The sequence below is a fragment of the Erwinia sp. AnSW2-5 genome, from assembly GCF_045107195.1.
Lineage (GTDB): Bacteria > Pseudomonadota > Gammaproteobacteria > Enterobacterales > Enterobacteriaceae > Erwinia.
Map to the genome: position 1 here is coordinate 57,672 of NZ_JBJGXA010000027.1, position 57,671 is coordinate 115,342.

Here is a 57,671-nt window from a genome sequence, read left to right on the forward strand (position 1 = left end):
GAATAGCGCGATCACCTTCCACGGGCACCCAGAGTACCCGCGTCAGTTTATGGCGCACATGACTGTTATGCCAGGTGACGCCGCTGTTGCCGGTCAGTGGTGCTACGCAAACAAAGGTGGTTTCCAGCGGATGGCCGCTGGCATCAACCGGAATGGTTTTCAGCTCGATGCCAATCCCGGCAAAATCCTGCTCTGGCTTACTGCCCGCACTGGCCCCGAGATAGCGTTCCAGCAACAGGCCAACCCAGCCTTTGTCGCGCTTCAGATCGCGTGGAATAGGCAGGTTAATGCGTGCTGCCAGTTCGCCCAGCGTATAACCTGCCAGCGCGGCAGCGCGCGCCATCAGTTCGCCTTCGTTTTGGGGCGGAGGAACGGGGTATCGATCGCCAGTCATCATCACGTCCGTAATCTGTTCAAAAAGTAATCGTCATTTGCCCACAGAGAAAATATCCCGAACAGGTCTGGGGAAAACACCAATAATAGCATGATAAATCATGTTTTTTTATTGCATCAGGTACGTAAAAAAAAGCCGTACCCTACAGTTTTACCCGGCTTGTCACCGACAATGAACAGGATCACCGGGGTAGTTATCCACAGAAAAGTGGGATAACTCCCTCTTTATGATAATACTGTTTCCATTTACAGCCTTGACGTTGGCACTTTTCCCCCGTTTAACCTTTTTTATGCCTAACTAATCGGCATATTCTGTGGATAACGTGTAAGGCGTTCGATCTTTCACCAGTTGGCGATCAGCGGATGATGACAGCCAAATGACAAGCGGTTGAAAGCCTGTGGTTAACGGCAGAAGATGATGATTAATATGGGGTTATTCTTAGTTTTAAAAAAGCCTCTTTGTGTCGGTAAAAAAGTTTTCCCCACCTGTTAACAGAGTTCTGCACAAAGCTATCCACAGAAAACGTGAATAAGATCGCACTTTTATCCGGGTATCTGTTTATAACTTTGCCAAAATGGACAAGTTATCCCAGCCTGATAGCGTCACATCCCCTAAAAGCAGTGGTTTACCGTCTGTAAGGAGTATGAAACAATCAGAACATCCAGTTTTAGTTTGAGGTAGTCCGGTGATCGATGATGATGGCTACCGCCCGAATGTTGGTATCGTAATTTGTAACAGGCAGGGACAGGTGTTGTGGGCCAGGCGTTTTGGTCAGCACTCCTGGCAGTTTCCCCAGGGAGGCATTAACTCTGGTGAAACGGCGGAGCAGGCGATGTACCGCGAACTTTTCGAGGAAGTCGGTTTGAACCGCAAGGATGTGCGCATCCTTGCATCCACCCGTAACTGGTTACGATATAAGTTGCCAAAACGTTTGGTGCGTTGGGACACAAAGCCGGTTTGTATCGGCCAAAAACAAAAGTGGTATCTTCTGCAGTTGATGTGCAATGACGCGGATATCAATATGCAAACCAGCAGTACGCCAGAGTTCGACGGCTGGCGCTGGGTGAGCTTTTGGTATCCGGTACGCCAGGTGGTCTCTTTTAAACGCGATGTTTACCGCCGCGTGATGAAAGAGTTTGCCAGCGTGGTTATGCCCCTGCAGGAGAATACCGTACAGCGAAATACGCCAGGTTTTCGACGGAAGAGAGGTTAAGCCACGTAGATTATGCTCACACAGCTACGCGAAATAGTTGAGAAAGTGGCGGCAGCGCCCCGGCTTACCGAGGCGCTGGATATTCTGGTTAACGAAATCTGTGTGGCGATGCAAACCGAGGTCTGTTCGGTCTATCTCGCGGATCACGATCGGCGCTGCTATTACCTGATGGCTACCCGTGGGCTAAAAAAGCCGCGTGGGCGCACTGTTGCCCTGGCATTTGATGAAGGTATCGTTGGCTTGGTAGGGCGGCTTGCAGAGCCGATCAACCTCGCAGATGCGCAGAGTCACCCCAGCTTCAAATATATTCCTTCGGTTAAAGAGGAGCGCTTCCGTTCCTTCCTTGGCGTGCCCATTATCAGCCGTCGCCAGTTGCTTGGCGTACTGGTGGTTCAGCAGCGCGAACATCGTCAGTTCGACGAAAGTGAAGAGTCTTTTCTGGTTACGCTGGCTACGCAGATGGCGGCGATCCTGTCGCAGTCACAGCTTAATGCCCTGTTTGGCCAGTACCGTCAAACCCGCATTCGTGCGCTGGCAGCCGCACCCGGCGTTGCGGTAGCGCCGGGCTGGGTCGACTCCAGCCAGCCTTCGCTGGAAAACGTCTTTGCCGCCTCGACCCTCGATACCGTGCGCGAACGCGAACGCCTCGCGCTGGCCATGACTGAAGCCTCGAACGAATTTCGCCGTTACAGCAAGCGTTTTACTGCCAGCATGCACAAAGAGAGTGCGGCGATCTTCGACCTCTACTCTCACCTGTTAAGCGATGCCCGGCTGAAAAAAGATCTGCTGGCGGAAATCGATGCCGGTTCAGTCGCTGAGTGGGCGGTTAAGAAAGTTATAGAGAAATTCGCCGCTCAGTTTGCCAGTTTGCAGGACAGCTACCTGCGTGAGCGCTCGGGCGATCTGCGTGTGTTGGGGCAGCGCCTGCTGTTTCACCTCGATGACACCATGCAGGGCACCAATACCTGGCCTGAGCGCTTTGTGCTGGTGGCCGATGAGCTGACCGCAACCACGCTGGCCGAGCTGCCACGCGACCGCCTGGCGGGCGTGGTGGTGCGCGACGGTGCCGCCAACTCGCATGCCGCGATTATGGTGCGGGCGATGGGCATCCCGACAGTAATGGGTGCTGACATCCAGCCCGAGCTGATTAAAGGGCACCTGCTGATCGTTGACGGCTACCGTGGTGAACTGCTGGTCGATCCTGAACCGGTGCTGGTGCAGGAATATCAGCGGCTGATCAGTGAAGAGAATGAGCTGAGCCTGCTGGCGGAGGATTTTGTCTTCCTGCCCGGCGCGCTGAAAAGCGGCGAACCAGTGAAAGTGATGCTCAACGCAGGCTTAAGCGCCGAACACGAGAAGATGGTCGGGAACCGGGTGGACGGTGTGGGTCTGTATCGCACCGAAATTCCTTTTATGCTGCAAAACGGGTTCCCCTCCGAAGAAGAACAGGTGGCGCAGTATCAGGGCATGCTGCAACTTTTCCTGGATAAACCGGTGACCCTGCGCACCCTGGATGTGGGGGCGGATAAACAGCTGCCGTATATGCCAATCAGTGAGGAAAACCCCTGCCTTGGCTGGCGCGGGATTCGCCTGACGCTGGATCAACCAGAGATCTTTCTGGTGCAGTTGCGTGCCATGCTGCGTGCCAACGTCGCCAGCGGCAACCTGAATATTTTGCTGCCGATGATCACCAGCCTGGAAGAGATCGATGAGTCCCGCCGCCTGATCGCACGTGCGGCGCGTGAAGTGGAAGAGATGCTCGGCTATGTTATTCCACAGCCGCGTATCGGCATTATGGTCGAAGTGCCCTCGATGATCTTTATGATCGGGCAGCTTAAGGGGCGCGTCGATTTTGTCTCTGTTGGGACTAACGACCTGACACAGTATCTGCTGGCGGTCGATCGCAACAACACCCGCGTGGCAAGCCTGTATGACAGCCTGCATCCGGCAATGCTACGGGCATTAAAAAGCATTGCTGATGAAACCCAACGCGCGGGTATCGAACTCTGCCTGTGCGGTGAAATGGCCGGTGATCCGATGTGTGTGGCGCTGTTAGTGGGCATGGGTTATCACCATCTCAGTATGAACGGCCGCAACGTGGCGCGCGTAAAATACCTGCTGAGCCACCTTGAGCGTGAAGATGCGCAAGTGCTGGCGCAACGTGGCCTGGAAGCGCAGTTTGCGACCGAGGTACGTCATCTGGTGGCCTCATTTATGGAGCGTCGCGGTTTAGGCGGTCTGATTCGTGGTGGCCGTTAAACGTGATTTTTTGGCAGCGTACGCTTAACAAAGTTTACAGTTAGCCCGGACCGCAATAATTCGCATTATGCTATGATGCGCGCCTTATGCAGCCCCGGAGTGTGCGGCTGCCTGTCAGGACTGACTTTACTAATGGTGAAAGATGAATAACGGCTATCTGGCTTTCCCCCAATTTGATCCGGTGATTTTCTCCGTCGGACCGGTTTCACTGCACTGGTACGGACTGATGTACCTGGTGGGTTTCGTTTTCGCGATGTGGCTGGCAGTACGCCGTGCTAACAAACCGGGTAGCGGATGGAAAAAAGAAGAAGTAGAAAACCTGCTGTATGCCGGTTTCCTCGGTGTCTTCCTCGGCGGGCGCATCGGTTACGTGTTGTTCTACAACCTGCCGCTGTTCCTTGATAACCCGCTGTACCTGTTCAAAGTCTGGGATGGCGGCATGTCCTTCCACGGTGGCCTGATTGGGGTGATCGTGGTGATGCTGATCTTCGCCTTGCGCACCAAACGCAATTTTTTCCAGGTCTCTGATTTTATGGCACCGCTGATCCCGTTTGGTCTGGGTGCTGGCCGCCTCGGCAACTTTATCAACGGTGAGCTGTGGGGCCGCGTTGACCCGAATCTGTCGTGGGCGATGCTGTTCCCAGGCTCACGTAGCGAAGATATTGCACTGGTCGCCACCCACCCTGAATGGCAGTCGCTGCTGTCGACATACGGTGTATTGCCGCGTCATCCTTCACAGCTTTATGAGCTGATCCTTGAAGGTATCGTGCTGTTTATCATCCTCAACGTCTTTATTCGTAAATCTCGCCCGATGGGCGCGGTATCCGGGCTGTTCCTGATTGGCTACGGTGCGTTCCGTATTATCGTTGAATTCTTCCGTCAGCCTGATCAGCAGCTTGGCCTGTTCGGCGGCATCAGCATGGGGCAGATCCTCTCTGTGCCAATGATTGTGGCTGGTGTGATTATGATGATTTGGGCGTATCGCCGTCGTCCGCAGCCACAGCTTCGTGAGGAAAAATGAAACAGTATCTGGCGTTAATGCAGCATGTGCTCGACCAGGGCACGCCGAAAAACGATCGTACCGGCACCGGCACATTGTCGATTTTTGGTCATCAGATGCGTTTCAATTTGCAGGAAGGTTTCCCGCTAGTCACCACCAAGAAGTGCCATCTGCGCTCGATTATTCATGAGCTGCTGTGGTTTCTGAACGGTGACACTAACATCGCTTACCTGAAAGAAAACAAGGTTTCGATCTGGGACGAGTGGGCTGATGAAAATGGCGACCTCGGCCCGGTATACGGCAAACAGTGGCGCAGCTGGGGAGCACCAGATGGTGCTCAGATTGACCAGTTGACGAAAGTGGTTGAGCAGCTGAAAAGCGACCCGGATTCACGTCGTATCATTGTTTCCGCCTGGAACGTGGGTGAGCTGGACCAGATGGCGCTGGCGCCGTGCCATGCGTTTTTCCAGTTCTATGTGGCCGATGGCAAGCTCTCTTGCCAGCTTTATCAGCGCTCCTGCGATATTTTCCTCGGCCTGCCGTTTAACATCGCCAGCTATGCGCTGCTGGTGCATATGATGGCGCAGCAGTGTGACCTGGAAGTCGGTGATTTTGTCTGGACGGGCGGGGATACTCATCTGTACAGCAACCACCTTGAGCAGACGCGTTTGCAGTTAACGCGTGAGCCGCGTGCGCTGCCGAAGCTGGTGATCAAACGCAAACCTGCTTCCCTCTTCGACTATCGTTTCGACGACTTTGAGATTGAAGGCTACGATCCGCATCCGGCAATTAAAGCCCCGGTAGCAATCTAAGCCTGCATGCCCCCTTAACCGGGGGCATCACTTCTCGACCGCATCCCCGCATGACTGATGTTACCGCTTTATCTCCCCCATGTGGCTTGTTCACCTCCCCGACATTTTCCCCTGATGTTAAGAGCCTTCTTTTAATCTGAATGAAACCCCCTGCAAGTGAGTAATCAGTCTGGAAGACGGCGCGCAATCCTGCCAACTGCCGCTGGTTTGAGCGCATGGAAAGGGCACACTACCGGGCATGAAAACGAAAAATCTGGGCGGGTTTACCCTGCTGGAAATGATGGTGGTGGTGACGATTGTCAGCCTGTTGAGCCTGGGCGCCTGGAGCGGCTGGCATAGCTGGCAGCAGCGACAGCAGCTGAACGACACTGCGCAGCAAATCCAGCGTCTGTTGCAGCGGCTGCGCAGTGATGCCAACTGGCACAATACCGTGCATCTCTTGTGGCTGAAATCCACTGATCGCTGGTGCCTGGGCACAGGCACGGCAGATTGCCTGACCCCCACAAAACATACGCTGCGGGCACCGAATCCCGGCGTTATCGTGCAACGGATCACCAGCGGTTTAGGGTTTTATGGCAAGAAAAATACCGCCCATCCCGGCAGTATTTTAATCGGCAACGACGCCGGTGAGCGGCGCATTATTGTCTCGTCTCGTGGACGAGTGCGCATCTGTTCACCGTCTGAGGAGAATTGCCGGTGAAGGCACAGGGATTCACGCTGCTGGAAATGCTGATGGCGATGGCCATTGGCAGTCTGTTAATGCTGGGTGCGGCGCGCACGCTGCCGCAGCTTCAGGTACAAAACCTGCGTTTAATGATGCAGGCGCAGCTGCATGAGGATATGCAGCAGATTATGCATACCCTGGAAAAAGCCGTGCGGCGTGCAGGCTACTGCCACGGTAACTGCCGCGACACCGAACAAGGTGGGATGCACATCTCGGCGGGATGTCTGCTGGTGCGCTGGGATGAAAACAGTAACGGTCGCTGGGAAGCGCCGGGTCGTGAGGACAGTGAAGTGTATGGCTACCGCCTGCGTGGCTCCAGTCTGGAAATGCAGCGTGGCGTCACCGATTGTCAGGGCAACGGTTGGGAGAGGCTGAATGACCCTCGGCGGGTCGGTATTCGTGCTTTCCAGGTGGTTAAAAGCGGGCGTCAAATCAAGGTCAGTCTCAGCGGTTTTGCGCAGCGTGAACCGGGTATCGCGCGCGATCTGGAACACTGGCTGACGGCGGAAAATCTATGATTCAGGCATCGTCACAACGGGGCAGCGGCGCGCTGATCATGGTGATAATGATCCTGCTGATGGGAACACTGATGCTTAACGCTACGCGGCAGCAGCTCGATGATTCAATGAGCCTGGTGGGCGATGAACGATTTTACCTGCAGCAGTTCACCGGGGCGATGTCCGCACTGGCCTGGGGGGAACGGCTGCACTGGGGGGCGGCAGAAGAGTGGCACTGTCAGCAGCAAGCGGCGCATCACTGGCGTGCCTGTTTTCATCCCGTTGATCCCTTACTGCGCGGTGACAGCGGGCCAGATACGCTGGCACTTTATCGCTGGGTCAGTCAGCAGGCGAAGGGCGTTTTACAGGCGCAACCGCACGGCTGGCTTGATTACTGTCCATTGGCCGGTGAGGGTGCCTGCGATGTTGACTGAACGGACGCAGCAACAAGGATTCAGCCTGGTGGAAATCCTCTTTTCTCTGCTGTTGTTCAGCCTGAGCTACACGGCGCTACTGCACTACCAGCAGGCGCTGGGGCAGGGCTTTCACTGGCAGTGGCAGCAGCGCGATGCCTGGCGGCAGGCTTTCCTGCGACTGGAGGGGAAGGAGACAGCAGGCTGGCAAACCCAGCAACAGTCACGCATCGGCCCGCAAGGTTGCCAGTTAGTCACCGTGCAGGCGATCAGCCCCGCCGGGCGGCGTGCCGAACTGACGCAGCTCCAGTGCGATGAAAACAAACGATAGCGTGGTGAAGGCCGGGCGTATCGGGTTAAAGTAGCCTCCGTCGCCTTCTTTAAGGGAATATTTGTATGTTTACCGTGTACCACTCCAATCAGTTGGATCTGCTAAAAACGCTGGCGTGCTGGCAGATAGAAAACCAGCCGCTGGGCGATCCGCTGCGTTCTGAAGTGGTGCTGGTGCAAAGCCCTGGCATGGCACAGTGGCTGCAGATGTCGCTGGCCGACGAGTTCGGCATCGCTGCGAATATCGACTTTCCCCTGCCCGCCAGTTTTATCTGGGACATGTTTGTCAGCGTGTTGCCTGAGATCCCGAAAGAGAGTGCCTTTAATAAATCCAGCATGAGCTGGAAGCTGATGGCTATCCTGCCTGGCATGCTGGACGCTGAAGAGTTTGAAATGCTGCGCCATTATCTCAGCGATGGTGACGACCGTAAGCTGTTCCAGCTGGCTTCACGCGTGGCGGACCTTTTTGACCAGTATCTGGTCTATCGTCCGCACTGGCTGAACAGTTGGGAAAAAGGGCAATTGGTCGATGACCTTGGGGAATCCCAACGCTGGCAGGCACCACTGTGGGCTGCGCTGGTTGACTACACGGATAAACTAGGCCAGCCAGAATGGCACCGTGCCAACCTCTATCAGCGCTTTATTGCCCGGCTGGAAAGCAGCCGCGAACGCCCGGCCAATCTGCCCGACCGGGTGTTTATCTGCGGCATTTCGGCCCTGCCGCCGGTTTACCTGCAAGCGCTTCAGGCGCTGGGTAAGCATATTGATATCCATCTGCTGTTCACCAATCCCTGCCGCCACTATTGGGGCGACATTCAGGATTATGGTTTTCTGGCAAAACTGCAAAGCCGCCATCGCCGCCATTATCAGGATAACCGTGAGATCCCCCAGTTTCGCGACAGCGATGCAGCACCAGGCCTGTTTAACGAGGGTGGTGAGCAGCAGCTGAGTAACCCGTTGCTGGCCTCCTGGGGCAAGCTGGGACGTGACAACCTGTACCTGCTGGCACAGATGGAACCGAACGAAGTCTTTGCCTTTGTCGATATTGAACCGACCAACCTGCTGCATGCGCTGAAGCGCGATCTGCTGGAGCTGGAAGATCATGCCGCGATTGGCCTGAAGCAAAGCGAATGGTCCACGAGTCGTAGCAAGCGGGTGCTCTCTCCTGAAGACCGTTCGGTGGCGATCCACCTTTGTCATAGCCCGCAGCGCGAGGTGGAAGTGCTCCAGGATCGGCTGCTGGCGATGATGGCTGACGACCCGGCGCTCACCCCGCGCGATATTATCGTCATGGTGGCCGACATTGACGCCTATACGCCGTTTATTCAGGCGGTATTTGGCAATGCCCCGGCCGATCGTGCGTTGCCGTTTGCTATTTCCGACCGCCGTGCCAGCCAGGCCCATCCGGCATTACAGGCTTTTATCTCGCTGCTCAGTCTGCCGGAAAGTCGCTTTACCGCTGAGGACGTGCTGGCGTTGTTGGAAGTGCCTGCGCTTGCCAGCCGCTTTACCGTGGACGAAGAAGGATTACGCCTGTTACGCCACTGGGTGGCGGAGTCTGGCGTTCGCTGGGGGCTGGATGATGACAGCGTGCGCGAACTGGACCTGCCTGCCACCGGCCAGCACACCTGGCATTTTGGCCTGACGCGTATGCTGCTGGGTTATGCCATGAACAGCGAAGCCGGGGACTGGCAGGGGATCCTGCCTTACGATGAATCCAGCGGGCTGATTGCTGAACTGGCGGGAAATCTGGCTGAACTGTTGATGCAGCTCAACCGCTGGCGGCAGTGGCTGAGTGAACCCCGTGAACTCCAGCACTGGCTGCCGCTGTGCCGTCAGATGCTGGATGATTTCTTTACCAGTGATGCGGAAACGGAAGCGGCGCTGGCGCTGATTGAAGAGCAGTGGCAGCAGGCGATTAACTACGGCGTGGAGGCGGGTTATCAGCAGGCCGTGCCGCTGACGCTGCTGCGTGATGAACTGTCGTCGCGTCTCGACCAGCAGCGCATCAGCCAGCGTTTCCTCGCCGGGCCAGTCAACTTCTGTACCCTGATGCCTATGCGCTCGATCCCGTTCAAGGTGGTCTGTCTGCTGGGCATGAACGACGGTGTGTATCCGCGTACGCTGCCGCCGCTGGGCTTTGACTTAATGAGCCAGCAGTCGCAGAAGGGTGACCGTAGCCGCCGTGACGATGACCGTTATCTGTTCCTCGAAGCGCTGAACTCGGCGCAGCAACAGCTGTATATCAGCTATATCGGCCGCTCAATTCAGGACAATACGGAACGTTACCCCTCGGTGCTGGTCAGTGAATTAGTGGAATACATCAGTCAGAGCTTCTGCCTGGAGCAGGACCGCGACCGCGATGTCGACAGCAGTGCAAAAGCGGTTGTGGAGCATCTGCACCATTTGCATAGCCGGATGCCCTTTGCGGCGGAAAACTTTAGCGCAGAATCTGAGTTCCGCAGCTTTGCCGCTGAATGGCTGCCCGCCGCCAGCGCGCAGGGGACGGCGCATCCGCCGTTTATGCAGGCGCTGCCCGATGAAAGTACGGATGAGCTTAGCTTCGATAAGCTGGTGCGCTTCTGGCGTCACCCTGTCAGGGCCTTTTTCAGTCTGCGTCTTGGGGTTAGCTTCCATCTTGAAGAGACCGGTCTGCCCGATGCGGAACCTTTTTCTTTACAGGGGCTGAGCCGTTATCAGGTCAACACCCAGCTGCTGAACAGCCTGATTGAGGGCAGTGAAAGCGAACGATTGTATGCCCGTCAGCGCGCTGCCGGGGCGTTACCTTACGGTGCCTTTGGCGAACTGTTCTGGCAGGAACAGGAGCAGGAGATGAGCGAACTGGCCGGACGCGTGCGTGAACTGCGGGCGTCGGCTGCGAGCTGGGAGATTGCACTGGCGGTGGGTGGCGTGACGTTAAGCGGCTGGTTGCCCCAGGTACAGGACAGCGGATTGCTGCGCTGGCGACCGGGCATTCTCAACTTTAACGATGGCCTGACGCTGTGGCTGGAGCACCTGGTGTACTGCGCAATGGGTGGCACCGGCAGCAGCATAATGTTGGGACGCAAAGAGAGTGAATGGCATTTCCCACCACTGGCGCCGGACGCCGCGCAGCAGCAGCTTGCAGGTTATATTGACGGCTACCGCCAGGGCATGTGCGCGCCGCTGCTGCTGACGGCATCCGGTGGGGCCTGGTTAAAAGCCTGCTTTGATGAAAAAGCGGGCGTCGTGTTGCGCGATGAGGCAACGCTGAAAAAAGCGCGCGGGAAGTTACTGTTGTGCTGGCAGGGGAATTATCAGGTTGATGGCGAGGGCACGGACCCTTATCTGCAACGTTTGTTGCGCACGCTGGATAGCGCTAGCGAACAGGAGATGGCGGTGCAGGCCGAACGGTGGCTGCTGCCGTTACTGATGCAGAATAGTTGATGTTTTCAGGACATTCAGGGCGACATCCTGTAGTGTTTTTATTGTGTTAGCGTACGTCACACAGCTGTACGCTGAAATTTGTAAGCCGATGTTCATCCGGCAGGAAGCCGGATAACACCAGCCCGTTGAGGAGTTTGAATGCGTCGTTATGTAGTCTGGTTAGCTTGTTTTGTTTCCGTCACGATGTTCAGCCCACTGACACTTGCTCAGCAAGGCTGGCAGCCCCTCACTGAAACCATCCGTAAAAGTGAGAAGGACCCGCGCCAGTATCAGGCCATTAAGCTCGATAATGGCATGACCGTTCTGCTGGTGTCCGACGCGCAGGCCACGAAATCGCTGGCAGCGCTGACGTTGCCAGTCGGGTCGCTGGAAAACCCAACCGATCAGCTTGGCCTGGCGCACTACCTCGAACATATGGTGCTGATGGGCTCAAAGCGCTATCCGCAGCCGGATAACCTCGCGGAATTCCTAAAAAAACACGGTGGCAGCCATAACGCCAGCACCGCCTCTTATCGCACCGCGTTCTACCTGGAAGTGGAAAACGATGCGCTGCAACCGGCCGTCGATCGTATGGCCGATGCTATCGCTGAACCGCTGCTCGACCCGGTAAATGCTGACCGTGAGCGCCACGCAGTGAATGCCGAGCTGACGATGGCCCGTTCGCGTGACGGTCTGCGCATGGCGCAGGTCGGGGCTGAAACCCTCAACCCACAGCACCCCAGCTCACGCTTTTCTGGCGGGAATCTGGAAACCCTGCGTGATAAACCGGGCAGCAAACTGCACGATGCGCTGAAGGCCTTCTACCATCGCTACTACTCTGCCAACTTAATGAAAGCGGTGATCTACGGTAATCAGCCACTGCCGGAGCTGGAAAAAATTGCCGCTGCGACCTTCGGGCGCGTGGAGAACCGCAATGCCACGGTGCCGGATATTACCGTTCCGGTGGTCACCGACCAGCAAAAAGGTGTGATTATTCACTACGTGCCGGCCCAGCCGCGTAAGCAGTTGAAAATCGAATTCCGCATCGATAACAACAGCGATAAATTCCGCAGCAAAACGGACACGCTGATCGGATATCTGATTGGTAACCGCAGCAAAAATACGCTCTCAGACTGGCTGCAAAATCAGGGGCTGGCGGACTCCATCAGTGCAGGTGCCGATCCGATGATCGACCGCAACGGTGGCGTATTCTCCATCGCCATCTCCCTGACCGATAAAGGCCAGGCTAACCGGGATGAAGTGATTGCCGCCGTATTCAGCTACCTGAAAACGCTGCGCACTCAGGGTATTGATAAACGCTACTTTGATGAAGTGTCCCACGTGCTGGATCTCGACTTCCGTTACCCGTCGATTACCCGCGATATGGACTACATCGAATGGCTGGTGGATACCATGCTGCGCGTTCCGGTCGCGGATACGCTGGTCGCCCCGTATATTGCCGATCAGTTTGATCCGCAGGCGGTGAATGCCCGTCTGGAGGGGATGACGCCGCAAAATGCGCGCATCTGGTTTATCAGCCCGAAAGAGCCACACAATAAAACGGCCTACTTTGTCGATGCGCCTTATCAGGTCGATCGTATTCCTGCGCAGCGTTTTACTGAGTGGCAGGCGGCAGGCGATAAAATCACCCTGTCGTTACCGGTTCTGAACCCGTACATCCCGGATGATTTCAGCCTGATCAAGGCCGACAAAAAGTATCAGCGTCCGGAAGAGTTAATGAATCAGAAAGGGTTGCGCGTGTTTTACATGCCAAGCCAGTATTACGCTGATGAACCTAAGGCCAATATCACTCTGGCGCTGCGCAACAAGGCATCAATGAGCACCGCGCAAAATCAGGTGCTGTTTGCGCTGAATGACTATCTGGCGGGCGTTGCGCTGGATGAACTGAGTTCCCAGGCTTCCGTCGGCGGCATCAGTTTCTCCACCAGTGAAGATGACGGTGTCTCCTTCAGTGCCAGCGGGTTCACGCAGCGTTTGCCGAAGCTGATGGGGCAGCTGCTGGAGGGTTACGCCAGCTTTACCCCAACGCAACAACAGCTGGATCAGGCGAAGTCCTGGTATCTGGAACGTCTGGACTCGGCCGAAAAAGGTAAAGCGTTTGAGATGGCGATCCAGCCTGCGCAACTGCTGTCACAGCTGCCTTACACTCAGCGTAGCGAACGCCGTAAACGGGTCCCTGCCATCACGCTGCAACAGTTACTCGACTACCGTAAAATGCTGCTGGAACAATCCACACCGGAGCTGATGGTGGTGGGGAATATGACGCCGGATGCCGTGCGTAAGCTGGCTACTGACGTGAAGAATCAGCTTAACTGCGAAGGCAGCGAATGGTGGCACAGCCAGCACGTGACGGTGGACAAAAAAGTCCTGGCTAACCTGCAACAGCCGGGCAGCAGCACAGACTCTGCGCTGGCCGCCGTGTATGTTCCGCTGGGCTTCCCCGAGTATCAGAGCATGGCCAGCAGTGCGATGCTGAGCCAGATTATTCAGCCGTGGTTCTACAACCAGCTGCGCACGGAAGAGCAACTCGGCTATGCGGTCTTCTCCTTCCAGATGCCGGTTGGCCGCCAGTGGGGCATTGGTTTCCTGCTGCAAAGTAACGTCAAGCAGCCCGCTTATCTACTGAGCCGCTTTGAGGCGTTTTATCCTACGGCGGAGAAGCGCCTGAGAGAGCTGAGCAAGGAAGACTTTGCTCAGTATCAGGCTGCGATGATCAACGAACTGAAGCAGCGCCCGCAAACGCTGGATGAGGAAGCCGGTCGCTTTAGCAAAGATTTCGACCGCGAGAACTACCATTTCGATACCCGCGAGAAGGTGATAGCGCAGATCCAGACGTTAACGCCGCAAGGGCTGGCTGACTTCTTCCACCAGGCGGTGATTGCACCGAGCGGGCTGGCGCTGCTGTCCCAGGTGTCCGGCAGCCACCACGGCAAGGCTGACTATGCCGCGCCATCGGGCTGGACGACCTGGAAAGATCTCTCTACCTTGCAGCAATCATTGCCGGTGAGCCAGGATCAGCCATGAACCAACGGGTGCCTGAAAGGCTTGAGCCGTTAACTCTGCCGTTGCACGGCGAACGGCTGATTGAGGCGTCCGCCGGAACCGGGAAAACCTTCACCATCGGGCTGCTCTATCTGCGCTTGCTGCTGGGGCTGGGCGGTGAAGCGGCATTCAGTCGCCCGTTATCCGTGGAAGAGATTCTGGTTGTGACCTTTACCGAGGCGGCAACGGCAGAATTGCGCGGGCGTATCCGTGCCAATATCCACGAGCTGCGCATTGCCTGCGTTCGCGGTGAAAGCCATAACGCTATGTTTAAAGAGCTTATGGCTGAAATCACCGATCAGGGCTGGGCTGCATCGAGATTGCTGGCCGCCGAACGGCAGATGGATGAGGCGGGTATTTTTACTATTCACGGTTTCTGCCAGCGTATGCTGAATCTCAACGCCTTTGAGTCAGGCATGCTGTTTGAACAGGAACTGATTGAGGACGAAACCCCCTTACGTCGTCGTGCAACGGCTGATTTCTGGCGTCGTCACTGCTATCCGCTGCCGTTGCCAGTGGCGCGCGTGGTGCGTCAGCTGTGGGAAGGGCCGGATCAACTGCTGAAAACGCTTTCGCCGTGGTTGGGGGGGGAAGCGCCAGCGCTCAAATCTGCCCCGGACCGCGATGAAACGCTGGAGCAGCGCCATGAGAAAATCATTGCCCGCATTGATCAACTGAAACAGGCGTGGCTGGCGGCAGGAGATTTGCAGTCGCTGGTTGAGTCCTCCGGTGTGGACAAGCGCAGTTACAGTAGTAAGCACTTACCTAACTGGCTGGAAAAAATCACCCAGTGGGTGCAGGTAGAAACGGAAGACTATGAGATCGCGAAAGACCTTGAGCGTTTTGGCCAGCGTGTACTGTCTGATAAAACCAAAAAGGGTGAGCCGCCACGCCATCCGTTATTTGACCAGATTGATGCATTCCTCGCCGAGCCTCTGTCGCTGCGCGATCTGGTGATTGCCCGTGCGCTGCATGAGGTGCGTTTTGTTACCCAGCAGGAGAAACGCCTGCATGCTCAGATGGGCTTTGATGACCTGCTGGGGCGCTTTGATGCGGCATTGCAGCAGCCCGGCGGGGCTGCGCTGGCCGCAGCTATCCGTCAGCGTTATCCGGTTGCCCTGATCGATGAATTCCAGGACACCGACCCCCAGCAATACCGCATCTTCCATACGCTGTATGCGCGCCAGCCAGACAGTGCGCTGCTGTTGATCGGCGACCCGAAGCAGGCTATTTACGCTTTCCGTGGTGCGGATATCTTCACCTATATGAAAGCGCGTGCTGAAGTTAGTGCTCACTATACGCTTGAGACTAACTGGCGCTCATCACCGGCAATGGTTGATGGTGTTAATCAGCTGTTTTTGCATCAGCAAAACCCGTTTTTATTTAGCGATATTCCGTTTATTACCGTCAGCCCGGCAGAGCCGAACGTCACTCTGAGTTTTAGCCTGGAGGGGGAAGCACAGCCGGCCTTGCAGTTCTGGTTGCAGCCTGGCGATGGCATCGGGGTGAGTGACTACCAACAGTTTATGGCGCGTCAGTGTGCAGCGGAGATCCGCCGCTGGCTGAGTGCCGGACAGCAGGGCACCGCGCTGATTGGCAAGGCAGGTAAACAGCAGCCGGTTCGTGCCTCGGATATCACCATTCTGGTGCGCAGCCGCAGTGAAGCCTCGGTGATGCGTGAGGCGTTAAACGGTCTGGCGATCCCGTCGGTGTATCTCTCTAACCGCGACAGTGTATTTACCACCCCGGAAGCCCGCGAAATGCTGTGGCTGTTGCAGGCAGTGCTGGCCCCGGAGCAGGAGCGCGTTCTGCGTAGCGCACTGGCCAGCAGCCTGCTGGGCCTTGATGCCCGGGCGCTGGATGCGCTGAATCAGGACGAACGAGCCTGGGATGCCCTGGTGGATGAATTTGCCGATTACCGTCAGCGCTGGTTAAAGCGCGGCGTGCTGCCGATGCTGCGGGAGCTGATGGTGAAGCGCCATATTGCGGAAAATCTGCTGGCGTCCGATAGCGGCGAACGCCGTCTGACCGACCTGCTGCATCTGGGGGAACTGTTGCAGGAAGCCGCTGCCACGCTCGACAGTGAACATGCGCTGGTGCGCTGGCTGGCTCAGCAGGTGGAACAGCCCGACGGGCAGGTCGCCAATCAGCAGCTGCGCCTGGAGAGCGATCGTAACCTGGTGCAGATTGTCACCATCCATAAATCTAAAGGCTTACAGTATCCGCTGGTGTGGTTGCCGTTTGTTGCCAACTTCCGCGAGGCGGAAAACGGTGTCTATCACGATCGTCAGACCTTCGAAGCGTTGCTCGACTTACAGCAGGGGGAAGAGAGCGTGGCGCTGGCCGAGCAGGAGAGGCTGGCAGAAGATCTGCGCCTTCTCTATGTAGCGCTGACGCGTTCGGTCTATCACTGTAGCGTCGGTATCGCGCCTTTGATTAAAGGCACGCGTAAAAAAGAGGGCGACAGCGACCTGCACCGCAGCGCGCTGGGTTACCTGATCCAGCAGGGCGAAGCGGCCGATGCCGCCGGGTTGAAGACGGCACTGCTGAGCCTGCAAAGTGACGCGACCGCCGTCATCATCCCTCAGGAACCGGACGATACGCCGTGGCAGCCGCAGAAGGAAGATTCACAGACACTGAGCAGCCAGCAGTTACAGCGCACCCTGCGCGATGACTGGCGAGTGACCAGTTATTCCGGCCTGCAACAGCACGGGCATGCGCCCGCACTGGATCTGCTGCCCCGGCTGGATGTTGATGCGGTGGGGGAAGCCAGTGACGATCTGTTACCGCAGCTTACGCCGCACAGTTTCCCGCGCGGTGCTGCACCGGGCACTTTCCTGCATGGATTGTTCGAGACCCTCGAATTTACCGCGCCGCTGGAGGACGAGTGGCTCGCGCGGCAACTCAGCAGCCAGGGGCTGGATGAGGCCTGGCATCCGGTGATGCACGACTGGCTCGGGCGTATTCTGCATACGCCGCTCAATGACAGTGGCGTGAGCCTGGACCAGCTGGCACCTGAAGCCCGGCGGGTTGAGCTGCAATTTTATCTGCCGATTTCACGTCTTCTGACGGCCGCTGCGCTGGATCAGGTGGTGCGTCAGGACCCGCTTTCGGCTGACTGCCCGCCGCTCGATTTTTATCAGGTGCAGGGCATGCTGAAAGGCTTTATCGATCTGGTCTTTTGCTGGCAGGGAAAATACTACCTGCTGGATTACAAATCGAACTGGCTGGGTGAGGACAGTAGCGCTTACACCCGTCAAGCCATGGCGCAGGCGATGCAGTTGCATCGCTACGACCTGCAATACCAGCTTTATACGCTGGCGCTGCACCGCTATCTGCGGCACCGCCTGCCTGACTATGACTACGAGCGCCATTTCGGTGGCGTGATTTATCTGTTCCTGCGTGGCCTTGACGGCACGGAGGGCAGCAATGGCATTTACAGCACGCGGCCACAGGCAGGCTTTGTCACTGCGCTTGATCGGCTGTTTGCTAATGACGTGGAGCAGGGCGCATGACGCTGACAGAAGGATTACAGCAGGCTCAGCGGCTGCGGTTGTTGCGCCCCCTCGACGTGCAGTTTGCACAAATGGTGGCGAGCGCAGAGCAACCGGCGCTGATGCTGGCGGCCGCACTGGTCAGCCGTGATGCGGGTGAAGGGCACGTCTGTTTACCGCTGGACCAGCTGCATCCTGAAGCCTTTTTTGCTGGCCGCCATCCTGAGTTGGCGCAGGCGTTGTGGCAGGCTGCCGGCGCACCGCAGGACTGGGCTGATATGTTGCTGGCACAAACTGCCGTTAGTAACGGAGAGTCAGCCACGCCGCTGGTGTTGCATCAGCAGCGGCTGTACCTGCACCGCATGTGGCAGAGCGAAGGGGAAGTGGCGCAGTTTGTGCAGCGCCAGCAGCATGTGGTGGTGCTGGACGAGGCGCAGGTGCGCCAGACGCTGGACCGCTATTTCGGCCAGCAGCCGGACGACTGGCAGAAAATTGCCGCTGCCGTGGCGCTTACCCGTCATGTTGCGGTGATTTCAGGCGGGCCGGGCACCGGAAAAACGACGACGGTGGCGAAATTGCTCGCCAGCCTGATTGAGCTATCGGCAACGGCACCACGTATTGAACTGGCGGCCCCGACCGGGAAAGCGGCCGCCAGACTGACGGAATCACTGGGGAAAACTCTGCAGGAACTGACCCTGGACGAGGAGGTTCGCAGCCGCTTCCCGACGGAAGCCACTACGTTGCACCGCCTGCTGGGCGCACTGCCAGGCAGCCAGCGCATGCGTTATCACCGGGGTAATCCGTTGCATCTTGATGTGCTGGTGGTGGATGAAGCCTCAATGGTGGATCTGCCGATGCTGGCTAACCTGATCGCGGCGCTGCCTTCACAGGCGCGAGTGATCTTCCTGGGTGACCGCGATCAGCTTGCCTCGGTGGAGGCCGGTGCGGTACTGGGGGATATCTGCCGCTGTGCTGAATTCGGTTACAGTCTGGAGCGTGCCGCTGAGCTGACGCGTCTGACGGGGTGTGACGTTTCCGGGCGTGAGGATGCCAGCGCCTCAGTGGTGCGCGATATGATCTGCCTGCTGCGGAAAAGCTATCGTTTTACCGAGTCATCAGGCATTGGTCAGCTGGCGCTGGCCGTTAACGCCGGAGAGGTGAAGCGGGTTGAGCAGGTCTTCAGCGGTGAGTTTACGGATATTCGTCGTCAGGCACTGAGTAGCAGTGAGGATTATCATCAGCTGTTGAATGACTGTGTATCAGGTTATCGTGGCTATCTGAGATTGCTGGCTGCCGGGGCGCCCCCTGCTGAGGTGCTGGCGGAGTTTGGCCGGTTCCAGCTGCTGTGCGCCCTGCGCGAAGGGCCGTTTGGCGTTGCCGGACTGAATGAACGCATTGAGCAGTCGCTGCGCCAGGCGGGATTGATCCGTCGCGTTGTGGCGGCTAACGGGAAATGGTTTGTCGGGCGGCCTGTGATGATTGCCCGTAATGACCGGGCGCTGGGGCTGTTTAACGGCGATATTGGTATTGCGATGCAGGACGATGAGCAGCAGTTAAAGGTGTTTTTCCCACTGCCTGATGGCAGCATCAAAGCCGTGCAACCGAGCCGCCTGCCGCCGCATGACAGCGCCTGGGCGATGACGGTGCATAAGTCGCAGGGATCTGAATTTGAACATACGCTGATGGTGTTGCCAAATCAGGTGATGCCGGTGCTGACGCGTGAGCTGGTGTATACCGCCATCACGCGTGCTAAACGGCAGTTAACGCTGTATGCGGATAAATCGGTGTTTAACGCTGCAGTGAAGATGCGCACGCAGCGGCGTAGCGGGCTGGTGGATCGGTTAACGCAGGTGTAGGGGCGGAAAGATTATGACGATCTGTCTGGTGTTGTAGGGGCGGATCATGGGTTTCGATCCGCCCGGCGTTAATCGCGCGGTGCGCGACAAGGGTCGATCGGAAAAGATGATCGACCCCTACGGTTAATCGCGCGGTGCGCGGCACGGGTCGATCGGAAAAGATGATCGACCCCTACAGAGTTAATCGCGCGGTGCGCGATTAACTCTGCCGCGTATGTGCGTTGGCTTCCCGCAGGTCAACCATCAGCACTTTAGAACGGCGCTGATAGTTGTACATCTGCTTTTTGCTTTCCGGCAGCAGTTCGATATCCACCGGGACAAAGCCACGTTCCTGGAACCAGTGAATACTGCGGGTGGTCAGCACAAAGAGTTTTTTCAACCCCATCTGGCGCGCCTGTAACGCTACACGCTCCAGCAGTGCCTCGCCGCGTGCCGAACTGCGGTAATCCGGGTGGACGGCCACGCAGGCCATTTCACCGATCTGCTCTTCGGGGAAGGGATAGAGCGCAGCGCAGCCGATGGTCAGGTTATCGCGTTCAACAATCGTAAACTTATCGATCTCCATTTCCAGCTGCTCGCGCGAGCGACGCACCAGAATACCCTGCTGCTCCAGCGGGCGGATCAGTTCCAGGATGCCACCAATATCGTTAATCGTGGCACGGCGGATCTGCTCGGCGCTTTCCATCACGATCTGTGTACCAATACCGTCGCGTGAGAACAGCTCCTGCAACAGGGTGCCATCTTCCTGGTAGCTGATCAGGTGACTGCGGCGTACGCCACTGCGGCAGGCTTTCACTGCGCCACGCAGGAAACGCACGGTGCCGGAGTGATAATCATCGCTGGTTTCCAGCTCTTCAATGCGCTTTTGCGCTTCGTTAGGGAACAGCTCGGAAACAATATTGCCCTCGCTGTTGGTCACGCCCTGTTCGGAGCAAAAGCCAATCATCTTTTCCGCTTTCAGTTTGATCGCCAGCTGCGTGGCAACCTCTTCAGACGTCAGATTGAAGCTCTCTCCGGTGACCGAAACGGCAACCGGTCCCATCAGCACGATGGCGCCGCTGTCCAGCTGGCGATGAATGGCTTCTTCATCGATACGACGAATACGGCCACTGTGGCAGTAATCCACGCCGTCATCCACGCCCAGTGGTTGGGCAATAATAAAGTTACCGCTGACCACATTAATATGCGCGCCCTGTAACGGCGTGTTGTTGAGGCTCATCGACAGGCGTGCGGTGATATCCAGCTGCAAACGGCCGGCTGCCTGTTTGACCAGTTCCAGCGACTGCGCATCCGTCACGCGGGTATGTTTATGGTAGAGCGGTTCGAGATGACGCTCGGCGAGGCTGGCATCAATTTGCGGCCGGGCACCGTACACCACGACCAGGCGAATACCCAGACTGTGCAGCAGGCCGATGTCGTTGACGATGCTTGAGAAGTTCTCATGCTCGATGGCTTCACCACCCAGCATAATGACAAACGTTTTACCACGATGGGCGTTGATATAGGGAACAGTATGGCGAAATCCCTGGACCAGCTCGGTACTACGTTCCTTCACGGCAAACCCTCTTTGAATTATTATTCGATAAAAGTGTATTTTTATTCTTTTATCAGTCCGGGTGCAAGTGACATTTATCCTTACTTATCACCCGTTACCGCATTTCTCAGTGGCTAATGTCCTGCATTTATTCGCTTTTTTGGGGTGACACTGCCGGGCTGATTCGTTAAAGTTTTCGCAATTTTTTTGTTATTGGCTTTTTATTCGCTAAATCACAGCATCAGGAGCGGCATGACCGATTCAACCTCTCTTAACCGGCGGCGGTTATTACAAGGGGCAGGCGCAGCCTGGTTACTCAGCATTAGCCGCGTCGGCATGGCCGCCAGTAGCCATGTAGTCGCGATCCGCCTCTGGCCTTCTTCTACCTATTCGCGTCTGACCATTGAGTCCAATACGCCGCTTAAGTATAAGCAATTTGCGCTCAGCAATCCCGAGCGCATGGTGGTGGATATCGAAAATATCCGGCTGAATTCGGCGCTGAATGGCGTGGGTAACCTGGTACGTCAGGACGATCCCTATATTAAAAATGCGCGTGTCGGCCAATTCGATCAAAACACCGTCCGGCTGGTGCTGGAGCTGAAGCAAAACGTTGCGCCGCGCATCTTTACGCTGGATCCGGTTGCCGGGATCAAAAATCGTCTGGTGCTGGACCTCTATCCGGTGCAAACGCAGCAGCACAATGATGATCCGCTACTGGCATTGCTGGAAGATTACAACAAGGGCGATCTCGAACGCAGCCAGCCTGCGGCCGCGCCGCTTCCGGGTAAGGCTGGTCGGGATCGTCCGATTGTCATCATGATCGATCCCGGTCATGGCGGGGAGGATTCCGGGGCGATCGGTAAGCATAAAACCCGTGAGAAAGATGTGGTGCTGAAGATCGGCCGGCGTTTGAAGACCCTGATCGATAAGCAGCCGAATATGCGTGCCTATATGACGCGCAATGAAGATGTGTTTATTCCCCTGAAAGTGCGCGTGGCGAAAGCGCGTAAGCAGCGTGCCGATCTGTTTATCTCGATTCATGCTGATGCGTTTACCAGCCGGGCGGCTCGGGGTTCATCGGTGTTCGCGCTGTCCACTAAAGGTGCAACCAGCACCGCTGCCCGCTTTCTGGCACAGTCTCAGAATGAATCTGATCTGATTGGTGGCGTTAGCATGAGCGGCGACCGTTACCTCGACCACACCATGTTCGATATGGTGCAGCGCCTGACGATTAACGACAGCCTGAAGTTTGGCAAAGAGGTGTTGGCGCGCATGGGGAAAATTAACCATCTGCATAAACGGACAGTCGATCAGGCAGGCTTTGCGGTACTGAAAGCACCGGATATCCCTTCGATTCTGGTAGAAACAGCATTTATCAGTAACATCGAAGAGGAACGTAAGCTGCGCACCACGCATTTTCAGCATCAGGTGGCGGATTCTATTCTGGCTGGGATTAAAGCGTATTTTGCTAACGGTGCGCCGCTGGCACTGCATAAATAGTCAACGGGCGGAAAGGATTCTGCTTTGATTCAGGAAGGGGGGGGGCAAACAACAGATACAAAAAAACACCCTTAAGGGTGTCTAATTGGTTGCGGGAGCCGGATCAGGCTGCTCCATCCCGCGTCCGTGGTTGCGCACTATACGCCTGATGGGTTTTCTTGCAACCCCTTTTTGCAGATAAGTGGCTAAAATCGTGGTTGTGATGGATTTTTACGCTCAGATGCTGGAATGTTGCACAAATGCATCAGGTCTTTTTCAGAAGGCGCATTTTATTATGGCGGTGCCTTTGCTATCTTCGCGCAGGGTTCCCGTATAAAGGTATAGAAGGCATGAAAGCAGGTTGGGCAAAATATCTGGTGACCGGCACGCTGCTGGCGCTGCTGGCGGGGTGTTCGTCGAAACCCACCGATCGTGGGCAGCAATATAAGGATGGGACACTGGATCAGCCGTTGGCGCTGGTCAATCAGCCCAATGCGAAAGGGCGCCCGGTGAATGGCAAAGACTTTGCCGACCAGGTTTCTCAAATCCGTTTTTCCTCTGCGGGCATGTATTCGCGTCAGTCTGGCACCTACAGCGCGATTGAGAGCTGGCTGATGGCCGGGGGCGATACTCGCCAGCTGCGGCAGTTTGGTCTGGATGCTTATCAGATGGAAGGCACGGACAACTATGGCAACGTGCAGTTTACCGGTTACTACACGCCGGTGATTCAGGCGCGCTACACCCGTCAGGGTGAGTTCCAGTATCCTTTATACCGTATGCCGCCACGCGGTAAGGGCAGGAAGCTGCCAAGCCGTGCGGAAATCTACAGCGGCGCGCTGGATGAACGCTTTATCGCGGGCTACAGCAATTCGCTGATGGATAACTTTATTATGGATGTGCAGGGCAGCGGCTATGTTGACTACGGCGATGGTCGCCCGCTGACGTTCTTTGGTTACGGTGGTAAGAATGGCCATGCTTATCGCAGCATCGGTAAGGTCCTGATCGATCGCGGTGAAGTGAAGCGCGAAGATATGTCGATGCAGGCTATCCGCCAGTGGGGTGAAAAACACAGCCCGGCTGAGGTGCGCGAACTGCTGGAGCAGAATCCTTCCTTCGTCTTCTTTAAACCTGAGAGCTTTGCGCCCGTGCGCGGCGCCAGCGCCGTGCCGCTGGTGGCTAAAGCCTCGGTAGCGTCTGACCGCGCGTTGATCCCACCGGGTACTGCGCTGCTGGCTGAGATCCCGCTGCTGGATAATAACGGTAAATTTACCGGTAAATATGAGATGCGTATGATGGTATCACTGGATGTGGGCGGGGCCATTAAAGGACAGCATTTCGATATATACCAGGGAATTGGCCCGGATGCCGGGCATATGGCGGGCTGGTTTAATCACTATGGCCGCGTCTGGGTGCTGAAAAATGCACCTGGTGCGGGGGCACCGCTCTTCTCTTCTGCACAGAATACCGCTTCTCAGAACGGTTTGCTGGTCAGCCAGTAAACCCGCAGGCGGGCCGTATGATCGGCCCGCGCTTTTTGGGAAGATTTCGAGGAATAGTCAATGATGGTTCTATCAGACGCCTGGCGGCAACGCTTTGGCGGAACGGCGCGCCTTTATGGTCAGTCTGCTCTTCAGCTCTTTGCTGACGCGCACGTCTGCGTGGTGGGCATTGGTGGGGTCGGTTCGTGGGCGGCGGAAGCGCTGGTACGCACCGGCATTGGCGCGATCACGCTGATCGATATGGACGATGTCTGCGTCACTAACACCAATCGTCAGGTTCATGCGCTGAAAGAGAATGTTGGCCGGGCGAAAACCGAGGTAATGGCCGAACGTCTGCTGGCGATTAATCCTGAATGCCGGGTGACCTGCGTTGACGACTTTATTACGCCTGAGAACACGGCGGAGCTGATCGGTAAGGAATTCAGCTATGTGGTTGATGCCATTGATAGCGTGCGGCCAAAAGCGGCGCTGCTGGCCTGGTGTCGGCGTAATAAAGTGCCGTTGGTGACCACAGGGGGCGCAGGCGGGCAGATTGATCCCACGCAGATCCAGGTCGCGGATCTGGCAAAAACCATTCAGGATCCGCTGGCGGCAAAACTGCGTGAACGGCTCAAGAATGATTTTAATATTGTCAGAAACAGCAAAGGGAAGCTGGGGATCGACTGCGTGTTTTCCACCGAGGCGTTGATGTATCCGCAGCCTGATGGTTCGGTATGTGCCTCGCGCAGCACCGCGGAAGGCCCGAAGCGCATGGACTGTGCGGCAGGCTTTGGTGCGGCGACGATGGTCACGGCCACCTTTGGTTTTGTCGCGGTGTCCCACGTATTGAAGAAAATGATGGCGAAGGCGTCACGTCAGGCGTAAATAACCTGGAGGCTGACCTGCTGTTGCGGTCAGCTTTTTTTGCACGGGTCGGCCAGCTGCCTGCACCTGGCCAGTGGTGCAGGCCATCAGCACGGGTCGATCGGAAAAAATGATCGACCCCTACATTATTTATTAACCGCCCGTTTCACGGCATCGGCCATCGCTTGTAATCCGGCACTGCGTGAGGCGCTAAGCTGCTCTTTTAGCCCCAGATCGGCAAATAATGCCAGCGGATCGTCCTGCTTTAACTGTACTGGCGTTTTACCTTCCACTGCCGTCAGCAGCACTGCCAACAGCCCGCGCACAATACGGCCTTCACTCTCGCCAAAGAAATGCAGACGCCCGTCATCCATCAACTGATGCCCCAGCCAGACGCGGTTTTCGCACCCGGTTAACTCAATATCGGCACTTTTCAATGCATCGGGCAGGGCAGGTAACTGTTTGCCCAGCAGGATCAGCTGGCGGTAACGCTCCTCCCACTGTCTGAAACTGGAAAACTGCGTCAGCAGTGACTCCGGGGTAATCAGTGTGCCAAAGGGGTGCGGGGCGATAAGCGGTAAACTCATGGTTAATCTGCCAGTAACGTCAGGGCGGTGGTCATGGCCGCGACCAGCGCGTCCACATCGTCAACGGTATTATAAGGGGCGAAAGAGGCACGTAATGTCCCGCTGACGCCCAGAGCGGCCAGCAACGGCTGGGCGCAGTGCTGCCCGGCACGCACGGCAATGCCGCTTTCGGCCAGCAGCATCACCACATCACTGTGATGAATACCTGCAATATCAAATGCCAGCAGGCTGGAGTGGCTGGCACGATAGCTGCGAAAACCAGGAAGCGCCGACAGACGTTTTTCTGCCTGCGCCGCCAGTTCGCAGCTCCAGCGCTCGGCGGCAGCGACATCAATATGACTCAACCACTCCAGCGCAGCACTCAGGCCAATCACGCCAGCGACATTGGGTGTACCGGCTTCAAAGCACCAGGGTACGGGCTGCGGGGTAAATCCTTCGAAGGTCACGCTGCTGATCATCTTGCCGCCACCTTGCCAGGGCACCATTTCTGCCAGGCGTTCGGCTTTGCCATACAGTGCGCCAATGCCCATCGGGCCGTACAGCTTATGGGCAGAAAAAGCATAGAAATCAATATCCAGTGCCTGCACATCTGGCGGGCAGTGCACCACGCCCTGGGCGCCATCAACCATCACTTTTGCCCCGCAGCCATGCGCGAGGCTGATGATCCGTTGCAGATCAGGGCAACCGCCAGTGACGTTGGACATTTGCCCTACTGCTACCAGACGCGTGCGTGCATTCAGCAGCGCAGGGAGCCGATCGGGGTCCGGCAGAGGGTTTTTGCCAATGGGCCATTTGACGACGCGGGCACCTGTTTGTTCTGCCACCATCAGCCAGGGCACCAGGTTAGCATGGTGTTCCGCTTCGCTGACCACAATCTCATCCCCCGCTTGCAGGCGCGGACGCAGCCAGCTTTGCGCCACCAGATTGATCGCTTCTGTGGTGCCTTTAGTCCAGACAATGCTATGACTGTCGGCGGCATTAAGCAGTTGTGCCACTTGAGTACGGGCCTGTTCATAACGTTCGGTCAGGTGCTGTGCGGCAGCAAACTGGCTGCGATGGACCGTGCCAGCGCTCAGGCGATAGAACTGTTCCGTCGCATCAATCACCGCCTGAGGTTTTAGCGCGGTGGCAGCGCTGTCGAGATAGCAGGTGGCATCGTTGAGTGCGGGGAACTGCTGGCGAAACTGCCGCGGGTTAAATGACGTCATACTTTTTACGCGTTCCTCTGGGATGGTTCGTGCCTTTTTAGGACCAGACTGAAAGAGATGTGGTTTTCTGGCAAAGCTGAAAAAGCGCGTTATGCTGAATTAAGACTGTTTATAGTGTTTACCCGCAAATAGACGCGCTGTCTCAGTAGAATGTTACACCATTTCTTGTTGCTATTTTGACAGCTCATCGCGTACTTCTTGTCTCAGAACGGAGGTGTAAAAATGAAAAAGCTCGCCGCTGTGATTGCAGCCTGTGCCATGACATTAGCGCTGGCTGGCTGTTCAAGCAATTATGTGATGCATACCAATGATGGCCGGACTATCGTTGCCGATGGCAAACCTATGGTAGACGATGATACCGGGATGATCAGCTACAAAGATGCCAATGGGTCAAAACAACAGATTAACCGCTCAGATGTTAAAGAGATGGTTGAGATGGGGCAGTAAATCGCAGGCAAAAAAAAGCACCGCGATTGGCGGTGCTATTAAAAATCAATATGGACAGACAGGGTAAATCTACAGGAATATAAGGTAGCCAGGCTACCAGACCTGAAAATCGTCAGGTCAAATGCAAACACAACATCACGACACAAGCCAAAAGCCTCTCAAAATTCCGCGAGTTAACACCAAATTTCAAAACACTTTTCGTTCCGGCTCAGGAAGTGGCGCAACTATAGGTATTTGCTGGCAGTTCCTCAACGGACAATTTATAATGCCTCGGATAAAAAAAACTAATACGTAACTCTGTGTAACAGAGCGGCGCCCGGCCTCGATGAAAAGCACCCATCTACCATGTCTAAACGTTTACCACCTTTGAATGCGCTGCGGGTTTTCGACGCGGCTGCGCGTCATCTCAGTTTTACCCGAGCCGCAGAAGAACTGTTTGTGACTCAAGCTGCTGTCAGTCATCAAATCAAGTCACTGGAGGACTTTCTCGGCCTTAAGCTGTTTCGCCGACGTAACCGATCGCTGCTGCTGACGGAAGAAGGGCAGAGCTATTATCTCGATATTAAAGAAATTTTCACCGCCCTGAATGATGCCACGCGCAAGCTACAAGCCCGCAGTGCTAAAGGCGCACTGACGGTCAGTTTACTGCCGAGTTTTGCCATTCAGTGGCTGGTGCCAAGACTGACCAGCTTTAACTCAGCTTATCCGGGAATTGATGTTCGTATCCAGGCGGTGGACCGCGATGAAGAGAAACTGGCCGATGATGTTGATGTGGCGATTTTCTACGGACGTGGCAACTGGCCGGGTCTGCGGGTGGAAAAACTCTATGCGGAATACCTGCTGCCGGTCTGTTCGCCGCTGCTGTTAACGGGCGAGCGCCCGCTGACGTCGCCTGCGGCACTGGCGGAGCATACGTTACTGCATGATGCATCCCGTCGTGACTGGCAGGCTTATACCCGCCAACTGGGGCTGAACAGCATTAATGTGCAGCACGGGCCGATTTTCAGCCACAGTGCCATGGTGCTCCAGGCCGCGATCCACGGTCAGGGCGTGGCGCTGGCGAATAACGTGATGGCGCAGAGCGAGATTGAAGCGGGCAGGCTGGTGTGCCCGTTTAATGATGTATTAGTCAGTAAAAATGCTTTTTATCTGGTTTGTCATGACAGTCAGGCAGAACTGGGTAAAATAGCCGCCTTCCGTCAGTGGATCCTGGCAAAAGCGGCCAGCGAACAAGAAAAATTTCGCTTTCGCTACGAGCACTGATCGCGCTGCCCTTGCGGCTAGGTGGCAGGGGTAATGAATAAAGAGGCAGGGAGGGATCTCCCTTCCCGGATAGAGGATGGTGTCATGTCCAGTCGTGCAATGCTGATTTTCTCCGCCATCAGTGGATTCTTCTACGTGATGCTGGGGGCCTTTGGTGCCCACGTATTAAGCAAGTCGCTGGGAAGCGCAGAGATGGCCTGGATGAAAACCGGGCTGGAGTACCAGGCGTTTCACACCCTGGCGATACTCGGTATGGCAGCAGCGATGCTGCGCAGGGCAAATATCTGGTTTTACTGGAGCAGCGCGTTTTTAGCGTTGGGTACGGTATTGTTCAGCGGCAGCCTTTACTGTCTGGCGCTGTCGCACCTGAAGTTATGGGTTTATATCACCCCGATTGGCGGCACTGGCTTCCTGATCGGGTGGGTTCTGATGTTGGTTGGCGCGCTGCGTCTGAAAAAAAGGGCAGATCGCCATGAATAAAATTTTACTGTATTGCCGTCAGGGTTTTGAGAAAGAGTGTGCGGCCGAAATTACCGCCAAAGCCGCTGAACGCGAAGTGTACGGCTTTGCCCGCGTGAAAGATGACTCTGCCTACGTGTTGTTTGAGTGCTATCAGCAGGGGGAAGCAGAAAAGCTGATCAATGAGCTGCCGTTCAGCGAACTGATTTTCTCCCGTCAGATGATCGTCGTGGGTGAGCTGCTGCGCGACCTGCCAACCGACGATCGCATCTCACCTGTTGCGGGGATGCTGACTGGCGTGGTGGAGAAGGGCGGCGATCTGCGCGTTGAAGTGCCGGATACCAATGCCAGCAAAGAGCTGCTGAAGTTCTGCCGTAAGTTTACCGTTCCGCTGCGTGCCAGCCTGCGTAAAGATGGCATTCTGCTTAATTATGAAAGCAATAAGCGCCCGGTGGTTCACGTGTTTTTTATTGCTTCAGGCTGCTGTTATGTCGGGTATTCCCTGCCGCATAATAATTCCGCGCTGTTTATGGGCATCCCGCGCCTTAAGTTCCCTTCCGATGCGCCAAGCCGTTCCACGCTGAAGCTGGAAGAGGCTTTTCATGTGTTTATTCCTGCCGACGAGTGGGATGAGCGCCTGGCAAGCGGTATGTGGGCGGTAGATCTCGGTGCTTGTCCTGGCGGCTGGACCTATCAGCTTGTGCAGCGCAGCATGATGGTCAATGCGGTTGATAACGGCCCGATGGCACCGAGCCTGATGGATACCGGGCAGGTTTTCCACCAGCGTGAAGACGGCTTCAAATATCGCCCAACGCGTCGGGATAACTATTGGGTGGTCTGCGACATGGTAGAAAAACCGGTGCGCGTGGCCAATCTGATGGCGGACTGGCTGGTGAATGGCTGGTGCCGTGAAGCGATCTTTAACCTCAAGTTGCCGATGAAAAAACGCTATGAAGAGGTCTCGCAGAACCTGGCGATGATCGATGAAAGGCTGAAAGAGAACGGCATCAACGCACAGATTCAGGCGCGTCAGCTTTATCACGATCGTGAAGAAGTGACAGTACATATCCGCCGCATCTGGAGTGCGGAACCGGGCCGTCGCGACGAGCGATAAACCTAACGTAGGGGGCCGATCGTGTGTTTCGATCGGCCCTCAGCGCGGACCTTACGTATGGTTTTTCCGCCGTTTACGGCAGGCGTAAATCTTTCAAATTCCCTTCCAGTACTAAATCCGTTTTAAGCGTTGCCACCTGCTGACAAATTTCCGCCATCTGTTGATGTTCGGCCAGCTTTTTGCGCCATTTTTCCGGTACCTGATCCAGCTGCTGATAAATTTGCGCCAGACTGCCGAATTGTTGCAGTAGCTGGCTGGCACTTTTGCCACCAATGCCCGCAACGCCGGGGATTTTACTGCTGCTGATCCCTGCCAGTCCCCAGTAATCGGTCAGCTGTGCCGGAGCCACGCCAAATTCTGCGGCAATAAAAGGGACATCCAGCCAGCGCTTCTGGAAGTAGTCGCGGATTTGAATGGTGGGTGCCAGCAGCTGGCAGTAGCCTTTATCGGTTGAGACAATCGTTGCCTGATGGCCTGCGGAAGCGACCTTGCTGGCGAGTGTTGCGGCCAGATCGTCAGCTTCATCACCTTTTGAGTGCCAGCTGGCCACGCCAATGCTGGCAAAGGCAGCCCGCAGCAGCGGCATTTCATCACGCAGGGCATCCGGCATCGGTGAACGTCCTGCTTTATAGTCAGGCAGGATCTGATGGCGCCAGCTGTCGCTACGATCATCATCATCAAAAACGGCCACGGCGTGCGTTGGGCGTGTGTGGAGCAACAATTGGTGCAGGGCATTCAGACAGGTTTCCTGGCACGGGGAACCCTGAACCGCATGAATGCGCCGAATCAGATTCAGCGCATCGATAATTAACAGATGTATCATCAGATAACCCTGAGCGGCCCGCAGGCCGCTCTTTACTTAATGATTTCGTAGCAGGGGATATACGCGCTGCCCGGCAGCTTCATACGATGCTGCGCGACAAACCCTTGCAGCAGATCATCCATGCGACGCATGATTTCCGGGTCGCCGTGCAGTTTGTACGGCCCTTTTTCCTGGATGGCCTTAATGCCGACATCTTTCACGTTTCCGGCCACGATGCCGGAGAACGCCCGACGCAGTGCGGCTGCCAGCTGTTCGGCAGGCTGGTCGGGAGAAAGATTGAGGTTCGCCATATTTTCATGGCTTGGCATAAACGGCATTTGCAGGTCGGGAGCAATGCGCAGCGCCCAGTTGAAGCTGTAAGCATCGCCCGTTTCGCGGCGATACTCTTTCACTTTCGGCATCGCTTGTTTCATCAGACGTGCCACTTCGGCCGCATCATCAATAATGATGGTGTAGTGTTTACGCGCTTCATCCCCGAGGGTGCTGACAATAAACTCATCCAGCACGCGGAAGTAGTCGGCACTCTCTTTTGGCCCAGTGAGGATCAGCGGCAGCACCTGATCATGGTTGTGCGGGTTCATCAGGATCCCCAGCAGATACAGCAGCTCCTCGGCTGTGCCAACGCCCCCAGGGAAGATGATAATACCGTGGGCGATACGCACAAACGCTTCCAGGCGTTTTTCGATATCCGGCATGATGATCAGTTCGTTTACCAGCGGGTTAGGCGGCTCGGCAGCAATGATCGATGGCTCGGTCAGACCGATAAAACGGCTATCTCTGTAGCGCTGCTGGGCATGACCTACCGCCGCCCCTTTCATCGGTGCTTCCATCACACCCGGCCCGCAGCCGGTGCAGATATTCAGTTCACGCAGGCCAAGCTGGGAGCCGACGTTGCGGCAGTATTGGTATTCAATGGCATTGATTGAGTGCCCCCCCCAGCACACCACGGTATTCGGCTCTTCACCCACGTGCAGCGCGCGCGCATTACGCAGAATAGAGAACACCAGGTTGGTGATATGCACCGGATCTTCGGCTTTTAACTGTTGGAAACGCCCGGCGTTATCGATCTGGCCATTGAGGAACAGAATGTCGCGCAGAACCGCAAACAGGTTAGCCTGAAGCGCGCGAATAATGCGCCCGTCAACAAATGCCTCTTCTGGCGGGTTGATCAGTTCCAGTTTGACGCCGCGCTCACGGCGCAGCACGTTAATGTCAAAGCTTTCGAAGCGGGAAAGTAGTTCATGGCTGCTGTCGGTCTGGCTGCCTGAATTCAGTACGGCGAGTGAGCAGTTACGGAATAATTGATAGAGATCGCTGCTGGCCGTGCGCTTCAGCATATCGACTTCGAGCTGTGAAAGCAGGTCCATTGAGCCGAGAGGACTGACATGTGTAATCAAGTGAACTCCTTTACACCCGCCAGGGGTGCAGTAACTCCGTGATGTGACGATCACAAAAGCAAAATGTCCCAGGGCTGCTATCGCAGCCCAGCGTCAGAGTAGCCTTTTCCAGTGATATTAAACAATAGCTTAACGTTGCAATCGGCGATTTACTGACGGACCAGTCGTGAACGGCTGGCGACAAACTTATCGTTGGTACGCCAGGGATTAATATCCAGACCGCCACGCCGCGTATAGCGGGCATAAACGCTCAGACTTTCTGGCTGGCAGTAACGCAGAATATCGCTAAAAATACGCTCGACGCACTGTTCATGGAACTCGTTATGATGGCGGAACGAAACCAGATAACGCAGTAATGCCTCGCGCTGAATGCGCGGGCCACGATAACTGATCTGCACTGAACCCCAGTCCGGTTGGTTAGTGATCAGGCAGTTGGATTTCAGCAGGTGACTGACCAGTTGCTCCTCGACCCGTTCGTTGCTGGTGGCATCGCGTAGGTAGTCGGCATTGAACTGATAGTTATCAATCACAATGTCCTGCTCATCAATACATTCGCCATTAAAGCGCCCGATGGGCTGGCTTTCAATCTCCTGCAGTCGGAACAGTGCAACGCTGACTTTACCCTCAGCGCAGGCTGTTAGATCACGTTCCAGCGTCTGACGGACTTCACCCCAGTCGGCAAATGGCGTTTGATTAAAACTGTTCAGATACAGCTTAAAACTTTTGGACTCAATAAGATTAACGCTGCCTGCATCCAGTGTAACTTCACCCAGAGCCACCTGTGGCAGCCCTTTGCTGTTCAGCCAGGATAATTCATACAGCGTCCAGATATCCGCACCGCTGAAGGGCAGATTATCGGGATACAGGCCCAGCGGCTCGCGGTTCAGGCTGCGCGGTACAGCCTGCAACAGTTCAGGTTGATAGGTGTCATGATATTCTGTGGGTTTCCCCAGAGTCAGGCCTTCCAGTGCCTGGTGATGGTCGTATGAAGACATGGTGTTACCTTGTGTTACCTTAGGGTGCCCGCCGCGGCAGGCAGCTTGAAGACTATTGTGTACCAATGCGTACATCAGGTTGTCAGTGTAACCCAGCCAGCAAAGAGTGAAAAAATAATGATCGAAGAAACCTCCCAGGCCTTACGCGATTTCAGTCAGCGCTATTGCGATCTCTGGCAGCAACAACATGGCCATGCTCCGGCGAGCGCCGATCTGCATGGCATTCCCTCGCCCTGTGTTATCGCCACCCATAATGAAGAAGCCTGGTGGCAGCCACAGCCGTTTACGCTGGCAAAAAACCTGGATGCCGTTGAACGCGCACTCGATATCAGCTTGCAGCCTTCAGTCACCGGATTCTATACCGCGCAATTTAGCGGAGACATGGTGGGAACTTTTGCCGGAAACAGAGTGTCATTAGTACAGGTGTGGAGTGAAGACGATTTTGTGCGCGTGCAGGAGAACCTGATCGGGCATCTGGTCATGAAGCGTCGCCTTAAACACTCTCCTACGCTGTTTATCGCCACCACCGAGTCTGAACTGGAGGTAGTATCGGTTTGTAACCTTAATGGTGAAGTGATTATTGAGCAGTTAGGTACCCAGAAACGACAAGTTATCGCCCCCTCTCTTAAGAACTTTCTTATTTCCTTACAACCCCTTAGCGAACATTGATGCGAGTTTGCCCATTGGTCTTGTGCGAGATGTCTCACAGGGTCTGTGAGAGATCGCATCCCTCTGATGCAGACATCTCAATCGTTATAAATGTAAAAATATTGTAGATCATCATGTTAGGAGATTGATTGTGATAATCAGCCTGTGAGATGCCTAAAAAAACTGGCACGGGTGTCTTGTTTGCTTATGCTGAACGGGCAAAATAGCACCCATCGCAAAGGATGCTTAGGACTGGACGAACATCAGGACGATGTACTCACGGAATGAGTTGGACCCGTCAGGATGACGTATCAGGGAAAGGCTTCCGGATTGAAGCGAGGAAACCTCAGGAAGAGGTAAAGGACACCTCCAGGACGGAGAATGTGGACCGAACAAGGCAGTCGGTGGTCATGGACGCCAAAGGATTTGCATCAGGATGGTGCACGCTACGGAGAGCGACAGGAATAGTTTTCAAGGACGAGCAGGGAGCATAAATGTAGCTGGAACGCTGCAAACGGACCAGGGGCACTGTATATACAGTGCCCCTTTTTTCGTTGAAATTTTTACCCGGCACGGTGCGGATGCTATGCTTTGCGCCCTTTATCCCCATTGTTTAATCAGGAGGTTGCTCATGAGCCGTGAACAACAGGTTCAGGAACGGTTGCTGGCCATTGAAACGCAGCTTAAACAGGCGGGTCTGTGGCAGGCTGTTGCCCCAAATAGTGAGGCGCTTGCCAGCACAGAACCTTTCTGCGTCGATACCATGACGCCATTACAATGGCTGCAATGGATATTCCTGCCGCGCATGCAGGCGCTGTTGGATGCCGCAGCACCGTTGCCTACAACGCTGGCGATTGCCCCCTATTATGAAGTGTGGCTGGAAGGTGAAACCCCAGAGCGCGCGCAGCTGTTGCACCGTTTAAATGCCTTCGACCAGTTATTTGAGTCACACAACTGATGCTGGAGATTATCTATCAGGATCAGTGGCTGGTGGCGGTGAATAAGCCATCCGGTTGGCTGGTTCACCGCAGTTGGCTGGATCGTCATGAAACCCGTTTTGTCATGCAAACGGTACGAGACCAGATTGGTCAGCACGTGTTTACCGTGCATCGGTTGGATCGGCCAACGTCCGGCGTGTTGCTGATGGCGCTGTCGAGTGAAGTGGCGCGTTTACTGTCAGAACAGTTTGAACAGCATCAGTTGCAGAAAACCTATCATGCCGTGGTGCGCGGCTGGCTGGAAGGTGATGAGGTGCTGGATTATGCGCTGACCGAAGAGCTGGACAAAATTGCTGATAAGTTTAGCCAGCCTGAGAAAGCCCCGCAGTCGGCCGTCACCCACTGGCGTGGGCTGGCTACCGCCGAGCTGCCTGTGCCGGTTGGGCCTTACCAAACCTCTCGCTATTCACTGGTCGAGATGAAACCGGAATCCGGGCGTAAGCATCAGCTGCGTCGTCATATGACCCATCTGCGCCACCCGATTATCGGCGACAGTGCCCATGGCGATCTGAAGCAGAATCGCAGTGCGGCGGCGAACTTTGGCATGAATCGCCTGATGCTGCACGCCAGTGAGCTGTGCCTCACGCACCCGGTAACCCGGGAGCCATTGGTGCTGCGTGCCGGGCTGGATGAGGTTTGGCAAACCGCGATGATGCTGTTCAACTGGCAGCACTGTCTCCCTGATATTCCACGGGTTGAGTTCGCGGCAGAAAGCCCGCAGGATAGTGAACAACGACAATCATCCCATAATGGAGAAGAGCATGGCTGAGATAGGCATTTTTGTTGGTACCGTTTACGGTAATGCCCTGTTAGTGGCTGAAGAGGCGGAACCGCTGCTGGCAGCAGCGGGCCACCAGGTGAAGATTTTTGAAGATCCCACGCTGGAAGACTGGCAGCGCTATGCGCAGAAAGCCGTGCTGGTGATCACGTCAACCACCGGACAGGGTGACCTGCCAGACAGCATTGCTACGCTGTTTGCTGGCATCAAAGATAAGCTGGGTTACCAGCCAGAGCTGCGTTACGGCATTATCGCGCTAGGCGACAGTAGCTATGATGAGTTCTGCGGCGGCGGCAAAAAGTTTGCTGACCTGTTACAGGATCAAAGTGCTATCCGCGTGGGTGAGATCCTGCTGGTCGATGCGACGGAAAATCCGGAACCGGAAGAGGTCACTTCTCCCTGGGTTGAGCAGTGGGCTAAGCTGATCGGATAATCGACGGGCGGGTCTGCAACGCAGGCCCGCTCTGCTCATTATCCAAAACCTACAGTTTCAACCGTTCCTTCGCCAGTCGCGCCACGTTCTGCATCTCATCCAGTAGCTCAAACAACTCAGGCTCTACCCGGGTAATATCCTCGCTTTGACGCAGGCTCTGTTCCAGTGCCAGGCAGAGTTGCTTCATGCGTGGCACGCCGCTGTAGCTGGCGCTACCATGTAGTTTATGAATGATATCGCGCAGGGCAGGGGTATTATTCTCCGTCGTATATTGCTCTATCAGCATCTGCACTTCTGGTAAGAAATCCACCAACATCTGCAACAAATCACGCGCCAGATCGGGTTTGTTCGCGGCCTGGCGCAATGCCAGTGCCCAGTCGAGGGATGCCGGTACTTCAATCACAGGCAGCGACATCCGTTGCCCGCCCGGCGTATAGCGTGCCAGCAGTCGGCTGAGTTTCTGCTCATCAATAGGTTTGGCGAGATAATCGTTCATCCCTGCTTTGATCAGCAGCTCCCGTTCACCATCCAGCGCATGTGCCGTGACCGCGACAATCGGTGTATTGGCGTGCTGCGGGAGGGTACGAATCGCTTCACTGGCACGAATGCCGTCGATCTCCGGCATCTGAATATCCATTAAAATAATATCCAGATGCTGATGACGCGCCTGATTAATCGCCGCTTCACCGCTGTCACACAGCACAATATGCGCGACCTGTTCTTCCAGCAGCGCACCAATCAGTTTCAGGTTAGCCAGGTTGTCATCTACCGCCATCACGCGTAGCGGCAGGCGCTGGCGTTCCGCAAACGGCAGCGCATCACGGTGGTGGTGATCGACCAGAACGGGGATCAGACGGGTCATGGATATCGGTTTAATCAGGCAGGCCGTCACGCCGCGTGCTTTAAGCTCTTCCGCATAGACCTGCATCTGGAATGGCAGGGCCATAATGACACTGTTAGCACGTTGCAGGATCGGCGTCAGCTGTTCCCCGGTGATCTCAAGGTTCTGCGGATCGGCCACTGGCACGCCCATCAGCAGCACATCATAATGTGCCTCTGGAAGTTCACTGAGTGACGGGCTGTAGCTGATGTTCATCGGTGTCGCGGCCAGCATCTCCATCAGTGCTTTCGCTGCCGTAGCGTTAGGTTCCACATAAGCCATGCGCTGGCCTTCGATACAATCCATCACACGGGGATCGCTGGCGGCATTCGGGTTCAGGGCAAGGTTAACGTGGAACCAGAAGGTGGAACCGTGGTTGAGGCGGCTGTGGAAAGAGATTTCACCGCCCATTTCATTCACCAGTTTCTGTGTGATCACAAGGCCCAGCCCGGTGCCGCCGTGACGGCGTGAAATGCTGGCATCCGCCTGGCGGAACGCCTGGAACAGCTGCGACTGCTGCTTCTCGGAAATCCCAATCCCGCTGTCATGAATCTGAACTTCCAGCTCCATACGGTTATTGCTCAGGGCGCGTTTCTCTACGCGAATATCAATATTGCCGTGCTCGGTGAACTTGATCGCGTTGCCGAGCAGGTTGACGATAATTTGCTGCATGCGCAGCGGATCGCCGATGGCATTATCCGGCACGTCACTCTGAATATTGAGCGTCAGTTCCAGCCCTTTATCGTGTGCGGACTGCGCCAGCAGAACCACCACCTCATCCAGCGTGGCACGCAGCGGGAAGGGGATCGTCTCCAGAATCAATTTACCGGCTTCAAGTTTCGAGAAGTCGAGCACGTCATTAATGATGCTTAACAGGTTATTCGCCGAGCGCTCAATGGTATGAAGATAATCGCGTTGGGTCGAGTTCAGCGTGGTTTTCAGCGTCTGGCGGGTAAAGCCAATCACGCCGTTTAACGGCGTGCGCAGCTCATGTGACATATTGGCGAGGAACTCTGATTTGATACGTGCGGCTTCCTGGGCACGTTTTTTCGCCAAATCCAACTCGACGTTTTGGATCTCCATCTGTTCCAGCGTTTCACGCAAGTCAGACGTCGCCTGGTCGATATTCTGCTGCATCTCTTCGTGATAGGCGGTGAGCGACATGGCCATGGAGTTGATGCCATTTTTCAGCACGTCAAGCTCACCCAGCATATGTCCTTCTACGCGGCTGTCGAGCTGACCGCGTCGGATACGGTCAACGGTACTCACCATATTGCGGATCGGCCCGGTGACATCGCGCATCAGACGGTAGGCAAACAGCATGGCAATACACAGGCACAGCAGGAGCAGCAGGGTAGAGATAAACACCTCTTTATACTGCTGTAGCCTGACGGATTGCAGATCCAGTTCAATGGCGACGTAACCGAGGGGGTTACCATTGGGTTTGGCATCCTGGCCTGGTGATTCATCCGGATAATAGCTTTCGGAGAGGATGGGCGTACGCAGGATCACAGAGTTGCCGTGGCGCTGTTTCATGTAGCGAGTGGTTAACGGCGTATTGTCCGGCAGGCGCAGAAGGTCGGGTGTCTGGTGGTAGTTTGACGTAACAAACAACTGATTGTGATCGTCGAAAACCGAAATTGCCCGCACAATATCCGAATGGCGGCGATGCAGCAGGCTGACCAGTTGACGAACGGACTCTTTGCTGTGAAAGGTCATGCCATATTCACTTGAGACCGCCAGCGGTTCGATAATGTTGACCCCGGCATCGGTGAGCTGGCTCTGTAATTCGTTATAACGGTTGACGACGAAAAACGTGGAGAGCAGCAGCCCAATCATCAGCGTCGGTGCCAGAATCAAAATCATCATTCGAGCCCGCAGGCTGTATTTGGTCATAATATTCCCTGTGCGAGATGTTTCGCTCTGTGCCGTCCAGCTGGCTTTGTACTCTGAACAGGCTGAATTGCCTCTTCAGAGGCAGGCAATACCCGATTTTCCTGCCAATAATGATGACGTGTGAATCGCAAAGACACAATCATGAAATTTTACCCGGAAAAATAGCGTGTTGCCCCATAGTGAAGCGCGAACATCATGCATTTTTTCAGATTGATGCTGCCGCTTTGTGTCGCGCGTTATGGCGAAACAGTGGTGTGAAAGCGGCGGGGCGCTTATGGGGAAGGGCCTGCATCGGTTCCCCCGTGTATTTTAACGTGGAATGCTGATTTTTTTTAAAAACTGGAACAGTTTTCGCATAATCCTAAGCTAAAACGGCGGGCAGAACTGTTGTGCGCAGCCGAAATATACTGTCGATATGGTAAATTTTATCCAGACAATGGGAAAAGTGGCCGAAAATGTCGCAGGTGTGGAAGGCGTTGCAGCATTAGGGGCGAAGGCTGCGTATAATGCAGGATTAAATAATCTGAACGCGGCGGCTGGCGTCATGCTGATGCAAATAAAACTTGCGCCGCAAATGATGGTCTATATTTTGCCACGTTACGATGCGTGCCCGGGACGCTGACCAATGACTGACGTCCAGCTACCCATTGGAACGGATATCGCCGCCCGGTGAGTGAACCCGGTGTGAGGAGAAGATCCATGGTGCTGTTAAGCCGAAATAAGCCCCTGAACAAGGGGCTATGCCAGGAGAGGATATGGTTGCGGTAAGAAGTGCACATCTGAATACGGCTGGCGAGTTCGCGCTCGACCAATGGATCACCAGTCTGGGGATCTCCAACCAGCAGTCATGTGAACGACTGGCCGATACCTGGCGCTATTGTGAAACAGCGACCAAAAATCATCCTGATGCGGCACTGTTACTGTGGCGTGGCGTCGAGATGGTGGAAATCCTCTCGATGCTCAGCATGGACAACGAAACGCTGCGTGCGGCTTTGCTGTTCCCTCTGGCTGATGCCAATGTGGTGAGCGAGCAGGTTCTGGAAGAGCAGCACGGTAAAGCCATTGTCTCGCTGGTACATGGCGTGCGCGATATGGATGCCATCCGTCAGCTAAAAGCCACCCACAATGATTCGATGGCCTCAGAGCAGGTCGATAATGTGCGCCGCATGCTGCTGGCGATGGTGGAAGATTTCCGCTGCGTGGTTATCAAGCTGGCGGAGCGTATCGCCCACCTGCGTGAAGTGAAAGACGCGCCGGAAGATGAACGCGTACTGGCGGCAAAAGAGTGCACCAATATTTATGCCCCGCTGGCAAACCGCCTGGGCATCGGCCAGCTGAAATGGGAGCTGGAAGACTTCTGCTTCCGTTATCTGCATCCGGACGAATACAAACGTATTGCCAAGCTGCTGCACGAGCGCCGTATCGATCGGGAAGACTACATTGATACCTTCGTGCAGTCGCTGCGCACGGAGATTGTGAAAGAGGGTGTGAAGGCCGAAGTGTACGGCCGCCCAAAACACATCTACAGCATCTGGCGCAAGATGCAGAAAAAGTCGCTGTCGTTTGATGAGTTGTTCGATGTACGCGCAGTGCGCATCGTGGCAGAACGCTTACAGGACTGTTATGGCGCGCTGGGGATTGTCCATACGCTCTACCGCCATTTACCGAGTGAGTTTGACGACTACGTTGCCAACCCCAAACCGAACGGTTATCAGTCTATTCATACTGTGGTTCTCGGGCCAAAAGGCAAAACCGTCGAGATCCAGATTCGTACCCGCCAGATGCATGAAGATGCCGAGCTGGGCGTGGCCGCGCACTGGAAATATAAAGAAGGCGCGGCAAGTGGCAGCGCACGCGGGGCTTCCGGCCACGAAGAGCGCATTGCCTGGCTGCGTAAGCTGATCACCTGGCAGGAAGAGATGGCGGACACCGGCGAGCTGCTCGACGAAGTGCGCAGCCAGGTGTTCGACGACCGGGTTTACGTCTTTACCCCGAAAGGCGATGTAGTCGACCTGCCGGCCGGTTCCACGCCGCTGGACTTTGCTTACCATATCCACAGCGATATCGGCCACCGTTGCATCGGCGCGAAGATTAGCGGGCGCATTGTGCCGTTCACCTATCAGTTACAGATGGGCGACCAGATTGACATCATCACCCAGAGGCAGCCAAACCCAAGTCGCGACTGGCTGAACCCGAACCTGGGCTATGTCACCACCAGCCGGGGGCGCTCGAAGATCCATGCCTGGTTCCGCAAGCAGGATCGCGACAAGAATATTATTGCCGGGCGTCAGATCCTCGACAGCGAACTGGACCATCTTGATATCAATCTGAAAGATGCCGAAAAGCTGCTGCTGCCGCGCTATAACTTCAATACCCTGGATGAGTTGCTGGCGGCAATCGGCGGCGGTGACGTTCGCCTCAACCAGATGAGCAACTTCCTGCAGTCGAAGCTGCACAAGCCAAGCGCCGAGGAAGAAGATCGTGAGGCGCTGCAAAAACTGACGCAGAAAACCTCCAACAGCGTGCCGCGTAGCAAAGAGAGCGGCCGTGTGGTGGTGGAAGGCGTGGGTAATCTGATGCACCACATTGCGCGCTGCTGCCAGCCCATTCCGGGTGACGATATCACCGGATTTATCACCCAGGGACGCGGTATTTCGATTCACCGCGCCGACTGCGATCAGCTGGCGGATCTGATGTCTCATGCGCAGGAACGTATCGTCGACGCGGTCTGGGGTGAGACTTATTCCAGCGGTTATTCGTTGGTGGTGCGTGTGACGGCGAATGACCGCAGCGGCCTGCTGCGCGATATCACTACCATCCTGGCCAATGAAAAAGTGAACGTGCTGGGCGTATCCAGCCACAGCGACACCAAAAAACAGCTGGCGACGATTGATATGGATATTGAGATCTATAACCAGCAGGTGTTGAGCCGGGTGATAGCGCGGCTTAACCAGGTCCCAGATATCATCGACGCTAAACGTCTTCATTAATCTGTCAGTTGGCGACTTTACTTGCCATTTTGTCCCCCGGCAGTGCTCACCCCTGGTCACATACTCATGTATGCTCCCGGGGGATTGTGCGCTGGCGGTGAACAAACTGCCTGCGCCAGTTACGCCACGGCGTGGCCGGTTTTAAACTTAAATCAGGAAATTTTATGACTTCTCTCGATCGCCTGCTGGGCATCATGAAAACCCTGCGCGATCCGGAAAACGGTTGCCCGTGGGATCGCCAGCAGACCTTTGCCTCTATCGCCCCTTATACCCTCGAAGAAACCTATGAAGTGATTGACGCGATAAACCGCGCCGACTTTGATGATCTGCGCGGTGAGCTGGGTGATTTACTGTTCCAGGTGGTGTTCTACGCCCAGATGGCACAGGAAGAGGGGCGCTTTAACTTCGATGATATCTGTCATGCCATCAGCGACAAACTGGAGCGCCGCCACCCGCATATCTTTGCCGATGTGCAGGTCAGCGATAGCGCTGAGGTGCTGGTGAACTGGGAAAAAATTAAAAGCGATGAGCGTGCCGGAAAAGCCCAGCATTCGGCGCTGGATGATATCCCGCAGGCCTTGCCCGCTCTGATGCGTGCCCATAAAATCCAGAAGCGTTGCAGTAATGTCGGCTTCGACTGGGCCACGATTGGGCCGGTGCTTGATAAAGTGCATGAAGAGATTGATGAAGTGATGCACGAAGCGCAGCAGGCGGTTATCGATCAGGACAAGCTGGAAGAAGAGATTGGTGATTTGCTGTTTGCCACGGTTAACCTGTCACGGCACCTCGGTAGCAAAGCCGAAACCGCGCTGCAAAAGGCCAACACCAAGTTTGAACGTCGTTTTCGCCAGGTTGAGCAGATTATTGCCGCACAGGGGATGGAAATGCAGCAGGCGACCCTCGAACAGATGGAAGCTGCCTGGCAGGTTGTGAAATCCCAGGAATAATTGGCTGACACGATTCAACAAAAATGTGACGCGCGTCAACCTCCTGATGCGCAGATTCAGGTAATCTCATGGCGGTAAATGCGGTGGTAAGCACACAACCGGAAACGAGCAATTGTCGCAACGGGGTGTTTCGGGTATACTATTTTCCCGTCTTGGTTACTCATTCCATCGTCTTTAAACCTACATTCTCAGGTTCAGCATGACAACGAACTATATATTTGTGACCGGCGGGGTCGTTTCCTCTCTGGGTAAAGGCATTGCCGCAGCTTCCCTGGCCGCTATCCTTGAAGCACGTGGTCTTAACGTGACCATCATGAAGCTGGACCCGTACATCAACGTGGACCCAGGTACCATGAGTCCAACCCAACACGGTGAAGTTTATGTCACCGATGATGGCGCGGAAACCGATCTGGATCTCGGTCACTACGAGCGTTTCATCCGTACTAAGATGAGCCGCCGTAACAACTTCACCACGGGCCGTATCTATTCAGAAGTCCTGCGCAAAGAGCGTCGTGGCGACTATCTGGGTGCGACTATTCAGGTGATCCCGCACATTACCAATGCCATCAAAGAGCGCATCATTGAAGGTGGCGAAGGCCATGATGTCGTGCTGGTGGAAATTGGTGGCACCGTAGGTGACATCGAATCCCTGCCATTCCTGGAAGCGATTCGCCAGATGGCGGTTGATGTGGGTCGTGAGCACACCATCTATATGCACCTGACGCTGGTGCCGTATATGGCAGCTGCGGGCGAAGTGAAAACAAAGCCAACCCAGCATTCAGTGAAAGAGCTGTTGTCTATCGGTATTCAGCCAGATGTGCTGATCTGCCGTTCTGACCGCGCGGTTCCGGCCAATGAACGCGCTAAGATTGCGCTGTTCTGTAACGTGCCGGAAAAAGCCGTTATCTCACTGAAAGATGTCGACTCCATCTACAAAATTCCTGGCATGCTGAAATCGCAGGGCCTGGATGACTTTATCTGCAAGCGCTTCAACCTGAATGCCCCGGAAGCCAACCTTGGCGAGTGGGAGCAGGTGATTTATCAGGAAGCGAATCCAGGTGGCGAAGTGACCATCGGGATGGTCGGCAAATATGTCGAACTGCCGGATGCGTACAAATCAGTGATCGAAGCCCTGAAGCACGGTGGTCTGAAAAACCGTGTGACGGTGAATATCAAACTGATTGACTCTCAAGATGTTGAAACCCGTGGTGTCGAAGTGCTGAAGGATTTGGATGCTATCCTCATTCCTGGTGGTTTCGGCTATCGTGGCGTGGAAGGCAAACTGATGACGGCGCAGTACGCCCGCGAAAACAATATTCCATACCTGGGCATTTGCCTCGGGATGCAGGTCGCGTTAATGGAGTTTGCCCGTAACGTGGCACATATGGACGGCGCGAACTCGACTGAATTCGTTCCTGACTGTAAGTACCCGGTTGTGGCGCTGATTACTGAATGGCGTGACGAAGAAGGCAATGTTGAGCAGCGTACTGAGCAGAGCGATTTGGGCGGCACCATGCGCCTGGGTAGCCAGCAGTGCCAGCTGACGGATAACAGCCTGGTGCGTAACCTTTATGGTTCTGACACCATTGTTGAACGCCACCGTCATCGTTATGAAGTCAACAATATGCTATTGAAGCAGATTGAAGCGGCCGGTTTACGTGTTGCAGGTCGCTCCGGGGATGACCAGCTGGTTGAGATCATTGAGCTTCCTAACCACCCATGGTTTGTTGCGTGTCAGTTCCATCCGGAATTCACCTCAACACCTCGGGACGGGCATCCGCTGTTCAGTGGCTTTGTGAAAGCTGCCAGCGAGTACCAGAAGCGTTTGGCAAAATAAGTATTTTCATAACGGCTTGAAGTCTCTGGGTTTCAAGCCGTGTGTCTAAGTTTAAGCTAACTTGTACTGAGGAAAAACTAATGTCCAAAATCGTTAAAGTCATCGGTCGCGAAATCATCGACTCTCGTGGAAACCCGACTGTTGAAGCTGAAGTGCATCTGGAAGGCGGCTTTGTAGGTCTGGCAGCAGCGCCATCAGGTGCTTCTACTGGTTCTCGCGAAGCGCTGGAACTGCGTGACGGTGACAAATCTCGTTTCCTGGGTAAAGGCGTAACTAAAGCTGTTGCTGCTGTTAACGGTCCTATCGCTGACGCGGTAACAGGCAAAGATGCCAAAGACCAGGCCAATATCGACAAGATCATGATCGATCTGGACGGTACCGAGAACAAATCACAGTTTGGTGCTAACGCCATTCTGGCTGTTTCTCTGGCTGCGGCTAAAGCGGCTGCTGCTGCGAAAGGCATGCCACTGTACGAGCACATTGCTGAACTGAATGGCACCCCAGGCAAGTTCTCTATGCCACTGCCAATGATGAACATCATCAACGGCGGCGAGCACGCAGACAACAACGTCGACATCCAGGAATTCATGATCCAGCCAGTCGGCGCGAAAACGCTGAAAGAAGCTGTACGTATGGGTTCTGAAGTGTTCCATACCCTGGCAAAAGTGCTGAAATCTAAAGGCATGGGCACTGCGGTAGGTGACGAAGGTGGCTATGCGCCAAACCTGGGTTCAAACGCAGAAGCACTGGCTGTTATCGCTGAAGCGGTAAAAGAAGCAGGCTACGTTCTGGGTAAAGACATCACCCTGGCAATGGACTGTGCAGCGTCTGAATTCTACAAAGACGGCAAATATGTGCTGGCTGGCGAAGGCAACAAAGCCTTCACTTCTGAAGAGTTCACTCACTTCCTGGAAGACCTGACCAAACAGTACCCAATCGTCTCTATCGAAGATGGCCTGGACGAATCTGACTGGGCTGGCTTCAAATACCAGACCGAAGTGCTGGGCGACAAAATCCAGCTGGTGGGCGACGACCTGTTCGTGACCAACACCAAGATCCTGAAAGAAGGCATCGACAAAGGCATCGCTAACTCCATCCTGATCAAATTCAACCAGATCGGTTCTCTGACCGAAACTCTGGCTGCGATCAAAATGGCAAAAGACGCGGGCTACACTGCGGTGATCTCTCACCGTTCAGGTGAAACTGAAGATGCCACTATCGCTGACCTGGCGGTAGGTACTGCAGCTGGCCAGATCAAAACCGGTTCCATGAGCCGTTCTGACCGTGTTGCTAAGTACAACCAGCTGATCCGTATCGAAGAAGCGCTGGGCAACCGTGCGCCATTCAACGGCCTGAAAGAAGTTAAAGGTCAGTAAGCTGCCGATATTCTGAACCGGTTATCCGGTTGAGGATTATCTGAAAAGCCCCGTCTCCTGACGGGGCTTTTTTTTGCTTATTTTTTATTTTTCAGCCAGTTAAGGTTATTGCCTGAAGGCAGAAAAGTCCTGGTTCATGGGTTGCAGGGCGTTTTTATGCGTCATTTTGTGTAAATTCGCGGTGACTATTTGTAACCAGGATCAGGAAATATGAAATACCGTGCTGATGTTGACGGGCTACGCGCACTCGCCGTACTGCCGGTTATTGCCTACCACATGGGAATAGGGGGGATACCCGGCGGCTTTACCGGCGTGGATATCTTCTTTGTGATTTCCGGCTATCTGATCTGCGGCATCATTTACAACAGTGCCATGAGTGGTAACTTCTCTTACCTCGATTTCTATAAGCGTCGCTGCCTGCGCATTCTGCCCCCGCTGTTTGTGGTGCTGCTGGCGGTGATGATATTTGGTTATTCCCATCTGCTTCCCGCTCAGTTTACCGACCTGAGTGATAGCGCGCTGGCGGCACTGCTGTCGGCATCGAATATCTTTTTCTGGAAAACCACCGGCTATTTTGACGGTCCGGCCGATCTGAAGCCGCTGCTGCATACCTGGTCGCTGGCGGTGGAAGAGCAGTTCTATATTCTCTTCCCGATCATCCTGCTGGCGGTGATCCGCCTGTTCCGCAACCGTACCACTCAGGTGATGCTGTTGGTGATTGTCGGTTCGCTGTTGCTGAGTATTTATGGCGTCACGCGCAAGCCCACCTTCACCTTCTATATGCTGCCAACCCGCGCCTGGGAGATGGCGCTCGGTGGCATTATTGCTATCGCCGGGCTGGAAGCTAAAACTGCCCATTACAGTGCCACCCTAAAGCATGCCATGAGCCTTAGCGGGCTGGCGCTGATCCTGTTTGGTTTTCTCTGGCTGGATACCACTCTGCCTTTCCCAGCGTGGAATGCGCTCTATCCGTGCATCGGCAGCTTCCTGATTATCCTGGCAGGCCAGCAGTCTGTGGTCTCGCGTCTGCTGGCACTGAAGCCGGTGGTGTATATCGGTATGATCTCCTACTGCCTGTACCTGTGGCACTGGCCGATCATTGTCTACTCGCGCATGTTCTTTAACTTTGAACCGGGCGTGCGCGAGCTGGTGATCCTCGTCTTAACCTTTGGTCTGGCGGTGGCATCACGCTATCTGATTGAAATCCCGTTCCGCTACAAACTGTCTTACATCAGCCCAGGCCGCATTGTGACGGCGTCGGTGATCGGGCTTGCCGTGATGGCCAGCGGGGCGCTGTATAAAGGCCATATCAGCAACAGTTCCGGGCAGTTCTCTCCGGCTGCACTGGCGCTGGCGCAGTACTCGGAATACAGCAAGATGCCGGAGTTCGACTATCAGTATCGTCGCGGGCAGTGTTTCGTCGATGGCAAGAGCGATGAAGATAAGCCGTTTGACCGTGAGTTCTGCCTCAAAACCTCTCCGACCGCGAAGAACTATGTGATGATCGGCGACAGCCACGCGGCGCATCTGTGGCGGGCGATCAGCCTGGCGGCGGGGGATGGGGTGAATGTGATTCAGGCGACCTCCGCAGGTTGTAAACCGCTGTACCAGCAGTCACTGCGCAATCCGTGTACCCGACTGGTGGACTATGTCTACGACCAGTGGATCAAGGAACACCTTATTGACGGCATTATCATTTCGGCGCGCTGGGCACCGGAGGATATCGCGCCGCTGCGTGCGACGCTTGAACACCTGAAATCCCGCTCTGTCAATATCATCGTCATGGGGCCGACCGTCGAATATACCGAAGCGCTGCCGGACCTGCTGGCCTATCAGACGGACGGGCGGAAAGATTTGGTTGCCTCATCAATTAAGAAGGAGGTCCGCGCGACGGACGCACAAATGCGAACGGCGATGGCCGGGCAGGGGACGCCTTATATCTCGGTCTATTCGATAGTCTGCCCTGGCAACATCTGTCGCGGGCTGGCGTCTGACGGCCATCCGACCTCAAACGATTACGGGCACTTTACCCTGAGTGGGGCGAAAGACGTGGCGAAGCAGGCAATGGTGCAGATGCACGACAACAGATTTATGTAATTTATCAATCCGGGCGGCCCGTCAGAGGCCGCCCACCGCGCTTTTGTAAGTAATTAAAGTAAACACCACTCTGAACCGATATTAGCTGTTACCGGGCTAACCCAATCACAGAGTGCGCACCATGCTAAAAAATATAAAAGTCGTCACCAGCATCGTCATCATGCTGATCATTTTTAGTACCTTATTGCTCGTCTCCAGCGCGCTCTCATTCAATGCAATAAGCCAGGACAAAGCCAACTTCACCCGTGCCACGATTCTGACTGAGCAGCAGGGACAACTGAGTGATGCCTGGCAAACGTTGGTCAAAACGCGGGTCACCATCAACCGGGTCGCTATCCGCATCCTGAAAAAGCAGGCCGATCCTGCCTCAATGGCGGCGATTGAAAAACTGCTGGGCCAGGCCACTGAAACGCTGGATGATGCCGGACAACATTTTGCCCGTTATAAAAAGTATCCGGCGGTAGAGGGCCAGAATACGACACTGGATGAAGCCATCGTCAGCAGCTACCAGCTGATGCATGACACCATGAAACAGTCTATCCAATATCTGGGTGCCAATAACTACGAGGCGTACGGCAATCTGGAAGCGCAGAAAGCACAGGATGATTTAGAAAAAAATTATGACCGCTGGCGTGAGCAGAACAGCAATCTGCTGGCGGTGGGCGTTACCGATAATCAGAACGGTTACAACCACATGGTCTGGACGCTGGGGGCGGTGGTACTGATATTGCTGCTGCTGGTGGTGTCGGTTTGGGTGGTAATCAAACGTGTTTTGTTAACACCACTGAAACAGCTGCTGGTGCATATCCAGCGCATCGCGGCAGGTGATCTTTCTGAAACCCTGGTGGTGGATGGGCGCAGTGAAATGGGTGTGCTGGCCAGCAGCCTGACGCAGATGCAGCAGTCGCTGATCGGCACCGTGAGTAATGTGCGTGACAGTTCGAATGCTATTTACACCGGGGCGAGTGAGATCTCACAGGGTAACAACGATCTCTCTTCCCGTACCGAGCAGCAAGCGGCCTCGCTGGAGCAAACAGCAGCCAGCATGGAAGAGTTAACGGCGACCGTGAAGCAGAACGCCGAAAACGCCCGTCAGGCGTCACAGCTGGCTAAGAACGCCTCAGAAACGGCAGCGAAAGGTGGCCGGGTGGTGGACGGCGTGGTGAAAACCATGAATGAGATCGCTGGCAGTTCTAAAAAGATCGCCGATATCACCAGCGTGATCGACGGCATCGCTTTCCAGACCAACATCCTGGCGCTGAATGCGGCGGTTGAAGCGGCCCGAGCCGGTGAGCAAGGGCGCGGGTTTGCCGTAGTGGCAGGCGAAGTGCGTAATCTTGCCCAGCGCAGCGCGCAGGCTGCCCGCGAGATTAAAACCCTGATTGAGGACTCAGTGAATCGCGTTGATGCCGGTTCGCAGCAGGTGGCGACAGCGGGGGAAACCATGACGGATATCGTCGGTGCGGTGGTGCGCGTCACCGATATCATGGGTGAGATCTCCTCAGCGTCTGATGAACAGAGCCGTGGCATCGACCAGATTGGCCTGGCGGTCACCGAGATGGACCGGGTGACGCAGCAGAACGCCTCGCTGGTGCAGGAGTCTGCGGCCGCGTCAGCGTCACTGGAAGAGCAGGCCAGCCTGCTGTCTCAGGCGGTTGCCGTGTTTAAAATCGGACCACAGCACGCGGCCGTTGCCGTCAACCGTAGTGCTCAGGTGCTTAAAACCCCACGACTGTCTGCACCGCGTAAAGCGGCTGCCACCGACGAAGGTCACTGGGAGACGTTTTAACCCCGGTTGTCGGGCCGTTGACCGTCCGCATTTAGAGGGACGGTTAACAGCGGCGCAATGATTGGCACGCTTTGTTTGGCCTTATTCTGTCAATCTGCCATAATCTGCGCCCGTATTTTAGCCACCAGTCGAGATGTTGATGCAGTACCCGATAAATGAAATGTTCCAGACGTTGCAGGGCGAAGGTCTTTATACCGGCGTACCGGCAATTTTTATCCGCTTGCAGGGATGCCCGGTGGGCTGCAGTTGGTGTGACACCAAACATACCTGGGATAAGCTGGCCGATCGGGAGACATCGCTGGGAGATATTCTGCTGAAAACCGTCGAAACCGATGCCTGGGGCGCCGCCGATGCGGAGGCCCTGATCGACGTGATCCGCCAGCATGGCTGGACGGCGAAGCATATTGTGATTACAGGCGGTGAGCCGTGCATTCACGATTTGACTCCGCTGACCGCGGCTCTTCAGCAGCACGGTTTTGGCTGCCAGATTGAAACCAGCGGCACGCATGAGGTGCGCTGTACGCCGGAAACCTGGGTGACGGTGTCGCCGAAGGTCAATATGCGTGGTGGATATGACGTGCTGAACCAGGCGCTGGTGCGTGCCGATGAGGTGAAGCATCCGGTAGCGCGTCAGCGCGATGTTGATGCGCTGGATGATCTGCTGGCAACGCTCAGTGATGATAAGGCGCGAATTATTGCGCTACAGCCGATCAGTCAGAAGGATGATGCGACAAAGCTGTGCATTGAAACCTGCATCGCGCGTAACTGGCGGTTATCAATGCAGACGCATAAGTATTTGAATATTGCCTGATCTGCAACGGGCGAGGCGTGCCTCGCCCCTACGATTTCGGGGCCGACATGGTCGTGTAGGGGCGAGGCATGCCTCGCCCATTGCGGATGCCGGTGCCCTACGATTTCAGGCCCTGGCGGTTTACTGTGGCCACTTCATCTCGCCTTTCAGCACTTTCGCACTCAGCTCCAGGCTCGACTCATCTTTTAAATCAGGGTATTTCGCCTTCATCGTCGCAGTATAACTGGCGGCATCTTTACTCTCTGCCAGCACTGTTTCGGCGGTTTTCAGATACTGTTGTGTAAACGTCACGGAAGCGAGCGTCTCTGATACGCCCGGCAGGAAATGCCCTGGTACGACGCGTGTGGGTTTCAGCGCGCTGATCGCCTCCAGCTTCTGCTGCCACACTGAGCGCTCGGTGGCTGACTGCGCATCGGCCATCCAGACGTGAATATTGTTGCCATACACCACTACGCCGCCCAGCACGGTCTTCAGTTTCGGCACCCACAAATACGTATTTTGCGGCTGCGGGCCATTCACCCCTTTCACCTCAATGCGCTCACCGTCCACCTGGAAATGGTCGCCTTTCAATACGTCAGGAACAATCAGCGACTGCGGCGCGTTGGCGCCCATCTTCGGTCCCCAGAAGGCCAGCTTGCCGTCTTTACTTTGCTTAATCAGATCAACGGTGGCCGCCGTGGCGAGAATGTTTACCTGTGGGAAGGCACGCTTAATCGTATCAAGACCAAAGTAGAAATCCGGGTCCGACTGGCTGATAAATACCGTGGTGAGTGTTTTCCCGGTCGCCTTGATGCGTTTGACCAGGGCTTCGGCATCATTGCGCTGGAACTGGGCATCAATCAGCACCACTTCATGTGGGCCGGAGATGATTTCGCTGGAAACCGCAAACATGCTGGCTTCGCCCGGATTATACACATCCAGTTTCAGGGTTTCAGCGGCATACAGTGGGGCGCTGGCGGTCAGCGCGAGCAGTAAAGTGAGGCGGGTTTTCATCTTAAATAACCTGTGAGTCGGAAAAGAACACAGTGTAGGTTGCAAAATACAGCAGATAAACCGACTATCAGGCAACAGATTGTTGCATAAAACGGACATATTATGGATCGCGTCACCGCAGCGACGGTTTTTATCACCATTGTGCAGCGCGGCAGCCTGTCGGCGGCAGCGGATACGCTGGATATGTCGCGCGCAATGGTCACCCGCTATCTGAATCAGATGGAAAGCTGGGCCGGGGCGCGTCTGCTGCATCGCAGCACCCGCCGTCTGAGCCTGACACCTGCGGGAGAACATGCACTGGCACGTTGCCAGCAATTGGCGGCGCTGTCTGCCGAGATTGAGCACAGCAACCAGCCGGAGGGGGAGGCGATCTCCGGGCTGTTACGCGTCTCCTGCTCGCTGTCGCTGGGGCAGAGCGTGCTGATGGTGGCACTGACCGCATTTCAGCAGCGCTATCCCCGGGTGCGTATCGATCTGCATATCAGTAATCAACGGGTCAATCTGGTGGAGGAACGCATTGATCTGGCGCTGCGCATTACCGCTCAGCTGGAGCCGAACCTGATTGCCCGCCCGTTGCATACCTGTCAGTCGGTGATTTGTGCGGCGCCTGCTTATCTGGCGCGCGCGGGAACGCCGCTGATCCCGCAGGATCTCACCCGCCACAACTGCCTGGCCTATTCGCATTTCGGTAAAAGTTTGTGGCACTTCACCCGGGGGGAGGAGAAAGAAGCGGTGGCGGTGAGTGGCAATCTGAGCGGCAATGATTCGGTGATGCTGCTCTCTGCCACCCTGGCGGGCGCTGGCATCTCAATGCAGCCGAACTACAGTGCCGGGCCGTTGCTGGCGAGCGGTGAACTGGTGGCATTGCTGCCACAGTATCAGCTTGATGAGCTGGGGCTGTATGCCATCTATACGTCGCGGCAGTATCAGTCCGCGCGTCTGCGCGCGCTGCTGGATTTTCTGGTGGCGTGGTTTGGTGCAGAGGACGCCGGGCGACTGCTTAGTGGTGCAGACTGAATAGCGTTACCACGGAAGAGGGATTCACCAGTAGTGGTCGACCATTTTTTCCGGTCGACCAGCACAGTCAACATTTTCCGGTCGACCAGCATGACTAAAGGATCCTTACCCGTCCTTCCGCGCAGGGTTGCCAGCCGCTGGCTTTCTCGCCCAGCGCCCAGCGATGATCCGGGGCATACAAAAATAGCCACGGAGCCTCATCGTGAACCTGTGTAAACGCCTGGCGCATGATCGCCGCACGTTGCTCGTCATCAGCGGTCGCGGCGGCGCGGTCAAGCAGCGCATTCAGTTCCTCACTGTGATAGCCCTGCCACCACGGGCCTTGCTGGCGGGAATCCAGTTTTTCGCGGTAAACGCGCCAGCCGCTGGCCGGGCTGGAGTCAAAGCAGGCGATATCGCCAAACTGCTTATCACGTACCCGCTGCGCATAGGCCGGTCGGTCTTCATGGATGGTCAAATCGACCGTCACACCCACCGCCTGAAGCGCCTGCGCGATATGCCGGGCCAGCACAATCGACTCGTCAGGAAAACGTGCCGGGAGCGCCAGCGCCAGCGTCAGCCCGGAGGCATAACCTGCGTCTGCCAGCAGTTGCCGTGCCGCATCAGGATCGTAGCGATAAGGCTGCACATCCTGCGGAATACCGCTGTGGCGCGCCGTTAACGGTCCGGCTAAGGGACGCGCATGGCCTGCTGCAATCTGCGGATGCGCGATAATCGCCTGACGATCAATGGCATGATTCAGCGCCTTTCTGACTCGCACATCCTGTGTAGCACCCTCGAACAGATTCAACAGAAAAATAATGCACAGATAACTGCGCTGGCAGACGACGTGTTGCGTGCCTGTGGTCTCAAACAGCGGGTCCACCAGCAGATCGGCCTCACCACGGGCAAACAGCGCCTGGCGCTGCACGGCATCAGGTTCGGCCAGCCACACCAGCGTGGCGGCTGGCGGTTTACCGGCCCAGTGTTCCTCAAAGGCCCGCAGGGTAATACGCCCTGGCTGCTGCTCTGAGAACTGGTAAGGGCCGCTGCCAACGGGCTTTTGTGGCAACGCGTGCAGGCTGTCTGCCGGAACAATGGCAATATCCACCAGCAAATCCAGCAGGTCAGCAAAAGGCTGCGGGTTGTTGACGGTCAGCCAGCCATCATCGGCAACCGACACCGTGGCCTGTTCCAGATAGCTGCGCAGCACGCCCTGCGTACCCAGCTCGCCCGGCATTTCCGGTGAGAGGGCGCGCAGCAGAGAGGCCTGAACATCAAAGGGGGTAAGGATGGCCCCGTTATGGCAGCGCACGCCAGCGCGCAGCTTGAAGCGCCAGCGTCGGCAATCGTCCTCCACTGACCAGCTTTCCGCCAGCCACGGAATAAACACGCCCGCATCGTTGCGTCTGACAAGCGCATCAAAGATCGCATCGATAATACTGCGCCGGTCGCGGATATCGGACAGTACATGCGGATCGGCCAGTGGCACCGTGGGCTGAACGACGGTAAACAGGTCAGTGGAGGAGATCGTCATTGAAGTCACTCTGTAAGCAGGAGAAGAGGCTCCGCAGGGCATCGGCCGCCCTGCGGATTTCACTGCGGGGTATTATTTGGAAACGTCAGCAGCAAAATAGTGCTGAGAGATGCGCTGATAAGTCCCGTCGCTTTTAATCTCCGCCAGGGCTTTATCAATGGCGGCTTTCAGCTCAGGGTTTCCTTTACGAATTAAAATACCTTCCTGCTCGGCATCGGCACGGGTGGCGGCAATTTTCACTTTCGCGTCCGGCTTATGCTTTTTAAAGTCGAGGTACGACAGGTTATCGTTAATGGTGGCATCGGCACGGCCGCTGGCCACCAGATCGACCGATTGGTTAAAGCCATCAGTGCCTACAATCTCCGCGCCGTAGCTGCGTGCCAGCTGCGCATAGTTACTGGTCAGCGTATGCGCTGATTTTTTGCCTTTCAAATCTTCAAAGGATTTGATGCTGGTGTTATCGCTGCGGACAATCAGCACGCCTTTTGAGGCGATATACGGCACAGAGAAATCATATTTTTGCTGACGTTCTGGCGTAATAGAGACCTGGTTAATCACGGCTTCGTAACGTTTCGCGTCCAGTCCGGCGATCAGGCCATCCCACTTTCCTTCCACGAATTCCGCTTTCACGTTCAGGCGCTTGGCGACTTCACGGCCGATCTCGACATCAAAGCCGGTTAACGCGCCGGAAGCATCGTGGTAAGTAAACGGTGGATAGGTGCCTTCTGTACCGATTTTCAGCACGCCAGCCGACTGGATCTTAGCGAGGTCAGTTTCTGCCAGTGCCGCAGAAGAGAAACTTAGCTGGACCAGGCCTGCCAGTAACAACGTTGCGATCTTTTTCATGAAAAACTCCTGAATGCTGTCTGTGATGTGGTCTTAATTATATTTCCCAGGAATCGGGCAATGTGTCGGTCAGGGTGGAGATAAACGCTTTGGTTCTGGGTTTCTCGGCGCGGGTAAACAGGTCGCGGGAGGTTCCCGTCTCAACGATCTCCCCCGCTTCGAGAAACACCACGTGATTAGCAATATTGGCGGCCAGACGCAGGTCGTGCGTCGCCATTAGCATGGTCATCCCTTCTTTTGCCAGGTCCTTTAGCACCGCCACCACTTCCAGTGACAGTTCCGGGTCCAGCGCCGAGGTGGGTTCATCGCACAGCAGCACCTTGGGTGAGGGCGCCAGTGCACGGGCAATCGCCACGCGCTGCTGCTGACCACCGGACAGGGTGGCAGGCCAGGCATCGCGTTTATGGATCATGCCCACTTTCTTCAGCAGCGCTTCAGCACGTTCACGGGCCTGGGCAGGATGCTGCTTATGGACGGTAATCAACCCTTCCATAATGTTTTCAATCACCGTCAGATGCGGAAACAGCTGAAAGTTTTGGAATACCATGCCGGTTTGCTGGCAAATACGGCGAATATCTTTTCGGGCAACGCGTTGACTGCCGGAAAATGCAATATGTTCATTCCCAATGGTCAACTCGCCTGCCTGTGGTATTTCCAGCAGGTTGATGCAGCGTAATAATGTACTTTTACCGCTGCCGGAAGGGCCGATAAGTGCCGTTACGCTACCTTCATTAATCGTCAGATTAATATTCTTTAAAACCGGATTGCCATCAAATTGTTTTTCAATGCTGGATAATTTTATCATTATCTCTTTCCTTTACCGTACTGTTGCTGGCGAGCTTGCTTTCCAGTCTGGTCTGTAATGCGGATAAAACAGAACTGATTAATAAATAAATAATGGCAGCTTCGGTATACAGTATTAATGGCTGGTAGGTGACGGCCGCAATACGCTGGGCGGCAAGAAACATCTCAGGAACGGTAATCACCGAGGCCAGAGAGGTATCTTTTACCAGCGAAATAAAGGTGTTGGATAACGGTGGAACGGCAATGCGTGCCGCCTGCGGAATAATGATACGACGTAGCGCCTGCACCCAGCTCATACTGATAGAGTGCGCTGCTTCCCACTGGCCTTTGGGCACCGAGAGCAGGGTGGCGCGGATCACTTCAGAGGTATAAGCACCAATATTCAGCGTGAAGCCAATCACCGCAGCCGGGAAAGCATCAAGGGTAATTCCAATGCCAGGCAGCGCATAGAAAATAAGAAATAACTGCACCAGTAATGGTGTGCCGCGAATAAGCCAGACATAAAAGCGCACGATATATTGCAGTGGCTTAGGTCCGTATAAACGAGCCAGGGCAACGATAAAGCCCAGTGATAAACCCAGTGCAAAAGAGACCAGCGTTAAAGGAATGGTAAATGTCACACCGGCATAGAGCATCGGCCAGAAAGAATCAATTGCTAAGGTAAGCCATGCTGGCATTTCACACCTTTATACCCTTCATCCTTCGAACTACAGGTGCGTTGGCTGCTCTCGCTCACCCGAATCACTTACTTGAGTAAGCTCATCGGGATTCACTCGCTTGCCGCGTTACTCGGCTTAGCCTCGCCCCAAGGGGCCAGCGCGTTGCGCTGTTCAAAAAGGCTAAAGCCTTTTAGTCCTGCAATTCGAATTATTTTGGGCCTGGTTTGATCTATTTATTCAATGGCGAGAGATTATCACGGGGTAAGAAAATACGCTTATATCTTCAAATGATATAATATATTCTCTAAGAATATATATTTAATTCATAAGCTTTTCTGGAAAACGCATATAGAAAAAGCAGGCCGGGTTAACGGGCGTCAACCGGGCCTGTTTGGCAGCTAACCGCGATAGACGCAGCCAGCGGTGCAGGTCTCTTTCACCAGTACGGCGCTTAACAGCGGCAGAACCGGCTTCATCTGTTGCCAGATCCACGCTGCCAGCACTTCGCTGGTTGGGTTTTCCAGCCCTGGGATATCGTTGAGATTATAATGGTCCAGACGATCATAAACGGGTTTGAACGCCGCCTTAATCTCTGAAAAATCCATTACCCAGCCCGTATGCGCATCCACTTCGCCAGTAATTTCCAGACGAACCATAAAGGAGTGCCCGTGCAGGCGGCCGCATTTGTGCCCTGCAGGCACATTCGGTAAATGGTGCGCGGCTTCGAATTGAAAATCTTTAAACAGCGTAGTCGCCATAGTGACAGTCTCAGTCTTTATCAATAAAACCGCCGCAGGATACCGGAAAACAGCTTTTTTCGCACCCGTTTCCCGGCTAAACGCGATAACCAGAAACACCTGTAAAAGGTGTTGGTTTTAACGTATTGAATAATATAGAAATGGCTAACCTGTTTTGTCGCTAATGCTTACCATAAAAACCGTTTAGTCATTTTGGTTATTAATTATTACCAACCCTTATTTAAGGGTTGTTATGCTTGCCCTTACCCTGTTGTTAATAGACCTCTGACTGTGGAATTTTCAACGCAATGACGACTCAGGCACCTTCTAACATGCTTCCGTTAAATCCAGACCAGCTTGCCCGCTTACAGGCTGCCACCGGTGATTATTCCCCCACCCAGCTGGCGTGGCTTTCCGGTTATTTCTGGGGCATGGTCAATCAGGCGCCGGGAGCGGCAGTTGCCAGCGCGCCCACTGCGGTTGAGGTGCCAACCGTCACCCTTCTTTCTGC

General features: G+C 55.2%; 47 protein-coding genes (2 of these 47 cut by a window edge). 33 read left to right on the top strand and 14 right to left on the bottom strand.

What is annotated here, in order from left to right; translation table 11 throughout:
- On the bottom strand, nucleotides 1–394 hold the 5' portion of the coding sequence (gene mutH, locus ACFL9S_RS17230; RefSeq protein ID WP_405263087.1) for a DNA mismatch repair endonuclease MutH. The gene continues 293 nt to the left of window position 1, outside the view; 394 of the gene's 687 nt are visible here — the first part of the coding sequence; its start codon is at nucleotides 392–394; its stop codon lies off the left edge, out of view.
- 685 nt (nucleotides 395–1,079) lie between these two features.
- Between mutH and rppH the strand changes: the two genes are divergently transcribed.
- From rppH to recD, 12 genes are all read left to right on the top strand, one after another.
- Nucleotides 1,080–1,607, top strand: a complete 528-nt coding sequence (rppH, locus tag ACFL9S_RS17235; protein ID WP_405263088.1) for an RNA pyrophosphohydrolase — start codon at nucleotides 1,080–1,082, stop codon at nucleotides 1,605–1,607.
- Nucleotides 1,608–1,619: 12 nt separating this feature from the next.
- Complete coding sequence (ptsP, locus tag ACFL9S_RS17240; protein ID WP_405263089.1) at nucleotides 1,620–3,866, top strand: phosphoenolpyruvate--protein phosphotransferase; 2,247 nt, start codon at nucleotides 1,620–1,622, stop codon at nucleotides 3,864–3,866.
- A gap of 142 nt (nucleotides 3,867–4,008) precedes the next feature.
- The gene (lgt, locus tag ACFL9S_RS17245) at nucleotides 4,009–4,887 is read left to right on the top strand and encodes a prolipoprotein diacylglyceryl transferase (RefSeq protein WP_405263090.1); all 879 of its coding nucleotides are present in this window, start codon (nucleotides 4,009–4,011) and stop codon (nucleotides 4,885–4,887) included.
- Complete coding sequence (gene thyA / locus ACFL9S_RS17250) at nucleotides 4,884–5,678, top strand: thymidylate synthase (protein ID WP_133846079.1); 795 nt, start codon at nucleotides 4,884–4,886, stop codon at nucleotides 5,676–5,678. The genes lgt and thyA overlap by 4 nt, the downstream gene beginning before the upstream one ends.
- 238 nt (nucleotides 5,679–5,916) lie before the next feature.
- Nucleotides 5,917–6,378 carry a prepilin-type N-terminal cleavage/methylation domain-containing protein gene (locus ACFL9S_RS17255; RefSeq protein WP_405263091.1) on the top strand — a complete coding sequence of 154 codons (462 nt, stop codon included), beginning with the start codon at nucleotides 5,917–5,919 and terminating at the stop codon, nucleotides 6,376–6,378.
- Nucleotides 6,369–6,920, top strand: coding sequence for a prepilin peptidase-dependent protein (locus ACFL9S_RS17260; protein WP_405263092.1), 552 nt, complete (start codon nucleotides 6,369–6,371; stop codon nucleotides 6,918–6,920). The genes ACFL9S_RS17255 and ACFL9S_RS17260 overlap by 10 nt, the downstream gene beginning before the upstream one ends.
- The gene (locus ACFL9S_RS17265; protein WP_405263093.1) at nucleotides 6,917–7,333 is read left to right on the top strand and encodes a DUF2509 family protein; all 417 of its coding nucleotides are present in this window, start codon (nucleotides 6,917–6,919) and stop codon (nucleotides 7,331–7,333) included. Before ACFL9S_RS17260 ends, ACFL9S_RS17265 begins: the two co-directional genes overlap by 4 nt.
- On the top strand, nucleotides 7,323–7,643 hold the full coding sequence (locus tag ACFL9S_RS17270) for a prepilin-type N-terminal cleavage/methylation domain-containing protein (RefSeq protein WP_405263094.1): 321 nt from the start codon (nucleotides 7,323–7,325) through the stop codon (nucleotides 7,641–7,643). The genes ACFL9S_RS17265 and ACFL9S_RS17270 overlap by 11 nt, the downstream gene beginning before the upstream one ends.
- Before the next feature lie 65 nt (nucleotides 7,644–7,708).
- The gene (gene recC, locus ACFL9S_RS17275) at nucleotides 7,709–11,068 is read left to right on the top strand and encodes an exodeoxyribonuclease V subunit gamma (RefSeq protein WP_405263095.1); all 3,360 of its coding nucleotides are present in this window, start codon (nucleotides 7,709–7,711) and stop codon (nucleotides 11,066–11,068) included.
- 138 nt (nucleotides 11,069–11,206) lie between these two features.
- Nucleotides 11,207–14,092, top strand: a complete 2,886-nt coding sequence (gene ptrA, locus ACFL9S_RS17280; protein ID WP_405263096.1) for a pitrilysin — start codon at nucleotides 11,207–11,209, stop codon at nucleotides 14,090–14,092.
- Nucleotides 14,089–17,625 carry an exodeoxyribonuclease V subunit beta gene (gene recB, locus ACFL9S_RS17285; RefSeq protein WP_405263097.1) on the top strand — a complete coding sequence of 1,179 codons (3,537 nt, stop codon included), beginning with the start codon at nucleotides 14,089–14,091 and terminating at the stop codon, nucleotides 17,623–17,625. The genes ptrA and recB overlap by 4 nt, the downstream gene beginning before the upstream one ends.
- Nucleotides 17,622–19,460 (top strand): exodeoxyribonuclease V subunit alpha, encoded by a 1,839-nt coding sequence (gene recD / locus ACFL9S_RS17290; RefSeq protein ID WP_405263098.1) that lies wholly within the window; start codon nucleotides 17,622–17,624, stop codon nucleotides 19,458–19,460. Before recB ends, recD begins: the two co-directional genes overlap by 4 nt.
- A 199-nt stretch (nucleotides 19,461–19,659) precedes the next feature.
- Here the strand turns inward: recD and argA are convergent, their stop codons facing one another.
- Nucleotides 19,660–21,015: an amino-acid N-acetyltransferase gene (argA, locus tag ACFL9S_RS17295; protein ID WP_405263099.1), complete on the bottom strand. Its 1,356-nt coding sequence runs from the start codon at nucleotides 21,013–21,015 to the stop codon at nucleotides 19,660–19,662.
- Nucleotides 21,016–21,246: 231 nt separating this feature from the next.
- Here argA and amiC point away from each other — a divergent pair, with 231 nt between their 5' ends.
- From amiC to tcdA, 3 genes are all read left to right on the top strand, one after another.
- Nucleotides 21,247–22,494, top strand: a complete 1,248-nt coding sequence (gene amiC, locus ACFL9S_RS17300; protein WP_405263100.1) for an N-acetylmuramoyl-L-alanine amidase AmiC — start codon at nucleotides 21,247–21,249, stop codon at nucleotides 22,492–22,494.
- A 329-nt stretch (nucleotides 22,495–22,823) separates the two neighbouring features.
- On the top strand, nucleotides 22,824–23,972 hold the full coding sequence (mltA, locus tag ACFL9S_RS17305; protein ID WP_405263101.1) for a murein transglycosylase A: 1,149 nt from the start codon (nucleotides 22,824–22,826) through the stop codon (nucleotides 23,970–23,972).
- A gap of 60 nt (nucleotides 23,973–24,032) precedes the next feature.
- Complete coding sequence (gene tcdA, locus ACFL9S_RS17310; protein WP_405263102.1) at nucleotides 24,033–24,836, top strand: tRNA cyclic N6-threonylcarbamoyladenosine(37) synthase TcdA; 804 nt, start codon at nucleotides 24,033–24,035, stop codon at nucleotides 24,834–24,836.
- A gap of 125 nt (nucleotides 24,837–24,961) precedes the next feature.
- Here tcdA and csdE read toward each other — a convergent pair whose 3' ends face one another.
- Nucleotides 24,962–25,402 (bottom strand): cysteine desulfurase sulfur acceptor subunit CsdE, encoded by a 441-nt coding sequence (gene csdE / locus ACFL9S_RS17315; protein WP_405263103.1) that lies wholly within the window; start codon nucleotides 25,400–25,402, stop codon nucleotides 24,962–24,964.
- 2 nt (nucleotides 25,403–25,404) lie between these two features.
- Entirely contained in the window at nucleotides 25,405–26,610 is a 1,206-nt protein-coding gene (gene csdA, locus ACFL9S_RS17320; protein WP_405263104.1) for a cysteine desulfurase CsdA, read from the bottom strand.
- Between the two features lie 222 nt (nucleotides 26,611–26,832).
- Between csdA and ACFL9S_RS17325 the strand changes: the two genes are divergently transcribed.
- The 4 genes from ACFL9S_RS17325 (at nucleotide 26,833) to rlmM (ending at nucleotide 29,893) form a co-directional block, all read left to right on the top strand.
- The gene (locus tag ACFL9S_RS17325; protein WP_405263105.1) at nucleotides 26,833–27,057 is read left to right on the top strand and encodes a YgdI/YgdR family lipoprotein; all 225 of its coding nucleotides are present in this window, start codon (nucleotides 26,833–26,835) and stop codon (nucleotides 27,055–27,057) included.
- Nucleotides 27,058–27,402: 345 nt separating this feature from the next.
- Nucleotides 27,403–28,320: a transcriptional regulator GcvA gene (locus ACFL9S_RS17330; protein WP_405263106.1), complete on the top strand. Its 918-nt coding sequence runs from the start codon at nucleotides 27,403–27,405 to the stop codon at nucleotides 28,318–28,320.
- 84 nt (nucleotides 28,321–28,404) lie between these two features.
- The gene (locus ACFL9S_RS17335) at nucleotides 28,405–28,800 is read left to right on the top strand and encodes a DUF423 domain-containing protein (protein ID WP_405263107.1); all 396 of its coding nucleotides are present in this window, start codon (nucleotides 28,405–28,407) and stop codon (nucleotides 28,798–28,800) included.
- Nucleotides 28,793–29,893, top strand: coding sequence for a 23S rRNA (cytidine(2498)-2'-O)-methyltransferase RlmM (rlmM, locus tag ACFL9S_RS17340; RefSeq protein WP_405263108.1), 1,101 nt, complete (start codon nucleotides 28,793–28,795; stop codon nucleotides 29,891–29,893). The genes ACFL9S_RS17335 and rlmM overlap by 8 nt, the downstream gene beginning before the upstream one ends.
- A gap of 73 nt (nucleotides 29,894–29,966) precedes the next feature.
- Here the strand turns inward: rlmM and xni are convergent, their stop codons facing one another.
- The 3 genes from xni to queF form a co-directional block, all read right to left on the bottom strand.
- Complete coding sequence (xni, locus tag ACFL9S_RS17345) at nucleotides 29,967–30,716, bottom strand: flap endonuclease Xni (protein WP_405263109.1); 750 nt, start codon at nucleotides 30,714–30,716, stop codon at nucleotides 29,967–29,969.
- 32 nt (nucleotides 30,717–30,748) lie between these two features.
- Nucleotides 30,749–32,113 (bottom strand): nucleotide 5'-monophosphate nucleosidase PpnN, encoded by a 1,365-nt coding sequence (gene ppnN, locus ACFL9S_RS17350; protein WP_405263110.1) that lies wholly within the window; start codon nucleotides 32,111–32,113, stop codon nucleotides 30,749–30,751.
- Nucleotides 32,114–32,262: 149 nt separating this feature from the next.
- Entirely contained in the window at nucleotides 32,263–33,108 is an 846-nt protein-coding gene (gene queF, locus ACFL9S_RS17355) for an NADPH-dependent 7-cyano-7-deazaguanine reductase QueF (protein ID WP_405263111.1), read from the bottom strand.
- 117 nt (nucleotides 33,109–33,225) lie between these two features.
- Here queF and syd point away from each other — a divergent pair, with 117 nt between their 5' ends.
- The 4 genes from syd to ACFL9S_RS17375 all read left to right on the top strand — a co-directional run bounded on the left by syd (nucleotide 33,226) and on the right by ACFL9S_RS17375 (nucleotide 35,965).
- Nucleotides 33,226–33,777: a SecY-interacting protein gene (gene syd, locus ACFL9S_RS17360; protein ID WP_405263112.1), complete on the top strand. Its 552-nt coding sequence runs from the start codon at nucleotides 33,226–33,228 to the stop codon at nucleotides 33,775–33,777.
- A 610-nt stretch (nucleotides 33,778–34,387) separates the two neighbouring features.
- Nucleotides 34,388–34,714: a YqcC family protein gene (locus ACFL9S_RS17365; RefSeq protein WP_405263113.1), complete on the top strand. Its 327-nt coding sequence runs from the start codon at nucleotides 34,388–34,390 to the stop codon at nucleotides 34,712–34,714.
- Nucleotides 34,714–35,523 carry a tRNA pseudouridine(65) synthase TruC gene (truC, locus tag ACFL9S_RS17370; RefSeq protein ID WP_405263114.1) on the top strand — a complete coding sequence of 270 codons (810 nt, stop codon included), beginning with the start codon at nucleotides 34,714–34,716 and terminating at the stop codon, nucleotides 35,521–35,523. The genes ACFL9S_RS17365 and truC overlap by 1 nt, the downstream gene beginning before the upstream one ends.
- Entirely contained in the window at nucleotides 35,516–35,965 is a 450-nt protein-coding gene (locus ACFL9S_RS17375) for a flavodoxin (protein WP_405263115.1), read from the top strand. Before truC ends, ACFL9S_RS17375 begins: the two co-directional genes overlap by 8 nt.
- Before the next feature lie 49 nt (nucleotides 35,966–36,014).
- Here the strand turns inward: ACFL9S_RS17375 and barA are convergent, their stop codons facing one another.
- Complete coding sequence (gene barA, locus ACFL9S_RS17380) at nucleotides 36,015–38,741, bottom strand: two-component sensor histidine kinase BarA (protein ID WP_405263116.1); 2,727 nt, start codon at nucleotides 38,739–38,741, stop codon at nucleotides 36,015–36,017.
- A gap of 415 nt (nucleotides 38,742–39,156) precedes the next feature.
- On the opposite strand from barA, the gene ACFL9S_RS17385 reads away from it, so the two are divergent.
- The 8 genes from ACFL9S_RS17385 (at nucleotide 39,157) to queE (ending at nucleotide 50,588) form a co-directional block, all read left to right on the top strand.
- A complete protein-coding gene (locus ACFL9S_RS17385; RefSeq protein WP_405263117.1) occupies nucleotides 39,157–39,363 on the top strand; it encodes a hypothetical protein in 207 nt (68 codons plus the stop codon).
- 133 nt (nucleotides 39,364–39,496) lie between these two features.
- A complete protein-coding gene (gene relA, locus ACFL9S_RS17390) occupies nucleotides 39,497–41,731 on the top strand; it encodes a GTP diphosphokinase (protein WP_405263118.1) in 2,235 nt (744 codons plus the stop codon).
- A gap of 164 nt (nucleotides 41,732–41,895) precedes the next feature.
- Complete coding sequence (mazG, locus tag ACFL9S_RS17395; protein WP_405263119.1) at nucleotides 41,896–42,678, top strand: nucleoside triphosphate pyrophosphohydrolase; 783 nt, start codon at nucleotides 41,896–41,898, stop codon at nucleotides 42,676–42,678.
- Between the two features lie 199 nt (nucleotides 42,679–42,877).
- Nucleotides 42,878–44,515 (top strand): glutamine hydrolyzing CTP synthase, encoded by a 1,638-nt coding sequence (gene pyrG, locus ACFL9S_RS17400; RefSeq protein ID WP_405263120.1) that lies wholly within the window; start codon nucleotides 42,878–42,880, stop codon nucleotides 44,513–44,515.
- Between the two features lie 80 nt (nucleotides 44,516–44,595).
- Nucleotides 44,596–45,891 carry a phosphopyruvate hydratase gene (gene eno / locus ACFL9S_RS17405; protein ID WP_062744221.1) on the top strand — a complete coding sequence of 432 codons (1,296 nt, stop codon included), beginning with the start codon at nucleotides 44,596–44,598 and terminating at the stop codon, nucleotides 45,889–45,891.
- Nucleotides 45,892–46,101: 210 nt separating this feature from the next.
- Nucleotides 46,102–47,988: an acyltransferase family protein gene (locus ACFL9S_RS17410; protein WP_405263121.1), complete on the top strand. Its 1,887-nt coding sequence runs from the start codon at nucleotides 46,102–46,104 to the stop codon at nucleotides 47,986–47,988.
- Between the two features lie 121 nt (nucleotides 47,989–48,109).
- Nucleotides 48,110–49,777 (top strand): methyl-accepting chemotaxis protein, encoded by a 1,668-nt coding sequence (locus ACFL9S_RS17415; RefSeq protein WP_405263122.1) that lies wholly within the window; start codon nucleotides 48,110–48,112, stop codon nucleotides 49,775–49,777.
- 139 nt (nucleotides 49,778–49,916) lie between these two features.
- Nucleotides 49,917–50,588: a 7-carboxy-7-deazaguanine synthase QueE gene (gene queE, locus ACFL9S_RS17420; RefSeq protein ID WP_405263123.1), complete on the top strand. Its 672-nt coding sequence runs from the start codon at nucleotides 49,917–49,919 to the stop codon at nucleotides 50,586–50,588.
- A 120-nt stretch (nucleotides 50,589–50,708) separates the two neighbouring features.
- On the opposite strand, the gene ACFL9S_RS17425 is transcribed toward queE, so the two are convergent.
- Complete coding sequence (locus ACFL9S_RS17425; RefSeq protein WP_405263124.1) at nucleotides 50,709–51,581, bottom strand: MBL fold metallo-hydrolase; 873 nt, start codon at nucleotides 51,579–51,581, stop codon at nucleotides 50,709–50,711.
- A 102-nt stretch (nucleotides 51,582–51,683) separates the two neighbouring features.
- Between ACFL9S_RS17425 and ACFL9S_RS17430 the strand changes: the two genes are divergently transcribed.
- Entirely contained in the window at nucleotides 51,684–52,598 is a 915-nt protein-coding gene (locus ACFL9S_RS17430) for a LysR family transcriptional regulator (RefSeq protein ID WP_405263125.1), read from the top strand.
- Nucleotides 52,599–52,692: 94 nt separating this feature from the next.
- Here the strand turns inward: ACFL9S_RS17430 and ACFL9S_RS17435 are convergent, their stop codons facing one another.
- The 5 genes from ACFL9S_RS17435 to queD all read right to left on the bottom strand — a co-directional run bounded on the left by ACFL9S_RS17435 (nucleotide 52,693) and on the right by queD (nucleotide 57,181).
- Complete coding sequence (locus tag ACFL9S_RS17435) at nucleotides 52,693–54,114, bottom strand: ABC transporter substrate-binding protein (protein ID WP_405263126.1); 1,422 nt, start codon at nucleotides 54,112–54,114, stop codon at nucleotides 52,693–52,695.
- Nucleotides 54,115–54,186: 72 nt separating this feature from the next.
- Nucleotides 54,187–54,960 carry an amino acid ABC transporter substrate-binding protein gene (locus ACFL9S_RS17440; protein WP_405263127.1) on the bottom strand — a complete coding sequence of 258 codons (774 nt, stop codon included), beginning with the start codon at nucleotides 54,958–54,960 and terminating at the stop codon, nucleotides 54,187–54,189.
- A 37-nt stretch (nucleotides 54,961–54,997) separates the two neighbouring features.
- Nucleotides 54,998–55,765 carry an amino acid ABC transporter ATP-binding protein gene (locus ACFL9S_RS17445; protein ID WP_405263128.1) on the bottom strand — a complete coding sequence of 256 codons (768 nt, stop codon included), beginning with the start codon at nucleotides 55,763–55,765 and terminating at the stop codon, nucleotides 54,998–55,000.
- Nucleotides 55,743–56,441: an amino acid ABC transporter permease gene (locus ACFL9S_RS17450; protein ID WP_405263129.1), complete on the bottom strand. Its 699-nt coding sequence runs from the start codon at nucleotides 56,439–56,441 to the stop codon at nucleotides 55,743–55,745. Before ACFL9S_RS17450 ends, ACFL9S_RS17445 begins: the two co-directional genes overlap by 23 nt.
- A 380-nt stretch (nucleotides 56,442–56,821) precedes the next feature.
- Entirely contained in the window at nucleotides 56,822–57,181 is a 360-nt protein-coding gene (gene queD, locus ACFL9S_RS17455; RefSeq protein ID WP_405263130.1) for a 6-carboxytetrahydropterin synthase QueD, read from the bottom strand.
- A 287-nt stretch (nucleotides 57,182–57,468) separates the two neighbouring features.
- Between queD and cysJ the strand changes: the two genes are divergently transcribed.
- Nucleotides 57,469–57,671: the start of an NADPH-dependent assimilatory sulfite reductase flavoprotein subunit gene (gene cysJ, locus ACFL9S_RS17460; RefSeq protein WP_405263131.1), read on the top strand. It continues 1,600 nt past the right edge of the window; the window shows 203 of its 1,803 coding nt (coding positions 1–203); it begins with the start codon at nucleotides 57,469–57,471; the stop codon falls past the right edge of the window.

Excerpts from the sequence above, each read along its gene's own strand:
- ptsP (WP_405263089.1), top strand. The coding sequence starts at position 1,620 with ATGCTCACACAGCTACGCGAAATAGTTGAGAAAGTGGCGGCAGCGCCC.
- lgt (WP_405263090.1), top strand. The coding sequence starts at position 4,009 with ATGAATAACGGCTATCTGGCTTTCCCCCAATTTGATCCGGTGATTTTC.
- thyA (WP_133846079.1), top strand. The coding sequence starts at position 4,884 with ATGAAACAGTATCTGGCGTTAATGCAGCATGTGCTCGACCAGGGCACG.
- ACFL9S_RS17255 (WP_405263091.1), top strand. The coding sequence starts at position 5,917 with ATGAAAACGAAAAATCTGGGCGGGTTTACCCTGCTGGAAATGATGGTG.
- ACFL9S_RS17265 (WP_405263093.1), top strand. The coding sequence starts at position 6,917 with ATGATTCAGGCATCGTCACAACGGGGCAGCGGCGCGCTGATCATGGTG.
- ACFL9S_RS17270 (WP_405263094.1), top strand. The coding sequence starts at position 7,323 with ATGTTGACTGAACGGACGCAGCAACAAGGATTCAGCCTGGTGGAAATC.
- recC (WP_405263095.1), top strand. The coding sequence starts at position 7,709 with ATGTTTACCGTGTACCACTCCAATCAGTTGGATCTGCTAAAAACGCTG.
- ptrA (WP_405263096.1), top strand. The coding sequence starts at position 11,207 with ATGCGTCGTTATGTAGTCTGGTTAGCTTGTTTTGTTTCCGTCACGATG.
- recB (WP_405263097.1), top strand. The coding sequence starts at position 14,089 with ATGAACCAACGGGTGCCTGAAAGGCTTGAGCCGTTAACTCTGCCGTTG.
- recD (WP_405263098.1), top strand. The coding sequence starts at position 17,622 with ATGACGCTGACAGAAGGATTACAGCAGGCTCAGCGGCTGCGGTTGTTG.
- amiC (WP_405263100.1), top strand. The coding sequence starts at position 21,247 with ATGACCGATTCAACCTCTCTTAACCGGCGGCGGTTATTACAAGGGGCA.
- mltA (WP_405263101.1), top strand. The coding sequence starts at position 22,824 with ATGAAAGCAGGTTGGGCAAAATATCTGGTGACCGGCACGCTGCTGGCG.
- tcdA (WP_405263102.1), top strand. The coding sequence starts at position 24,033 with ATGATGGTTCTATCAGACGCCTGGCGGCAACGCTTTGGCGGAACGGCG.
- csdE (WP_405263103.1), bottom strand. The coding sequence starts at position 25,402 with ATGAGTTTACCGCTTATCGCCCCGCACCCCTTTGGCACACTGATTACC.
- csdA (WP_405263104.1), bottom strand. The coding sequence starts at position 26,610 with ATGACGTCATTTAACCCGCGGCAGTTTCGCCAGCAGTTCCCCGCACTC.
- ACFL9S_RS17325 (WP_405263105.1), top strand. The coding sequence starts at position 26,833 with ATGAAAAAGCTCGCCGCTGTGATTGCAGCCTGTGCCATGACATTAGCG.
- ACFL9S_RS17330 (WP_405263106.1), top strand. The coding sequence starts at position 27,403 with ATGTCTAAACGTTTACCACCTTTGAATGCGCTGCGGGTTTTCGACGCG.
- ACFL9S_RS17335 (WP_405263107.1), top strand. The coding sequence starts at position 28,405 with ATGTCCAGTCGTGCAATGCTGATTTTCTCCGCCATCAGTGGATTCTTC.
- rlmM (WP_405263108.1), top strand. The coding sequence starts at position 28,793 with ATGAATAAAATTTTACTGTATTGCCGTCAGGGTTTTGAGAAAGAGTGT.
- xni (WP_405263109.1), bottom strand. The coding sequence starts at position 30,716 with ATGATACATCTGTTAATTATCGATGCGCTGAATCTGATTCGGCGCATT.
- queF (WP_405263111.1), bottom strand. The coding sequence starts at position 33,108 with ATGTCTTCATACGACCATCACCAGGCACTGGAAGGCCTGACTCTGGGG.
- syd (WP_405263112.1), top strand. The coding sequence starts at position 33,226 with ATGATCGAAGAAACCTCCCAGGCCTTACGCGATTTCAGTCAGCGCTAT.
- ACFL9S_RS17365 (WP_405263113.1), top strand. The coding sequence starts at position 34,388 with ATGAGCCGTGAACAACAGGTTCAGGAACGGTTGCTGGCCATTGAAACG.
- truC (WP_405263114.1), top strand. The coding sequence starts at position 34,714 with ATGCTGGAGATTATCTATCAGGATCAGTGGCTGGTGGCGGTGAATAAG.
- ACFL9S_RS17375 (WP_405263115.1), top strand. The coding sequence starts at position 35,516 with ATGGCTGAGATAGGCATTTTTGTTGGTACCGTTTACGGTAATGCCCTG.
- barA (WP_405263116.1), bottom strand. The coding sequence starts at position 38,741 with ATGACCAAATACAGCCTGCGGGCTCGAATGATGATTTTGATTCTGGCA.
- ACFL9S_RS17385 (WP_405263117.1), top strand. The coding sequence starts at position 39,157 with ATGGTAAATTTTATCCAGACAATGGGAAAAGTGGCCGAAAATGTCGCA.
- relA (WP_405263118.1), top strand. The coding sequence starts at position 39,497 with ATGGTTGCGGTAAGAAGTGCACATCTGAATACGGCTGGCGAGTTCGCG.
- mazG (WP_405263119.1), top strand. The coding sequence starts at position 41,896 with ATGACTTCTCTCGATCGCCTGCTGGGCATCATGAAAACCCTGCGCGAT.
- pyrG (WP_405263120.1), top strand. The coding sequence starts at position 42,878 with ATGACAACGAACTATATATTTGTGACCGGCGGGGTCGTTTCCTCTCTG.
- eno (WP_062744221.1), top strand. The coding sequence starts at position 44,596 with ATGTCCAAAATCGTTAAAGTCATCGGTCGCGAAATCATCGACTCTCGT.
- ACFL9S_RS17410 (WP_405263121.1), top strand. The coding sequence starts at position 46,102 with ATGAAATACCGTGCTGATGTTGACGGGCTACGCGCACTCGCCGTACTG.
- ACFL9S_RS17415 (WP_405263122.1), top strand. The coding sequence starts at position 48,110 with ATGCTAAAAAATATAAAAGTCGTCACCAGCATCGTCATCATGCTGATC.
- queE (WP_405263123.1), top strand. The coding sequence starts at position 49,917 with ATGCAGTACCCGATAAATGAAATGTTCCAGACGTTGCAGGGCGAAGGT.
- ACFL9S_RS17425 (WP_405263124.1), bottom strand. The coding sequence starts at position 51,581 with ATGAAAACCCGCCTCACTTTACTGCTCGCGCTGACCGCCAGCGCCCCA.
- ACFL9S_RS17430 (WP_405263125.1), top strand. The coding sequence starts at position 51,684 with ATGGATCGCGTCACCGCAGCGACGGTTTTTATCACCATTGTGCAGCGC.
- ACFL9S_RS17435 (WP_405263126.1), bottom strand. The coding sequence starts at position 54,114 with ATGACGATCTCCTCCACTGACCTGTTTACCGTCGTTCAGCCCACGGTG.
- ACFL9S_RS17440 (WP_405263127.1), bottom strand. The coding sequence starts at position 54,960 with ATGAAAAAGATCGCAACGTTGTTACTGGCAGGCCTGGTCCAGCTAAGT.
- ACFL9S_RS17445 (WP_405263128.1), bottom strand. The coding sequence starts at position 55,765 with ATGATAAAATTATCCAGCATTGAAAAACAATTTGATGGCAATCCGGTT.
- ACFL9S_RS17450 (WP_405263129.1), bottom strand. The coding sequence starts at position 56,441 with ATGCCAGCATGGCTTACCTTAGCAATTGATTCTTTCTGGCCGATGCTC.
- queD (WP_405263130.1), bottom strand. The coding sequence starts at position 57,181 with ATGGCGACTACGCTGTTTAAAGATTTTCAATTCGAAGCCGCGCACCAT.